Source organism: Streptomyces sp. NPDC001204 (genome assembly GCF_053598035.1).
The window spans coordinates 1-49,043 of the sequence record NZ_JBSFJL010000050.1 but is presented as its reverse complement, the minus strand read 5'-3'; the positions used below and the strand labels follow the sequence as shown (position 1 = coordinate 49,043).

The window sequence follows — 49,043 nt, the reverse complement described above, 5'->3', positions numbered from 1 at the left end:
ACACATCCAGCACCGCCCCCGCCTCATCGACGGCTGCCTCACCGAAACCGGCCTGGCCATCACCACACCGACCTCAACCCGAAAACCTCAGTAGTGGGCGTCGCGTGCGCGCAGGTAGGTGCCGTGGTCGTGCTGGGTGTGCAGGGCGTCGGCGGTGATCACGCTGCCGGTCAGGTCCATGGTGTCGAGCAGTGGGGCGAAGGCGGGGATCTCGTTGCTCTTGTCGGCGACCTGCCGCTGGGCGAGCACGCTGCCGGCGTGCTCCATCGCCGCCAGCAGCACCACCGCCGCCTGGGCTGCGTGGCGTGAGCCGCGCAGCGTCTTGCCGTCCACTGCGATCGCCCGCAGCACTGGGCGCTTGCCGGCAGTGTCCTCCGGCCGCCTGGCGCGGGCCGCAAGGAAGGCGCCGATCGTCTCATCCAGCACATCGCCATCGAGCCGGGCGAGCAGGCGCCGAACGGTGGCTGGGTGCGGCACCGGCACAGCGCCGGTCAGCGGATCGGGCGCGAAGCCGCAGGCGCGCAGTGCCCACCGCGGAGCATCAGCGATCCACTCGCCGACCGCGGCCAGGGAGCGGGCGCCGGCCAGCACGCTCGCGGCCGCCGCACACAGCAGTGCCTCCAGCGGGTAGCGACGACCCCGGCGGTCGCGGGGATCTGGCAGCAGGCTGAGGAAGCTGCGCAGGCGCACAGCGTCAGCGACCGGTGCTGGGGCATTGGCCTGGGCCAGGTGCTCGAACGCCGCGGGCATAAGGGATGATGCAGGGGCAGGCACGGTCTCGCTCGGTGATCAATGGACTCGACACCCACATGATCACCGCGGGTCGTGCCTGCGCTGCTTCCCGGCCTCGCCAACGGACATGACACCACGTCACACGCGAACCGGACCAACCTCGATCACGCAATGACCCTGGCCGCCGGGTGCCCTGATGTATTGGGACACCGGGCACAGGGCCGGGCACGTTGCCGTGTATCTCGGAGACGGCAAGATCGCGAGCAACGACATATTGCGCCCTGGTTATATCGATGTTGTTCCGGCGACGGACATTGAAACGAAATGGGGGGCCACCTATCTCGGGTGGGCGCCGCCTTACTTCCCCAAGGGTGGATAGAGCGGAGAAAGAAGAATCATGACCGACCCCGACACCGTTCCCGCAACTCCGATCTACACCATCACCGTCGGCTCGAACGGCGCTGCCTCGCTCGACGGTGAGGAGATCACCGGCCCTGGCGGCGACCCCGCCGAGGCCCGTGTCGCCGCCCTCGCCGAGGTCCGGATCAAGGCCGCCTTGCGGGGCCGACCCGTCCGCGTCAACGCCAAGGAGGCGGACGGGTCCACTTGGCCCCTGATCGTGGCCGTAGACGGCTCCGTGACCACCCTCGACCATCCGCACCCCACACCCCCACCCCCGGCCCCGGAGCCCGCACAAGCGCCCCCAGCGCCCCGCAGCGATCCATACGCAGGCGACTTCACCGTGAAGATTCGGCGGGACCACGCTCCTGCTGACGCAGCAGTTCGGCGTCCAGCAGATCCCCGCGCCTGGGTGACCGGCGGGCAGATGCCGGCGGCGGCCCCGGTCGCGGACGAGTGGGCGGCACCCCTGCCCGCGTCCTTCCGCATCCTGTGGGGGCAGCTCATCGCCCAAGAGCACGCCGCGCGGCAAGGCACCGGCACCCTCGCCGACGCCATCCTGACCGCCGACCACCTCGAAACGGCACTCACCCAGCAGTACGGCCCCCAACACCCATACACCGTCAACACGATGACCGTCCGGGCCTGGCTGACGCTGCGCAACACCACGGCGTGGGCCGAGACGGTCGAGCTCCTCGTCGAGACGGCGCAGCGCCGCCGGGAGGTCAAAGCGTAGCCACAAGACGACACCTACCAACTGATCACGAACGCGCACGCGGCATGGCGGAAGCTCACCAAGGAAGACCCCGAATACGCCCGGGAAATGGCCGAGCCCGTCTTGAACCTCCTCGTGACGATCCTCACCGAGGAGGGCACACGGCGCGCCCGCGACGTCGTCCACTGGGTCGAAAGCGGCGCAGCAGCGTAGCGGCCGACTTACCGGTCGGGGTCCAAGGCGGTCTGACGAGCTTGGTTCAAAAGCCGTTCCCAGGTCCGGGACGATCCACCGTGCTGCTGGGCGAGGCCGGCCGCGATGCGGCTGGTCGGAGCGTCCGTGTCGGCAGCGAGGGCATCGGCGGCTGTTCGCAGCCGCGGGTCGCCCGCATAGCCAAACGGACGAAAGGCATCACGTGTATCAGCCGCTTTTGCCCCACTTGGCTCCCAACCAGAACCGTCGGGCCGGACGGCGCCAAGACGCAGCGCCTCCGCACTGTGAACGACCTGTACGACCGGACCCAGGTTCTCGGGCCGGCGCGAGTCTCGGTGCGCAGGGGAATTTGGATCTCGTCGGCGTCGAAGTCCCACCCCGAGGTCGACTGGGAGCAGCTGCGCGCGGTGGAGAAGGGCCGGCCCGCGCTATAGGCTGAGGAATCTCGGACGCTCCATTGGAGCATCGGGATCGGAACATGGGATGGACGTGGCTTGAGAGCACCACGCATCACGAAAAGGGGAGATCGCCGGTGAGGTGGCTCGAAACGGACTTCGGCCTTTATGCACTGTGCCCGGATTCGTATGTGCCCGACTGGGACGGCGTCGAGGCGGACGCGACAGCAGCCGATTCTGTGGGAAAGATCGTTCTGCCGGATCATGGCGACGTCCTGACGCTGGGAGGCGAGCCTCTCGCCATCACCTATCTCGAAAACGCCATGACCTTCGTCCGGTGGGTGGCCGCCGACGACGACCAGGGGCTGGAGGCGGCGGTGGAGGCCGCTGCGCGATCGGCAGACTGGCAGGACCACTTCGAGATCACCCTCGAAGGCGGTTACACGCTCCTGGACTCCGCGATGGGCGGGAGCGAAGTCAGTGAGTCGGATGTCTTCCACATCGATGTCCCGAAGGGGCGGTACCGGGTGCAATCGTTGTTGATCGCTCCGAGCGACGAGGCGGAGTTCCAGCTCGACCGGCTCGTCTCCGTCTGATCCGATGCGAGGCGATCCCGGTGGGTCGGCCGGGCTGGCCGACCCACCGGGACTACCTACCTTCTCCTTCTGATCGCGTTGGAAAGCGCTCGGAGCTTGTCCCGCTGCAGTAGTGAACAGCGAGAACAATGCGGAAGGAGAAGCGTCTTCAACTTCCCTCCCCGACGCTTGTTGATGGAGACGGCCGGCCAGTGGTCCGGAATGAACCGCTTCAGTCCCCCGCCCGGCGTCTTGGCCCCGCACCGGTGGCACCCGTGGGTGCGGCCCAGGTTGTCAATCTTGGTGCGGACGTCGTTGGTGAAGCTACGCGACATTCCCTTGGGCCACCGGACGCCGTATCGGGCGAAGGGCCCCGGAGTCACGATGCCTCCGCCGGCCCGTCCCTGAACGCGCACGACGGGGCAGTCGTTGGCGTTGTGCACGACCTCATTGGCGGTGCCGTCGTTGACGACGAAGGTGTGAACGTTTCCGACGTTCAGGTTAAAGACGGACTGGTTCTCGACCTCGCCCAGGTCGACGACGCGGCGGACGACATGGTCGGCCCCGGACGGGTTCAGAAGTCGGTCGCCGACCCGGATCCGCTGGGCGGACGTCCATCCCCTCCCGATGACCCAGAACGGGTGCTCGGCGGTGGCGACGAGGCTGCCGTTCGTGGGATCGGCATCTGTGTCGATGTCGATCAGGTGCTTGAGACCGAATCCGGAGATGACGTCCAGCACCGGCTGCGCTGTGCTTAGCCCCGTGATGGGGTCGGTCGACAGCACCAGATCACCGATGCGAACCGCGCTGATCGGCAGATAGCTGCCGTCGGCCATCAGGACCGGTGTGTCCGGCGCGAAGGAGTTGCACCGTGAACGTCTGAAGATCGATCGGGCACGTGAGGCCGCGCGGTTGACACGGCCGGCCTTGCGCAGGGCACGCGCCGCCTTGAAGCCCTTGACAGCGAGCCGGCCGGCGGAGCCGAAGGCGACGCCGACGCTCATCTCGGCGGCCTTACGCCAGTTGCCGGTGGCGGCGTAGGAGATCGCTCCGACGGCGGAGGCAATGTTGCCGATGGGGCCCGGGATGTACGAGGCCACTTCCGCGACGCGGGCAACCTTCTTGAACATCTTCTTGAAGCTGAAGCCCCAGTTCCCGTCGAGATCCGTGCAGTTGACGGGGTCGCCCGCACAGTAATCGTACGGGTTGGCGTTGCCTCCGGGCTCCGGGTCGACCTGGAGGAAGCGGCCGAGCTCGGGGCTGTAGAGGCGGGCTCCCATGAGGATGACGTTGTCGAGTGCCTCGGAGGAGCGTTGCTTGGCGCCGAGCCAGCCGTAGCGCTGGGTGGCCTGGCCCTCGGTGGGCACTCCGAACTCGTCGAAGGTGAGGACCTTCGGCGTGGTCGTCGTCGGAGCAAGGGTGACGGCCACGTCGCCGTGCAGGTTCGCGAACTGCAGCTCCACATCGCCGGTGGCGGAGGTGGTGGCGGTCAGGTCGCCGTCCGGGCCGGAGACGTTGCGGGTCAGGGTGCCCTGGGTGGTGTCCTCGATGATCCAGCGGGGCTCGTCGGAGTCGTCTCCGTAATGGTTGAGCTTGCTGGTCGCGTTGGCCCAAGTGCCGTCGGGCTGCTTCGTCTCGGTGGTGAAGGCGGTGAAGCGGTGGGCCGGGTCGAGACTCCAGGACTGGCGCTTGTCGCCCACGGTCTGGGATGCGACGAGGTCGTTGTCCCAGTAGGTGTTGACCGAGCCGGTGCCGGTGGCGGTGGCGCGGCCGAAGGCGTCGTACGTGTAGCCGGCGGTCAGGAGCCGGTCGGCGCTGTCGTACGCGCTGGTGGTGACCGTGCCGCCGGTGCTGGTGCACGAGCCGTCCTCGGCGGCGGCGAAGACCGTCTTGGAGGTACGGTTCATGCGGCCGGTGATGCTGCGTCCGGCCTCGTCGAAGGCGTAGGCGCGGGTGGTGCAGCCGGTGGTGGTGGTCTGGGCCGCCTTGATCAGGCGGCCGAGCCGGTCGTAGGTGTACTCCTTGCTGTCGGTGGAGTTGGTGTCGGCTGCGACGGCGCCCTGCGTCGTTATCTCCAGGTGCTGGCCGTAGACGACCTCGCCGTCGGAGACGCGGGTGTATGTACGGCCGGTGCCACCGCCTGCGGAGTTGAACGTGTCCTTGCGGACGTACCCTCCGGGATACGTCTGTTCTACCAGACGACCTTCGGAGTCGTACCTGGCCGTGAAGGTTCCGGCGATGCTGTCGATCACCGAGGTGACCATGCCGCGAGGTTCCTTGGTGCGGTCGTAGGTATAGGTGGTGTGCCCGGTGTTGTCGCTGACCTTGACCGGCTTACCGAACCTGTCGAACTCGGTCGTGGTCGTGCCGCCGTCGGCGTCCGTGTAGGACAGCAGGCGGTCCAGGGCGTCGAAGACCCGGGTGACGGTCTTCCCGCCGGCCATGGTCTTGACCGCGTTGCCGGTGACCGGGTCGTACTCGGTGGTGACCTCGGGGAGGTCCTGGCCGAGGTCACCGGTGATCTTCGTGGAGACGATCCGGTCGGCCGCGTCGTAGACGGTGGTGCTCGTGCGGGTCTTGCCCGCGTTGGTCTCCGTGACCTCCTCGACGTCCCCGAAGCGGGAGTAGCGGGTGACCCGCTTGACCGGTAGCGTGTCCGGCATGCGCGTGGTGTCGGCGCCGGTGACCTTGCCGCCAGGCAGCGTGACACACGGGTTGCCCGCCCATTCGGGGCGGTTGCCGCACGCGGCGTCGTCCGGGTTGGCGCCGGCCGTGTAGAACACGGTCTTCACCGTGCCCGCGTCCGCGCCGTTCGAGCCCGGCCTGCGGGACTCGACCGCACGACCCGCCGCGTCGTACTTGAGTGTGGCGGTCATATTCGCCCCGCCGACCACGGCGTCCGTGATCACCGAGGTCTCGGTGCGCAGGGTCCAGCCGGAGGTGCCGCCGATCGGGGTGCCGTAGCCGGTCTTGGTGACCCGGACCTCGACGTCGTTGGCGTATCCCTCGATCTTCGCGCCGTCGAGGGTGGTGGTCTCCAGGTGATAGGCCGCACCGTCGGGCTTGCCCTCGTCGTACCGGTGGACGGTGTGCTCGCGGACGAGCACCGACGTGCCGGCGGCGAGCGCGGGCATGGGAGGGTCGGCTTGTGCCGGCACCGCCTCGTCGAGCAGGGCCCGATAGACGGGACCCAGCTCTTCGAGCGCGTCCTGGCCGTCCCGGCTGTAGACGGCACGGGAGTCCAGCAACGCGGCTCGAGCGGCGGAGTCGTCCGGCAGGTTGAGTTCGACGGCACGCTCTGCGGCGTCCTCACCGAGCCCCAGGGCGAGCAGACGGGCGGAAGCATCGAGCTTCCGGACGGTGTTGCCGAAACGGTCGTACTCGACAGTGCCGATGTCACCGACGCCGAGGGGGGACCAGGTGGCGGTGTTCACCTCCTGCGCGGACGCATTCAGGTAATGGACGAGCGCCTGCTGATAGCCGTCCTTCCCCGGCGTGGTCGACGTGGCGGTGTTGGTGCCGGGGTTCGACGCGTCGTCGAAGACGGCGGTCGCGTCCGTGGGCACATCAGATTGGCCCCACTTGGCCGCACTGGCCCCGTCGAGGTCGTGGGGCCCGCCCGCGGAACGGGTCAGTGGCACTTCGTAGACCACCTTCGAGGCGGTCTCGCCCTCGACGACGTCCTTGCTGCCCGGCTTGAGTGCGGGGCGTCGGACCTGGAGCAGGCGCCCCGGGTCCTGGTCGGCTCCGGCCTTGCCGTAGTCGAAGTACCAGGGCAGCTCACCGGCGGTGTCGATTTTGGTGAGGCGGTTGCCGCTGTCGTAGGTGTAAATGGTCTTGAAGACCGCCGTGTCGGAGGCCGTGCCCTTACGCGGGTCCCATGCCTCGACCAGTCGACCGAGCTGGTCGTAGCGGTAGGTGGCCACGTCGACGGCGGTGACGGCTCCGGCTGCGGGGTCCCAGGACCAGATCCGCACAGCCTTGACGCGATCCACCACATCACCGGGCGTGGTGGCGCTGGCCGTGGTAGCCGTCGCGTAGACGTACTCCAGCACCTCGCAGCCACGCGCCGGCACGCTGCCGGTGCACTGCGCGGTGTCGTCGACGCCCGGCTCTGCCTCGCCGATCACCCGCTTGACCAGGGAGCGGCCGTCGGTCGTGTCGTACGTGTACCGACTGGTGGATGCCTCGTCCGTGCCGGAAACGGACTCGACCACATACACGTCTGAGCCGGTCTGCTTCTTGAACGTGGTGATCGTGCCGTCGTCGTCGGTCAGCAGATAACTGCTGCCGGACGCCCTCAGGATCAGTCCTTCGGCACCGGGCTCGGGGCTGAAGGAGCCGTCGGAGCTCTTGGCAAAAGTGACGGTGCTGTCGTCGTAGGCGGTGATCACCGCCACGTCCTTGCCCGGGAAGGCCAGCGAGAAGTAGTCGTTGTCCGTGACACCCCCGGATGCGCCGCCGGCCCACTCGGGGCCGAAGGGCGCGACCAGCTCGCGCAGCGACAGGTGGTCGTAGTGCACCGCCTTGCCGGAGTCCGCGGCGAAGCCGTTGTACAGCCGCAGGTAGGCGGAGGTGGCGTCGGCCGGGACGGTGAAGTCCAGCGTCAGTTCCGCCCAGGCGTCGGTGTACGGCACCTTCCGCGAGGTCTTCGTCACGGTGCCTGACGGCGTGGCGAAGGCGGCGTACAGCCGCAGGCCGTTGGTGTGCTGCGGAGACAGGCCGGTCGCCGAGGGGACGTAGGCCCAGGCGGAGAGGCGGTAGGTCTTGCCCGGCTTCATGCCGAGTCGCAGCGCTCCGCTGTCGCCGCCGACCGACGCGTAGGTGTCGGCGCTCGTGCTGGACGTCGGAAGGATCTTCAGCGAGTCGGTGGAGCCGTCCTGGCCGAGGTTGGTGACGCGGCTGAGGGTGGCCGTGGTGGCGGTGAAGCCGCTGGTGTCGGTGGATATGTCCTGCTGGTTGGCGGTCAGCCGCTCGCCCTGCGGCATCCAGCCGCGGTCGGTGCCGCGGGAGGAGGCGGTGCGGGAGGAGGACAGGCCGAACTCGTCGGCGTCGGTCACGCTGACGGAGTAGTCCCCGGTGAGCAGGTTCACCGAGCCGGGGCCGACCTCCTCGGAGGCCGCGCCATCGGCGTTCGGGTCGACGGTGAAGCCCCGCCACTCGCTGATGTACGCGGCATCGGCGTCGTTGTCCGTGTAGAGCTGGGCCCGTACCTGGACGACGCCGCCGATCTGGCCGAGGGTTTCCAGCACGGACCAGTTGGCGTGCGCGCCCATGGCGGACAGCGGCGTCTTCTGTGCCGTGAACGGGGTGTTGTCGGCCTTGGTCAGGTTCGCGAGCGGGACGTCGTAGACGGACGCGCCCGGGCCGCGCCGCCACTGGAAGGTGACGCGCGTGTACTTGGGCTCCGCGTCCACCTCCAGCTTCACCCGGCGGGCACTGACGGCGCCCTCGGCGGGCTGCACCATGGCGCCCTGGCCGACGAGGAAGTCATAGGTGACGGCCGTGGATACGTTGCCCGCCTTGTCCTTGGCCTGCACCCGCAGGGTGCGGTGGCCGTCGGCGGCCGGGGTGAGCGTGACCGTGGTCGAGCCAGTGGCGGTCACGGTCTGCGCCGCGGCGCCGTCCAGCGAGTACACGTACCCGGCCAGGTCAGTGGTGCCGGCGGCCGGGGTAAAGGTGAACTTGCCAGAGGTTCCGGCGCCGCCGTGCCACTTGCCGTCCTGCGGGTAGTCCGTGGACGAGACGTACGGCGCGCCCGGCTTGGTTGTGTCCACGGTGAACGTCTGGAACGACGACCAAGCGCTGGAGTCGGTGCCGTCGGAGGCCATCGCCCGCCACTTGTACGAGCCCTCGGCCAGCGCGGTGCCGGGCGTCCACGTCGCCGTCGCGCCGGACGCCACTGCCACCGACTTGCCGGACTGCAGGGCCGCGGTGCCGTCCGACTTCCAGAGTTCGAAGCTCAGCGTGACGGTGTTGCCGTCGGCGTCGGTCGACTTGGCAGACAGCGTCGGTCTCGTGCTGTTGATGGCCGCCCCGGTCAGCGGGGACAGCGCGGTGGGCGTGCCCGGCTTGGTGTTGTACTGCACCGTCAGCGACGGCTCGGAGGCCGGGTCGTGGGAGCCGTCGACGTAGTTCGCCGACCGGTAGCGGCGCCAGGTGAGCGGGTCGGTCTCGGTGACCGCAGCCATCCGCAGACCGTAGTTGGCCTGCCCGTCCGCCCACGACTGCACGATGGGGCTCACGTTCCACGTGCTGTACCCGGCGGGACAGGACGAGTTGTAGCCCTTGGCGTCTTTGACGACCACCGCGCCGGTCGCTGTCGTGGACGGCTGTGCCGACCACGTGATCGCCGACGGATCCCAGTCGGTGGTGATTCGGCGTACCTCGACGCCCGAGTTCGACGTGCTGCACGTCGACGAGTAGTACGAGTACAACCGCAGCTTGGCATCGAGAACGTGCTTGCCCGAGTACTTCGAGACGTTGAACTTCAGGAAGGACCGGGCCTTCTCGCTGCCGTCGTACGTGCCCGCCTTCAGTTCGGTCGAGCCACGCTGCGAGGTGAGGTAGTCCTTGTACTGCACCCAGGTGTCGGTCGTCGGACCCATCAGCGAGTCGGTGGGGTCGATCGTCACCGGATACGTCACGTCGGGATCCGACAGGAAGGCGGCGCTGGGCTTGAGCACCAGCACCTGCCCCCTGCCGTCCTCGGCGTCGACGATGTCAACGTCTACCGGCGCCAGGTGTTCGGGCTCCCCCGATGCCTTGTCGTGCGAGGAGTCCCACATGACCGGCGCCGGCGCGCCGGCCCTCGCCTCACCCTTGGCGTCCTCCCAGACCAGCCGCTTGTCGGCGGTCTCCTTGAGGCGCAGCCCGGTGGCATCGACCGGAAGCCGGTACTCCACCGGCCCGTCCGGACGTTCACGGAGCACGACGTTGTGCGTGAAGCCCTCCTTCAGGGCCGTGACGACCAGGTCGCCGCCCTTCACTGCACCGGGGTACGTCGCGGTCGAGCCGTTCAGCCGGGGCTTGGGCAGCTTGCCCTCCCAGGCGACGCCCAGCGCGTGCTTCCCTCGCCCGACCTGAACCAGCGTCTGGTCCGTCCCGCCGTCCGAGAGTGTCACATCGGCGGCCGCCATCTTCGGCGCCACCACCCCGCCGCCGGCGACCAGCGTGGTGTCCACCGGCCGCCAGGTGCCGTGCTCGTCCCGCACACGGATCGGCCCGGTGTACGACTCCACTGTGGTCGTGCCATCCGGGTTCGCCCACGTCGTGGTGGAGTCGGTGCGCTCCCCCGTGACCTCTATGCGGCGATCCTGCAACCGCGCCGTCAACAGCGCAGACGCCGCGTCCTCCGCCTCCGCCGGACCCAGCGGCTTCGGCTGCTCCGCGGTGGTCGAGACCGGCTTGGCGACTGCCGTTCCCGCCTCAACCAGACCCACCGTCAGCGCCAGCACCGCCACCAGGGCTGTGCGTCTCAAGCGTGTGCGGGACGGCAACGCGTGCCGCCCCCACAGTGGGGATGACTCTTCCTTCATTTTCTTGGTGCCCCTTTTGACAAGTCATGGTCAATAACCTTGATCGACTTGAACATACAGAGACACAACAAGGGACTAATGCGACAAATAAGGCACTGCCTGAGGAGCGTGAAGATCATGTGACCGAATCGTGTTCTCAGTGGGTCGAGTCCACGCGTCTCCGTGCACACGAAAAGCCCCACCCGATCGCGTCTCCGCAACTCGAATGGGGCTTCCAGGGGCAGGGGGACTCGCCCCCCTGCCCCTCAGCCGACCACCTTGCCGTTCAGGACCACCCGCCGCGGGGCCGCCAGGGCGCGGACGTCCGCACGCGGGTCCTCGGCGTAGACCACGAGGTCGGCGGGGGTGCCCTCGTCCGGGATGCGCATACGACATCAACGAGTCCCAGCCCCGAAAAGACCTTGATGATCGGCAAGCCCCCGCGTGAAACGGAGCGATGGGGCCTGACAGCCCTGCCCAAGAGGCCTGGGGCTCTGGCTAAACGGTTATTCGTCAGCTGAGGGACTCGTTGGCACCAGGGCGGAGCGGGTTGGCTGGAGCGAGTCCTACCTCGCATCACCCGAAGCCGCCTACCTCACCGGGGTCTCGATGCCCGTCGACGGGGGGTACACCGCACAGTGAACACTGCCGGCCAGGGCCTTCGAGCCCCGACTCCCGCTGATCTCACGGCCTCGGGCGACGCGAGGAACAGATACAGCGGGGCGAGCTGCTCGGCAGACAGCACGATGCGCAACGGATTGAGGTCCCGCACCGCGGTCAGGAGCGCGTCGGGGTGGTTGAACAGCGCCTGTTCGCTGCCGTCGGCCGTGCTGGCCCTCAGTGCGGTGAGGACACCGCCGGGGGCGACCGCATTGACCCGCCCCCGTGGGGCCAACTCGGCGGCGAGGTGCCGCACCAGCCCGAGTGCCGCGTGCTTGGCCGTCGCGTAGGCGAGTCCGGCGCCGTTGCCGGCGACCATGAAGGAGGCGTCGGAAAGGGTGAAGGTCATGCAGCCGCCGGTCTCCATCAGCTGGTCCAGGCAGGCCCGTGCACCGAGCGCGTAGCCCACGACGTCGACGTCGAGCACCCGCCGCGTGATGCGCCCCAGATCCTGGGGCGGGGTGTCGGCGAGGGAGAAACCGCCGTCGTGGATGCCGGCGTTGCCGACGAAGTGGTCGATGCGGACCGCGGTGGCGAGCAGCGCGCGCACGGCCGACGATGCCGCCTCCGTCCCTTCCTCGTACACAGCCGTGACACCCAGTGGCGGTAGTATCGGCCGACTTTCCGGGGGGATGCGACGGCTGAGGGCCGAGTCGTCATGGACGACATCGCCTACCCCTCGGGCTTCTCGGGAGGGGCACCCTTGTTCCGCAATACCGTTGTGCACCACCGTGGTGCGAGACCCGCCGGTATCGCCGTCACTGCATTCGCGGCTCTACTGGCCGGTACCGGTCCGCTGGCACCCGGCGTCGCCTCTGCGGCGCCTGCCGTACCTCAGGAGACCGTCGTCCCGGCGGCCCTGCGCAGCACCTACACCTCGGCCTCGCTCTATGCCGCCAACACCCTGACCGGCGCGGACGGTTCCGGCAGCCAGGGTTTCTTCCACCGGCTTGAGGGCTACTCCGGTCTCGTTTGGTCGCGTTACGGCGGCGGCGCGCCGGTCGCCGTGCCGAAACCGGAAGGCTCGTACTTTACGGAAGCGACGGGCAGCGACGTACTCGCGTACCGCTATCCCGACCGGGTGGAGTTGTGGGACGCCTCCGACGGGACGACCCGTACGGTGCACATCCCCGAGGGGCAGAGCGTGCTCTCCGTCTACGGCACCACCGTCGTCAGTTTCCGCAACTCCGCCGCCGGGGACGGGACATCTACTCGGGTCATGCATCTGCTGACCAGCGGCCCTGACGGAACCACCCGCGACGTGCCGGTTGTCGGCGCGCCGGAGGACATGGTGTTCGGCCAGCCGCGCGGGGCCGACGCGACCAGCGTGCTGTTCCAGAGCAGGCAGACCGACGGCACGGACCGGATGGTCGTCGTCGACCGGGAGACGGGCCGGGTCCAGGGCTGGACGCAGCGGCTGCCCAGCGGCTACTACCGGGCGAGGATCTCCCCCGACCACATCGTGGTGTACAGCTCCACCGCGTCCACCGTGCTGGTGCTGCCCCGCTCCGACGTGTCGGCGACGCCGGTCGAGGTCGCGCTGGACAGTGGCTTCTCCAAACCGGGCCACGAACTGGCCCTTGCCGGCGACTGGTTGGTCTATCGTCCCGGTGCCATCACCACCCTCAAGGCGACGCCGGTCGCGGGCGGGCAGTCCATCACCGTGGTCACGGGGTCGGACACCGGCCTGGTGGCCGCTCCCGACGGCACCGCCCTCGCCATCGGCCGCACGTCGGCCACCCTCGACGACCGCGGCATCCAGCACATCCTCCCCGGCGACGACAGCGCGCCCGTCGTCACCACGGTCAGGCCACTGCCCCGGCCGGTCGTCCCGATCGAGGGGCTCGTCCTGAGTCAGGGCAGACTCGTCGACGCCGAGATGGCGAACGGCCGCCGCACCCCCTACGTCCGGAACGTGGCCACGACCGGCACCCCCGAGTACGGCGAGCACACCCGCCTGACCTCGACATCCGATGTGGTCATGGACGACTGCCCGGTCGCAGACCCCGGCTGCGCGTCGGTCTTCGACGTCGGCGACGGGCGCATCGCCTGGATCGAGCGCCAGAGCGGCGGATCGGACCTGCTCCGGGTCCACGGCCCCGGCAAATACGACTACTACCAGCGCAGCGTGCCGGCCGGCGGCCGGATCACCGACGTCTCGGGCAGGTACCTGATCCACACCACCCCCGACAAGCAGTCCGTCTACCGCCTGGACGACGACGCCCTTCTGACGCGCAGCCCCAGCGCCGCCGCCGTCTGGGAGAACCGGCTCTGGACGCCCGCTGCCACGCCGGGCAGCGTCTCGGCGCTCGACCTCGTCTCGAAGAAGACGGTCGAGACCGTCGACACCGGCGCGAGCTGCGTTCCGCAGGAGTTGCAGGCCGTGGGCCGCTGGCTGTACTGGAGCTGCGGCGCCGGCGGGCCCGCCGGGGTGTACGACCGTACGAACAAGACCTCGGTGGCCGTCCCCTCCGGGGAGGCGCTGCTCGGCGACGGCTACGTCGTCACCCACGACCGGCAGGCCGGGAAACTGAACCTCACCATGGTGGACTCCGGTTCTCCCAGCACCCGGGTCATCGGCGAACTGCCCGACACCGGGACCTCGCAGCGCCACGTCCGCTGGACCGTGGACAGGTACAGCGGCAACGTCGCGTACGTGGACGCGCAGGAACGAATCCACCTCGTGCCGTCCGGGGTCACCACCGCCCAGTCCCTGATCACCCTGCGGGAGGCGGAGGCCACATCCGTCAACGCCGAATGGCCCGCGGATCGAGCGGGCATGCGTGGGACGGCGGTCTTCGACGGCGTGTTCTCCAAGCCGGTCGCGTCCTGGACGCTCGTGGTCCGGGACAAGAACACCAACCGGGTGGTCGACCGGCGCCAGGGCGGCGACACCCGCGGGCGGCTCGACGTGCAGTGGACGGGCATGGACCCCGCGAAGCAGTACAAGACCCCGCTGCGGAACGGCCAGTACACCTGGGAGCTCACAGCGAACCCGGCGGACGGCCGGGGGGCGGCGCTGCGCCGCGCGGGGACGGTCCGGCTCGTCCACGGTCAGCCCGTCCCGCGCGACTACGCGGGGTCCGGGGCGTCGCCCGACGCGATCGCGGACCTGCTGACGCTCGACTCGCACGGGACCCTTACGTTCCATCACGGAAACGGCGCCGGGAAGTTCTCTGGCACGACGTCGGGGCGCGGCTGGTCCACCTCAGTGGTCGCCGTGCCCTTCGGGGACCTGAACAAGGACAAGTGCAACGACGTCCTCGTACGGATGGCGAACGGATCGTTGCGGGCGTACCGGCCCGCATGCGGAAAGCCGCTCACGCCCTCGACCTCGTACCGGACGCTGAGCGGCGGCACCGGCTGGAGGGCCTACAACGTGCTCACCGCGCCCGGGGACCTCACCGGCGACGGGCTGACCGACCTGCTGGCGCGGAAGGCGTCCACGGGCGAGATGTACCTCTTCGCGGCGAAGCCCGACGGCACGCTGGCGGCCGGGAAGAAGATCGCCTCGGGCTGGGGCTCATACACGAAGATCATCGGAGTCGGCGACCTGAACGGCGACGGCCTCGGGGACGTGCTGGCACGGCACAAGGACGGCACCCTGTACCGGTACTACGGGACGAAGGGCGGCTTGTCGACGAAACGGGTCAAGCTGTTCTCGAAGTGGGGTGCCTCGTACAACGCGGTCGTCGGCGTCGGTGACATCACCTCGGACGGGAAGCCCGACTTGGTGGCGCGCGACACCTCGGGGAACCTGTGGCGTCAGAACGGCGACGGCCGGGGCTCGTTCGGGGCCCGCACGAAGATCGCGACGGGCTGGAAGGGCTACAAGGGACTGTTCTGAACCGGGCTCGGGAGTGGGGGCACACGACCGTGGTGTGCCCCCACGGACGGGCCACAGGGCTGCCTCTCTTCGGTGCTCCTTCGCCATCAGACAGTTCGCGCCGCATCATGACGATGTCCTCGATGTGCTCGCAGGTGGCGTGCTGGACCGTGCCGCCCGCCAGCATCTCCAAGACAGCCTGCACTGCGATGTGGACCTGGTCCGACTCCGCAACAGCATCGAGGGCTACAACGGCTACGCCAAAAATCCCTTGGCCGAGGGCATCGAATCCGCGGGTTCCCGCCGCATCCGCGGCACCGCGGCGACCGATGGCCCCGCAGTGGCCCTGTTAGTCCCTTCTGCAAGCATGCTGCCGTGACCACCACATCACCTGATCAGCGCCCTGCCGAGGCCACCCTAGAGTTCCTGCGCTCCGCAATTGCAACGGAGTGGCGCGAGCCGGCACTGGGACACGATGGCGTCTCGACGTGGGAATCCGAGCACGGGGTCGTGCTTCCGGAGCCCTACCGGAGTCTGATCGCCGAGATCACCAACGGGTCGTCCCTCGGACCGCCGGAAGACGGCGGCCTCCTCCCTCTGGGCTGGCTCCCACCCGACTGGCCGTACGACAGAGACCGCAATCCAGCCGCCCCGTTCCCGCTCCAGGAGGCCTGGGGCTGGGAAGACGAAACCCTCGCCGACGACCATGACGAGCGCGTCGCCGACGTCTGCAACCACGGCTCCATCCTGCTAGGCGCCGACGACGGCCCCTCCTACTGGGTCCTGGTCGTGACAGGTCCCCAACGAGGCAAGGTTTGGGTGGTCACCGAAGTCGGCGCCTACCCCTATCCGATGCCGGAGGCGGTCGGCTTCCTGGAATGGGTGCAACGCTGGCACGCAGGCGACGGCTGGTGGGACTGACCACTATAAGTGCTCTCACGGAGCGGACCGGTTCCTTTGGTCTCCGGCCCGCTCCGCTTGTCCGAGTCACTGGTAGTTGCCCCCACAATCAGTAACCGTGGGCCGGTCGTCGCGCTCCCGGTCGCGGTCGCCGTGGTCGCGTGCATGGCCATGCCAGGCACACAACGCCTGTGACAATCACAGCCAACTGGCCCAACCGAAAGTCAGGAGATCGCCTACGGCTCGAACAACGAATACCGCGGCACATACGGCGAGGCAGAGGCACACCGCCAGGTACCTGGGCCCCTGGACAGCAAAAGAGGGAAGTCCGTCGGCGTACCGGTATCGACGTGACGCGCGGTGCAGTTCAGCACGCATGCGCCCTCTGCGGTCCGGGTCGACGATCGGCAGTCGATCGAACGCGGCGAGATCTTTTTCAGCCTCAGCACGACAAGCTTGGGCAGTCGCTATGTGTGCACGACGAAGCACGGCTGCATCCACGGTCTCTCCAATGCGAAGGGGGCAGGGATTCAACCGCACTCGGCAGGCTCCCAGACGTGCGCGAGGCCCCCAGCGCCATCGCCAGGGGCCTCACGTAGGGGGATCACTTGTACCAGTACTTCACGCCCTTGTGACGGGAGCACGTACCCCTGAAGGTCTTCGAGTACGAGTACGTGCCGTCCTTGCACTTCGCGGTGGCCCCCTTCGGGTGGGGCTTACCAGCGGCGCAGGTACCGGTGGTGTGATGCGCGCAGGTGGCCTTGGCCTCGGCGTGGACGGCCGGGATCAGAAGGGCCGCCGCCACCGCGAGAGCGGTGACCGTGCTAAGTACGACGGAGCGGCGTGCGGGTACAGCGGTACGGATCAAGACAGATCCCCTCTTGAAGGACTGATGAAGGACCTGATCTTTGCGGTAGTCCGTACTGCTGGTGGTGGGATGGCCGAACTCTGTCGTTGACCTGCTGGGAGACCGCCGTGATGCATGTGTACTCGTCTCTGACTCGTGCTTTGGCCGAGGCTTTGGTCGATGTCCTGTGGTTCATCGACGGCAGTGAAGACGAGCAGATGGATCCGGACGACGCGGTCAAGGTCCTGGAGGGCGTCGCCCACCTGGTCAGCAAGCTGTCCAGCGATCAGCGGAGCGAGTTGATCGAACTGCTGGGGACGATGGCTGAAGCTGAGTCCGACCCTGCGCGACGCGAGTTCCTGGAAGGGTTCCCGGAAGGCTTCGGGCTCCTTGATGATGCGGTCTGACCTGTGGCTCACGAGTAGAGCAAGACGCGCTTGCGGAGGAGATCGAAGCCAGCCCGGCCGAACATCTGGCGCTTGAGCATCTTGATCCGGTTGACGTGTCCTTCGACGATGCCGGAGTTCCAGGGCAGGGTGAGGCCGGCGATGACGGCATCGCGGTCACGGTCGATGCCTGCGGCGAGGGTGTGAAGGCTGGGGAGGTCGTCTCGCCGGACAGCGTCGAGCCACTGCGGCAGTCCGTCGCCCTGGCGCTCGGTGAGCATCTGGCCGAAGGACCGGACGTGACCGGCGAGGGCGTTGAGTTCGGGGCAGTGGACCAGGACGGCCTCGACCTCGTCATCGCCGGCCTGGAGCATGACGCGACAGCCGAGGTCCAGGGCGGCGCGGATACTGGCGAGGAACTCCTCAAGCTGGTCCGGGCGGATGTCGAGTGTCTCCAGGTCGGGAAGGACCTGCAGGCAGTCGACGCGGCAGTCGACCTGCAGGATGCTGTATTCGAGCTTCTGGTTGGTGCAGATCTTGTCGTGGAACTTCTGGCGATCTCGCTGCGCGCGGGTCGGGGAGGGGCCAGGGATTGCGTCGAACCACAAGCCGCATCCGGTGCAGATGACGAAGCGCTCGCTGGTGCCCTGATTTCTAGTGATGCGTCCCCGGTTGAGGACGGTCAGGTCCGCGCCGCGCTCCCATTGCAGGACCAGGCCGTCGCGTTCGAAGAGGTAGGCCTCGGCGGTGTTGGGGGCGCCGAGGTGGTGGGTGACTTCGAAGGGGGAGCGCAAGCGGTGTTCTTCGTCGGCGGAGATCCGCTGACGGCCTGGCCCGTGACGTGCTGCCCGCCTTGCGGGGACAGAGTTCTCCGTAGTCCGATTCGGCTACGCCAGCGGGCTCAATGGCCTACTGACCGTCAGCGGCATCTTGGCTCTGGTCGGAGTCGTGTGTTCCTTGACTCTGATCCGTAGAAGGGGCTTCCCTGGAAGGCCAAGTCGCCAAGCCGGGTGTGGTCGATGTTGGCGAGCTGTGGACGTTGAAGTGAGCAGGGCGCGAAGCGCAGGGCCCATGAGCAGGCAGACGTGGCCTCACCTCGCACAAAACCCCAACGCGCGGCTGTACTTCTCCTGTTTCGGTCGAGGGCGTACTGGATCACCGCCTGCGTCACGGAATCGACCGACCCACACGGCAGGCACGCCAAGTAGGTCCGCCCGTGCACGTCGGAATCACGCAATGGGACGGGGCGGATTTCCTCGCCGGGTGACTGGATGGCGGCGTCCTGCGGCAGAGTCCGCGGGACAGCTCCTCCGGAAATTTGACTACAGTCTGTGAGTGTCGCTGGTCTCTGGACTCCCTGCTTCGCTCTGCATCGAGCTCTCGTCTGCTTGCCCCGACCAGCACGGTTGAGTTCCGGTGCTGGTTCCGTGCTGACTTTGGTGGCCGGAGTCATGGAAAACAGCAGGTCCTAGCCCCGATCGAATGAGTTGTCGTACCACTCGATGGTCGTGCCGATGAGGCTGGCGGCGACGATGCGGGGGAGGTTCGCCGGGGGTGGGGGAAAGGCGGTCGGGGAGGCCATGTGCGCCACTTCCTCGTCTGCGGTGGGGACGGGTACGTGTCGGCATACGGTAGGAACATGCAGGTCAAGCGCACATGTGGCGAGCCGACATAGTCTTGCGGCTGGCTATGCGTGCGGCCACCATGCCTGCTTTTGGAGCGGTGGTTCAGGGGCCCGAAGAGGGACGAACGGTTCTGTGTGTTGGGCGAGGCGCTGTGCTGGATTCGGCGCACGTCCACACTATTCGGGGGCGGGCCCGTCAGACGTCGGGTCAGAGGATCGGGACCCTGTTCCAGGGCCGGACGGCCTCGATCGCCGCCGCGGCGCGGAACACCATGGTGTCGTCGTAGGTGCGCCCGACGACCTGCACCCCCGTCGGCACTCCGGTCGAGGCGAAACCGGACGGCACGCTCAGCACCGGGCAGCGGCTGGCGATGTTGAACACCGTGGTCATCGCGGCTTCCAGGTAGAAGTCCAGCTCGACTCCGTTGATCACGACCTTGGTCGAGAGGTAGTCGTCGTCCGCCTTGAGCGCCGGGACGGCTGTGGTCGGGCACAGCAGGACGTCGTAGCCCTCCAGCAGGGCGCCGAGCGTCGTCTGCACCGCGGCCTCGATCTCAAGGCCCTGCAGGAAGCTGCCGGGTTCGCGGACGGCCTCGGCGGCCCGCCGGGCGAAGTCGAGGGCGTACGTGGTGAGCCGGTCACCGTGCTCGGCGGCGACCGACCCTATGTAGGGGCCGAAGACGGAACCGAAGTGGATCATCGCTGCCCGCATCACGTCCGCCCGCATGATGGGGACCTCGACCTCCTCGACGACGGCCCCGGCCGCGCGCAGCGCCTGGGCGACCGCGCGGGTGTTGGCCTCGACCTCGGGATCGACCGGCCAGTCACCGAGGGTGATCGAAAGCGCCACCCGCAGGCCCTCGGCGCTCTCGAACCGCTCGGGCAGCACGAGTTCGGGCCGTAGCGAGACCGCGTCCAGGGGGTGGGGCCCCGCGATGACGTTCTGCAGCAGGGCGCAGTCGGCGACGGTGCGCGCCATCGGACCGTCGTGGCAGTACGTGTCGAGGTTGAACGGCGTCATCGCCGGCACGCGCCCGTACGGCGGTTTGAAGCCGACCGTGCCCGTGTACGAGGCGGGGATGCGGATCGAGCCGCCGATGTCGGAGCCGGTCGCGAGCGTCGTCTCACCCGCCGCGAGCGCGGCACCCGCGCCGCCCGAGGAGCCGCCCGGAGTGAACTCCAGGTTCCACGGGTTGCGGGTGACGCCCCACAGCCGTGACTGCGTGTACCCCGCACAGCTGAACTCCGGGGTCGTGGTCCGCGCGTGCACGATGCCGCCGGCAGCCTGGACCCGCTCGATGACCGGGTGCGTCTGCTCGGCGATCTCGTCCTGGAACGCCAGGGAGCCGTCCGAACTGCGGCGGCCCGCGATCGGCTGCTCCTCCTTCGTCGCGACGGCGAGACCCTCGAGCGCGCGGGGCGCCCCGCCCTTGCCCATGTACCGTGCCTCGGCCTCGCGGGCGGCGGCGAGGGCCTCCTCGAAGATCCGCTCGGCGAGGGCGTTGACCTTTGGTTCGACGGCTTCGGCGCGCGCGATGACCGCGGTCATCAGCTCGACCGGTGACAGGGAGCGGTCGCGGAACCGACGCAGGGCCTCGGTGGCCGGCAGATGGGCGAGGTCGGTGAGATCGGTCATGTGATGTTCCTTCGGGATGAGTTGGAAGGGTCAGGCAAGCGCGCGGCGGCCTGCGGAGATGCGGTCCGGATCCCATCCGGGCCGCGGTACGGAGTCGAGCAGGAGGCGGGTGTAGGGATGCTCGGGGGTGGTCAGGACGGATGCCGTGGGGCCGGATTCGACGATCTTTCCGGCCCTGAGCACGACCACCTCGTCGGTGATGTGCCGGACGACCGCGAGGTCGTGGCTGACGAAGAGGAAGCCGATGCCCTCGTCGCGGCGGATGCCGGCGAGCAGGTCGAGGATCTGCGCCTGGATGGAGACGTCGAGGGCGGCGACCGCCTCGTCGAGGATGAGCACCTGCGGTCGGGCCGCCAACGCCCGGGCGATCGCCACGCGTTGACGCTGCCCTCCGGACAACCGGCGAGGCAGGGCCGTGGCCTCGCGCTCTCCCAGCCCCACCTGGTCGAGGAGTTCGGTGACCCGCCTGCGCCGCGCCGGCGCGTCCAGCGGGAAGTACAGGCGCAGGGCCTCTTCGACGCACGCGCTCACGCTGATGCGGGGGTCGAGGGAGAGATACGGGTCCTGGAACACCATCTGGATCTCGCGGGCGCGGGCCAGCCGTTCGGCCCGGCCGCGGGTGCGTGCCGAACGGTCGCGTCCGCCCAGGTGGACCGTGCCGGCATCGGGTGTCTCGAGGCCGACGAGTATGCGTGCCGTGGTGGTCTTGCCGCAGCCGGACTCGCCGACGATGCCCAGTGAGCCTCCCGGCCGCAGGGTGAAGGAGACGCCGTCGACCGCCGCGTGGCCGCCGAACTCCTTGCGCAGTCCGTCCACCACGAGACCGGACGCGCCGGTGCTCTCTGTCACGGCAGTCACGGCAGTCACGGCAGGATCCCTTCTTCGGCGCGCAGGCAGGCGACCAGACCCTGGCCGTCGTACTGCCGCAGGGCGGGCTTCTCGACCGGGCAGCGCTCCTGCGCGTGCGCGCAGCGCGCGGCGAACGCGCACCCGGCCGGTGACTCGGCGAGCGAGACCGGGCGGCCGGGGATGGGCCGTGGCGGCGCCGCGTCGGGTTCGACGCGGGGTGTGCAGGCGAGGAGTCCGGCCGTGTACGGGTGGCGCGGGCGCTCGAACAGGTCGCCCGCGGCCTGTGTCTCGACGATCCGTCCCGCGTACATGACGTAGACGCGGTCGCAGATGGCCGAGGCCAGTTCCAGGTCGTGGGTGACGAAGAGCATCCCCGTGCCGCGCTCGGCCTGCAGGCGGGTGAGGATGGAGATGACCTCGGCCTGGGTCGTGACGTCCAGTGCGGTCGTCGGCTCGTCGGCGACGAGCAGTGAGGGCCGGTTCGCGAGTGCCGCCGCGATGACGACCCGCTGGAGCATGCCGCCGGAGAACTGGTGCGGGTGGCGTCGCAGCGCGCCTCGCGGGTCGCGGATGCCCACCGCGTCGAGGAGTTCCTCGGCACGGTCCGTCGCCGCCGCCGCAGGTACGCCGGCGGCACGCATTCCCTCGGTGAGGAAGTCGCCCACGCGCCGCATCGGATTGACCGAGGCACGCGGGTCCTGGAAGATCAGCGAGACCTGACGGGTCCTCAGCTCATTCAACTCCTTGCGGTCCAGCGTCAGTACGTCGCGACCCGCCACACGGACCTCGCCCTCCGTCCGCGCCTTTTCGGGCAGCAGGCCGAGCACGCTGCGGCACGCGACCGACTTGCCCGAACCGGATTCGCCGACCAGGCCGACGGTCTCGCCCGCCGCGACGCGCAGGGACACACCGTCCAGGATCGGCCGGGCCGCGCGCCCCTCGGGCAGCCGCACGGTGAGGTTGTCGATCTCAAGAAGAGTCTGCTGCACAGTCATTCGCCTCACCGTTCCCGCTTCGCGACCCGGTCGGCGATGCCCTCGCCGACGATGCTGAACGCCACGACGGCGAGCACGATGCACACGGACGGCGCGAGCGCGGGAAGCATCGCGCCCTGCAACAGCGCGCCCTCACCCTCGTTGATCATCGCGCCCCAGTCGGCGGTCGGCGGCTGTACCCCGAAGCCGAGGAAGGAGAGAGCCGCGAGGTCCATCAGGGCGTACCCGAAGTTGATCGCCGACTGGGCGAGCACCGTCGGCGTGATGTTGGGCAACAGGTGCCGGACGCAGATCGTCCAGCCCGACCAGCCCTGGACGAGGTACGACTCGATGTACGGACGGGCCTTCTCCTGCCGGGCGATGCTGCGCACCAGGCGGCCCACGTACGGCGTGTACGCGACCGCCATGGCGATGACGGGCGCGGTCATGCCCGGTCCGGTGACCGCCACGAACATGATCGCCACAAGCAGGCCGGGGAAGGAGAACACCAGGTCCATCGACCGGGAGAGGACCGTGTCCACCCAGCCTCCGCGCCAGGCGGCGACGACGCCCACCAGGATGCCCAGCAGGGTCGACAACGCGACGACCACGAGCGGTCCGAGCAGCCCGGAGCGCGCGCCGTACAGCAGCCGCGACAGTACGTCGCGGCCCGACTGGTCGGCTCCCAGGAGGTGGTCGGTGCTGCTCCCGGCCAGGGTGGCCTGCAGATCGAGGGCGTCGGGGTCGTACGGCGCGAGCAGCGGTGCGCACACGGCGACGGCCACCAGCACGGCCAGCAGCAGGACAGCCGCAGTGAACAGCGGCCCCTGACCGAACACCCGCAGGCGGCGCAGACCGGGACGCCGGCGCAGCTCGGTGACGTCGACTGCGGTGGTCATGAGGCACCTCGCCGGGTGAGAGTCAGCCGGGGGTCGATGAGCGGGGCGAGGAGGTCCACGACCAGGTTCACCAGCACGAACGCCGCCACGGTGATCAGCGTGATCGCCTGCACCACGGGGAAGTCCTTGACCGTCACCGACTGCACGAGCAGTGAGCCGACCCCGGACACATTGAAGGCGGTCTCCACGATCGAGGTGCTCACCAGGAGTCCGGCGAGCATCGTGCCGCCGACGGTGACGATCGGGCCGAGCGCGTTGCGCAGCACGTGCCGGCGCACCACGTCGCCCTCGGCGACCCCGCGGGAACGCGCCACCTCCACGTGCTCCCGCCCCAGTTGGTCGAGCATCGAGGAGCGGGTCACCCGGGCCAGCAGCCCGGCGAGGGTGACCGCGAGGGCGAAAGCGGGCAGCGTCAGGTGGTAGAGCCGGTCCGCGAAACCGGTGCCGCCGTCGCCGGGCCCGGGGAACCAGCCCAGCTGCACCGAGAACAGCGAGACCAGCACGATGGCGCTGACGAACGGCGGGGTCGCCGTGGCCACGCCGGTGCACAGGAGCACCACGCGGTCGATCGCCCCGGGGCGCAGCGCGGCGAGGATGCCCGCGAGCACGCCGCCGAGACAGACCAGCACCGCCGAGTACCCGACGAGCAGGGCCGTGCTCGGCAGGCGCGAGCCGATCAGGGACCCGACGTCGTGCCGGAACTGGACGGAGCGCCCGAAGTCGCCGTGCAGCACATCGCCGACCCACTTCAGGTACTGGGTGAAGAACGGGTCGTCGAGGTGGTACTGGGCGCGGATCGCGGCCTTGGTCTCCGGCGACACCGGGTGGCCCTTGAGAAGGAAGGACACCGGATCCCCCGGGGCCAGGTGCACCGCGCTGAAGACCAGGAACGAGGTGATCAGCAGCACCGTCACCAGCCCCAGGAGCCGGCCGAGGAGGTAACGGGTCATCAGTTCGCCGAGCCGATCTTCGCGGCCCACGGGTAGTACAGCTGGGCGATGCCGGCCGGGGCACCGGTGATCCGGCTGCCCAGGAACACCGAGTGGGGAGCCTCGTACAGCGGGATGGCGGGCAGGTCGCGCAGCGCGATCTTCTGCAGCTCGGCGGTCAGGTCGGCACGTGCGGCCGGGTCGGCGACCGCCGTCGCCCGGTCGTAGAGCGCATCGAACTCAGGGTTCGAGTACTTGCCGTAGTTGCCGAAGTCGCCGGTGCGGAACGATTGGTAGAACTCGAGCGGGTCGGGTGAGTTGATGTAGCCGTTGGTGAACACCAGGTCGATGCCGGCGCTGGCGTGCGGGTCGGTGAAGAGCGCGGTGTACGCGTCGGGCGCGATCGGCTTGATCTGCACGTCGAGACCGATCTGCTTGCCGGCCGCCTGCACGGCGTTGGCGACGACGGTTATCTCCGGAGTGAGCGTGCTGCTCGCGATGACGACCTTCTTGCCGGTCGCACCTGCCTCCTTGATCAGCTTCTTGGCGCCGTCGATGTCGTACACCAGGTCGGGAAGGTCGGAGAAGTAGCGTTCCGTTCGGTCCGGGGCGGTTTGCCAGGCGCCCCGCGCGGCCGGGGCCTTGGCCGGGACGGCCACTCCCGCGACGGCGGCCTTGATGATGCTCCGCCGGTCCAGCGCCATGGACAGGGCCTTACGGACCTTCAGATCGCCGAGCGTGCCCTTGAGGTTGAACACGGCGAGGTCGGAGGCGGCGGTGTTCGGGCCGAAGTACAGCTTGCCCCGCGAGGTCGACTTGAGCTGACCGATCGAGGTGGCCGGCACCAGGTACCCGCCGTCGACCGATCCGGAGAGCCAGGCGTTGGTGCGCGCGGCCGGGTCCTGGATGAAGACGAACTTGACGCTCTCCGCCTTGGGGGTCAGCGTGCTGTCCCAGTACGTGGGGTTCTTCTTCAGGGTGATGCTGTCGCCCTGGGCCCAGGTGTCGAGCGTGTAGGGGCCGGTGCAGTCGACGCCGGCCTTCGGGTTGCCGTAGTCCCGTCCGGTCCTGGCGAGGAACGCGGCGCTCTCGATGGTGCCGGGGGAGGCCGCCATCAGTTCGTCGAGCAGGACGTCGGGCTTGTTGAGCTTGATCGTCACTTCGAGCGGGCCGGTCTTGGTGACCGAGGCGACGTTCTTGAACGCGCTGCCCCACGCCGAGCCCACGGCCGGGTCGAGATGGCGCTTCAGTGAGGCGACGACGTCGTCCGCGGTCATGGTCGAACCGGAATGGAACTTCACGCCGCTGCGCAGGGTGTACACCCAGGTCAGCGGGTCGGGATTGGCCGACTTCACGGCCAGGCCCGGCGCGATTCTCATGTCCGGCGTGATGCGGAACAGCTGCTCGCAGACGTTCGCCAGGACGGTGTTGGGCGGGTAGTCCCAGGCCTGCGTGTAGTCGAGGGAGTACGGCTCGGCGTACAGCGACCAGGAGAACGACGAGATCGAGCCCTTGGCCGCGGGTGTGTCCGCGGAGACCTGATAGGTGGTGCCGCCCTTGGCGGATCCGGCGCCGGTGGACGAGGCGCCGGAGCAGCCGGAGACGGTCGCAGCCAGCGCTACGGCTCCGGCGAGCAGGGCGGTGGATCTGGAGGTACGCAAGGCACGCAAGGAACCGGCCCCTTTCCGGGGGTCGAGGGTTCTGGAGGTTGCAGCGAGTATTGGTGCGGGAACGTTCCCGCACAAGGGTTTGCGGGAACGGTTTTTTAAAGGTCAGAGACGCGTGGACGGCGGCACGCCGGACTGGCAGCATCAGCGCATGACCGAAACTCCGCGCCGCACTGGCCACGGCGTCCCGGCCGCCGTCCCCCGGGTCCGCCTCGTCGACGTCGCCCGCGAGGCGGGCCTGTCCAAGACCACCGTCTCCGCGGCGCTCAACGGCACCGGGCGCCTCTCGCCGGCCGTGCGCGAGCACGCCCGCGAGGTCGCACGCCGCCTCGGCTACCGGCCCAACCCGACGGCACGGCTGCTGCGCGCCGGGCACGCCAGGCTCATCGGCTACGCCGTGGGGGAGTACCCCACGGGCCCCGGGTCCTACATGGACTCCTCCTACTTCACCAAACTGACCAGCGCCGTCGCGACCGCGGCCCTGCGCCACGGCTACGGCCTGGTGCTGCTGCCCACCGGCTCATCGCCCGACGAGTGGGCCGACCTGCCGCTCGACGCCGCGATCGTCGCCGACCCGCTCGTGGACGATCCCCTGGTGGAGGACTTCATCGCCGCCCGCATCCTGGTGTCCACCGACCGCTCGGTGGAGGGCCGCCCCGGCACGCACTGGGTGGACGTCGACGCCGACGCCGCCGTACGCGAGGTGCTGGACCATCTGCACGCACAGGGCGCACGGCGCATCGCGGTCGTGGCGCCCGACACCCCGACCCGCTTCTACACGGCGGCCCTGGACGCCTACCGGCGCTGGTGCGCCGAGCAGGGCGCCACGCCTCGTGTCACCCTTTCGGCCCGGCCGGGGAACGGCCCTGCCATCGAGGCGGTCGAACGGTCCCTCACCACGCCCGGCCGGCCGGACGCCCTGTTCGTGCTGACCGAGGCCAACCCGCCGCTGGTGCTCGACGCCGCACGCCGCCTGGGCCTGTCGGTCCCCGGCGACCTGATGCTGGTGTGCGCGAGCGAGGACACCTCGGCCGCCCACGCCGACCCGCCCGTCACGACCCTGAGCCTCCAGCCGGTGAGCGTGGCCGAGAAGGGCGTCGAACTGCTCGTCGCGGCCTTGGAGAGCGGGAGCCAGGAGCCGACGGGCGCGCTGGTGCGGACGAAACTGGAGATCAGGACGTCGTCGGAGCGCGGGGGCGATTCCACCTCCTGACGGTCGCGCTCCGACGGTGCGGCCGTCAGGAGGCGGAGTGCACCAGTGCTCCACCCACGTAGGTCCGCAGAACCCGGGCCGTGTGGATCTCCTCGGCCGGGGCGGTGAAGATGTCCCGGTCGAGGACCACCAGGTCGGCGAGGTGGCCCGGCCGCAAAGTGCCGGTGTCGTCCAGGCCGTTGACGTGGGCCGAACCCGCCGTGTAAGCCGCGACAGCGGTGGCGAGGTCGAGGCGCTGTTCGGGCAGGAAGACCCGGCCGTCGGTCGCCCCGGGCTCCATCCGGTTGACGGCGACATGGATACCGGCGAGCGGATCGGGGCTGCTCACGGACCAGTCGCTGCCCGCCGCGAGGGTCGCGCCGGCCCGCAGCAGGGAGCCGAAGGGGTACTGCCGGGCGGCGCGTTCGGGACCCAGGAAGGGAATGGTCAGCTCGTCCATCTGCGGCTCGTGGGCGGCCCACAGCGGCTGGATGTTGGCGATCGCGCCGAGCCGCGCGAAGCGCGGGATGTCGTCGGGATGGACCACCTGCAAGTGGGCGAGGTGGTGCCGGGTGGCGCGGCGGCCGTTGGCGGTGCGGGCCGCCTCGATCGAGTCCAGCGCCTCGCGCACCGCGCGGTCGCCGAGGGCGTGGAAGTGCACCTGGAAGTCGAGCGCGTCGAGTTCGGTGACATATGAGCGCAGCGCGACCGGGTCGACGAAGCTCAGGCCGCTGTTGGCGGTGGCGCAGCCGCAGCCGTCCAGGTAGGGGCTGGTCATCGCGGCGGTGAAATTCTCCGCGATGCCGTCCTGCATGATCTTCACCGAGCCGGCCCGGAACCTGCCGTGGCTCAGTTCCGCGCGGCGGGAGACCAGCTCCGGGATCTGGTCCGAACCTCGGCCGCGGTCCCACCAGAGCGCGCCGTTGACCCGGGCGGTGAGGGTTCCCTCGCGGGCGGCGGTGAGGTAGGCGTCGGAGGGGTCGGGCTGGCCGTTGAACTCGCCGAGCAGGGCGTCCTGCCAGCCGGTGATGCCGAGCGAGTGCAGCAGCCGCTGAGCGCGCAGCAGGCCGTCGAGGCGGTCGGCGGCGGTCTTCGCGGGCACCAGCCGGGCCACCAGGCCGGTGGCTCCCTCCTGGAGGACGCCGCTCGGTGCGCCGTCGCCCTCTCGTTCGATCCGGCCGTCGTCGGGGTCCGGGGTGTCCCGGGTGACGCCGGCGAGTTCGAGCGCGCGGGTGTTGGCCCAGGCACCGTGGTGGTCCCGGTTGACCAGGTACACCGGCCGGTCCGGCACCACGGAGTCGAGCAGCTGCCGGGTCGGAAGGCCGCCCTCGAAGCTCTCCATGGACCAGCCGCCGCCTGTGATCCAGCCGCTGCCGGGGTGGGCGTCGGCGAACTCACGGATGCGGCGCAGGTATTCGTCGACTCCCACGGTGCCGCTGAGGTCGCACTCGGCGAGCTCCATGCCGCCGTAGACGGCGTGGATGTGGGAGTCCTGGAAGGCGGGAAGCAGCAGCTTGCCGCTGAGGTCGACGACTTCGGTCCTCGGGCCGATCAGCTCCCGTACCTCGTCGTGGCCGACGGCCGTGATCCGGTCCCCGGTGACGGCGAGGCTGCTCGCCCGGGTGCGGGCGGGGTCCCCGGTGTGCACGGGGCCTTGGGTGAAGACCAGATCGGCCTTGGTCATGGGAGGTGCTCCTGGTGGTGGGCGGCCCGTTCGTGGGCCGTGGGAGAGAAATGAGGTGTCGCGGTCCGCGTCGTGCGTCCGCGGGGGTGCTGGTCAGCCGGCGCCGGCCGGGGCGTCGCCGGAGGCGGTGTCGCGGGAACGTGAGAAGTAGGGCGACCGGCGGTGCCAGCGGGCCCACGCGGCGGCCAGCAGGCCGGAGCCGATCATCAGCACCGGAACGAGCAACGCGAACCAGCCGTTGTCGGCGGAGAGTTCGAAGTGATCGGTGGAGCGGTAGAAGGTCCAGGCGAGGTACCCGCCGATGGTGAGCAGCGCGAGTGCGCCCAGTACCGGTCCGACGACCGCGCGCAGAGCCTCCGAGGGTGAGGCGCGCAGCAGGTGGCGGAAGCGCACGGCGGCGGCCGCGGCGGTGAGTGCGTAGTAGAGGGCGACGACGATGCCGATCGCGTTGACCGCGGCGAAGATCAAGTCGTTGACGGTGGGGATGATCAGCGCCAGCGCGGCGAGGGCGAGGGCGATCGCGGTGATCAGCAGGGTGCCGGCGGCGGGTGTCCCGTGTCTGGGGTGCAGGCGCGTCCAGACGGAGCCGAGGACGCCGTCGCGGCCCATCGCGAACATCCCGCGGGCGGTGGGGATGACCGCGGCCTGGAGCGACGCCACCGCGGAGAACATGAGGGCGATGAGCGGCAGCGCGGCCAGCGGCTGGTGGGCGAGCTTCGTGCCGAAGTAGGCGAGCCCCTGCGCGCCGTTGTCGGCCAGTTCGCCCAGCGGCAGCACCCGCTGGAAGGCGGTGCCGGCGAGGAGGAACAGCAGCAGCATGACGGTCAGCGCGATGAACCCGCCCCGGGAGGCGTCCCGTGGGTCACCGACTTCCTCACCGACGCTGAAGACGGACTCGAAGCCCCAGTAGCAGAAGACCGCGAGGACCATGCCCTGGGCGAGGGCTTCGGTCGAGGGGATGTCGAAGGGGTTGAACCACTGGAGCGAGAAGGGCTGGTCCCCGGCGAACAGGCCGTAGCCGCAGAAGACGAGCAGCACGCCGTATTCGAAGATCAGCAGGTACTTCTGGAGTCGCGCCGCGAGGTCGAGCCCGCGGACGGCGACCAGCGCGGCGGCGACCAGGACGGCCATGCCGAGGAGGGTGGACTGGAGGGTGGAGTCCGGATCGAGGGAGAGGCCGGCGATGCTGTGGACGGTGGCCTGGCCGAGGAGCTGGATGATCGCCGAGCCGGTCACCGTGGTGGTGTAGGCCATGAACACGATCGTGCCGACGACGTTGACCCATCCGGTGAGGAAGCCCAGCCAGGGGCTCAGAACGCGGCCGACCCACTTGTAGCTGCTCCCCGCGTTGGGTTCGGCACGGTTGAGGCGCCCGTATCCGCCGGCGATGCCGAGCACGGGCAGAAAGGCCAGCAGCATGATCGCCGGCAGGTGCAGGCCGACGATACTCGCCATCAGGCCGAGTCCGATGCCGATGCTGCTGGTGGCCGCGGTGCTCGACGCGGCGAGCACGATGCCGTCGACGACGCCTATGGACTTCCGCATCGCGGCCTCGGGGGCTGGGGCGCTTGTTCCCGGCGTGGTGCCCGCGCCCTTCACTGGTACTGCCAACGATCTTCGCCTTGCTGTAGGGGGGAAGCGGCCGGAGGGGCCGGATGGCAGGTCATGAAATCCTCCTCCACTTCTCACGTCAATGGTGTTGTCATAAGCTCCGGCTCATGGCTGAGCGTGTGGTTCCGGAGCCGCAGAGGCGGCGCAGAAGGCCGACGAAGCAGGGCACGGTGCTGTCCGAGCAGATCATCGTGGAGACGGCCCTGCGGCTGGTCGGCCAGCACGGCGCGGAGGCGTTGACGGTCCGGCGGCTGGGGGGTGCGCTGGGCGCCGATCCGAGCGCGCTCTACCGGTACTTCCGCAACACCGACGACTTGCTGCTGGCCATCGCCGACGAGCTCATCGGCCGTGCCCAGCACGGCTGGCAGCCCACCGGCGACTGGCGTACCGACCTGTGTGAGCTGGGCCTGCGCGTCCATGCCTCGTACCAGGCGCACCCACAGGCCGCACTGTTGGCGGCACACCGTACGACCGGGCGCGACAACGAGATGCGGGCCGTGGAGATGATCCTCGGCGTGCTGCGGTCGGCGGGCTTCCACGACCGGGAAGCCGTGCGGATCTACCACGCCTTCGTGGACCAGGCCCTCGCCTTCGCGGCCCTGGACGCGGCCGCGCTGGCCATGCCGGCTCCCGCGCAGGCGGCAGACCGCCAGGTGTGGCTGGTCCGCTACGGCAACCTGGACGCGAGCACCCACCCCAACATCGCCGCCACCGTGCGCCCGCTGGCCGCCGACATGCCGCTCAGCGGCTATCCGTTCGCGCTGGAGCTGCTGCTCGAAGCCGTCGCCGCCCGGCTGCCCGCGGCGGCTGGGGGAGTGGGCTGAGAGCGGATCGCTCACTCCCGCCACCTGCCCGCCAGGGGTCCGGCCGGACCAGGCGAGTGAGGCGGAGGACATGGATCGCGTGGGTCCGGGTCCGGGGTACGGGCAGGCTTACGTCAACATCGTTGACACTATTCTGGGGTCGGAGATCTGATGGAGGAACCCGGAGGCGAGTCCCTCCATGCACACAAGGAGTCCTCCATGGATCCCGTCCGCGCCCTCCAGGACGCCAGCCCCACCCCGTTCTGGCTGGAGGACCCCGGCCGCCCGCAGGCCGTATCGGCCCTCGTCGCCGACACCCGCTGCGATCTGCTCGTGGTCGGCGGCGGCTACAGCGGCCTGTGGACCGCTCTGATCGCCAAGGAACGCGATCCCTCCCGTGACGTCGTCCTGATCGAGGGGGAGGAGATCGGCTGGGCCGCTTCCGGCCGCAACGGCGGCTTCTGCGAGTCCAGCCTCACCCACGGTCTGAGCAACGGCCTCGACCGCTGGCCCGACGAGCTCGGCGACCTGGAGCGGCTCGGCATGCGGAACCTCCAGGCGATCGAGGACACGATCACGAGGTACGGCATCGACTGCGACTGGCGGCGCACCGGCTCGCTCAACGTGGCGACCGAGCCGTACCAGGTCGACGACCTGCACGAGTTCGCCGCGCTCGCCGCCCGCCACGGCTCCGAGCAGACGGTGCTGGACGCCGACCAGGTCCGCGCCGAGATCGACTCACCGACGTTCCTGGGGGCGCTCTGGGACAAGGACGGCACGGCGATGCTCAACCCCGCCCGTCTCGCGTGGGGCCTCAAGCAGGCCTGTCTGGACCTCGGCGTACGCATCCACGAGCACACCTGGGCCACCGCCATCGAGGAGGCCGGCTCGGGAATCGCGGTGCGGACCCCGTACGGCCGCGTCCTCGCGGACCGGGTCGCCCTCGCGACCAACGCCTTCCCCTCCCTGGTCAAGCGGCACCGTCTCTACACCGTCCCCGTGTACGACTACGCGCTGATGACCGAGCCGCTGACGGACGGACAACTCGCCTCCGTCGGCTGGCACAACCGCCAGGGATTCTCCGACGCCGCCAACCAGTTCCACTACGTGCGGCTGTCCGCCGACAACCGCATCCTGTGGGGCGGCTACGACGCCGTCTACCACTACCGGGGCCGGGTGCGCGCCGAGCACGACACGCGGCCGGAGACGTTCGCCACCCTGGCCCGGCATTTCTTCCGGACCTTCCCGCAGTTGGAGGGGCTGAGCTTCACCCACGCCTGGGGCGGCGCGATCGACACCTGCACCCGCTTCTGCGCGTTCTTCGACACCACGCACCGGGGCCGGGTCGCGCATACGGCCGGATTCACGGGCCTCGGCGTGGGAGCGACCCGCTTCGCCGCCGAGGTGATGCTCGACCTGCTGGCCGGCGAGCGCACCGAGCTCACCCAACTGGAGATGGTGCGGCGCAAACCCCTTCCGTTCCCGCCGGAACCGGTCCGCTGGGCGGGGATCCAGGCCACCAGATGGTCCCTCGCCCGCGCGGACGAGAACTCCGGCCGACGCAACCTGTGGCTCAGGACCCTCGACCGGCTCGGCCTCGGCTTCGATTCCTGATGGTCCTGATGGGTACGTCAAGCGCTAAGGCGGCCATGTCGCCACCGGTGGCGGCGAGGAAGGCGGCACCGAGCACGGGTCCGATGCCGGGCATGGTGTTCCGGCCCTCGGCGGCTGGACGGCCGTGGCGGTGAGCTGGTCGGCTGGAACAGCTCGTGGTCAAGGCCCGTCTCCTCCGCCATCGCGCGATTGTCCGTGTGGGCTCGGGCCGGGGCCGACCGTCACTGGAAACCTCCGAGGACGCCCCCGGCTTCAGCCGGGGGATGAGTCGGACTCCTGCGGAGCAGGGCAGGGAACGGGGTTTCGCCCAAAAGGCGAAAGACCGCCCAGATGGTTGGGTAGGTTGAGGGCCGTGCGTCGCGAGAGCCGAGCACGCGCAACTCCTTTGTCTTGATGGGCAACCGGGCAGGTTCCGTCCCGGCTGGTGCTGAGAGCGTCAGACTCGTTCGCTTGCTGAGCGCATGAGCTGCTTGAGCCAGGAATCCCCCTGCTTCGGCTGGGGGAGGGTTCAAAACCATCCGTTGCGCTGGGCCTGCAGAGCCAGCTGGAAGCGGTTCGCGGCGCCCAGCCGGGCCATCAGGACCTGCAGGCGGCGGAACAGCGTGCGGCGGCTGATTCCCAGTTCGCGGGCGATGACGTCGTCGCTCGTGCCGCTGGCCAGGAGCCACAGCAGACGGCGGTCGGCGGGCGGCGGACCGCCTGGGCGGGTCGTGCCGCCGTGGAAGGGGAGAGCCTGCTGCCACGACTGCTCGAACAGCGCGATGAGGGCGGAGAGCAGACCGCACGGCTGTACGACCAGCATGGTGTTGTGCACGTCGACCTCTTTGATCGACAGTGACACCAGAGCGTACGCCTCGTCGATGATCAGGAGTTTGACGGGGACGGACGGCAGCACTCTGGCCTGCTCACCGGCGTTGATACACGGTTCGATGACTTGTTTGAGGTGGTCCGGACGTTCCAGCGACTCGCGGGAGTACACGACGCGTTGTGTGACCCCGCGGGCCAGCGTGGCCAGTGCGTCGTCGGTGGCACTGGCCACAGGGAAGTAGGGGGGCGACTCGAACTGCCGGATCTGGTGGCGGGCGCTGGCCCAGGCTTGGCGCATCCTGGGGCCGATGGCGTCGCCGGTGACGATCTCGACGAGGTGGTCGTTGTGTGCCGCGAGCCGGTGGCGCCGGAACGAATCGAAGGCGCCCGCGACCGCGATGCGGGATTTCTCGACCTCGGCCGCACGACGCCGGGCGAGGACCTCGAGACCGGCCGCCGGAACCACCGGCGCCACCACGTCCTCGTCCCTCTCGGCGGCACCGGCCAGACCGGCGTCGACGAGCTCGCCGTACGCCGTGGCCAGGCCCGGGCTGTCCAGACCGGCCGCGGCGGCGATCTCGCTCAGCGGCGCGGGCGCCAGCTTTAGCAGGGTGAGATAGACCCGGGCCGCCGTCTGGCCGATGCCCAGGAGCCGCAGTGCATCGCCGAGACTCGCGTTCGTCATGAGTCGCATTATCGACGGCCGTGGCCGGTCAGGCGTGGCCGATCTGTGCCAGTGGCACCACTGCGCACCATGCGCGGGCATCGCGGGATACCGTCGCCGAGCCGTCGGCATGTGGCGGCGCGCGACTCCCAGGAAGGCGGACGCAGTGGCGAAAGGCCGCAAGAACGGTTTGTACTCGGAGATCTCCGAGGAACTGTCCGCGTTGATGCGGACGGGGTGGGCGGACACCGAACGGCACGGACTGACGCTCAACGGGCAGGCCCCGTACGCGGCCGCGCGCCGGGCCGCGCTCTCCGCGCGCTTCCCGGGCGAACGGCTCGTGATCCCTTCGGGGAACCTCAAGGTCCGCTCGAACGACGACACCTACCCGTTCCGGCCGTACTCGGGCTACGTACACATGACCGGCGACCAGGCCCGGGACGGTGCCCTTGTCCTCGAACCCCGTGCGGATGGCGGCCATGACGCCTACTGCTACCAACTCCCGCGGGACAGCAGGGACGACGACGAGTTCTGGACCGGTGCCACAGCAGAGCTGTGGATGGGCCGGCGACGCTCCCTCGCCGAGGCGGAGCGCGTGCTCGGCCTGCCGTGCCGGGACGTCCGCACGGCGGCCGGCGACCTGGCAGCCGCCTCCGGCGCACCGACGCGCATCGTCCGCGGTATCGACCCGTCCCTGGAGGCCGCCGTCGCCACCGAGGCGGAGCGTGACGAGGAGCTGGAAGAGGCCCTCAGCGATCTGCGCGTCGTGAAGGACGAGTGGGAGATCAAGGAGATCCGCTCGGCCGTGGACTCCACGGTGCGCGGATTCACGGACGTCGTCAGTGAGCTGTCGCGGGCGATCGCCTCGTCCGAGCGGTGGATCGAGGGCACCTTCTTCCGCCGCGCCCGCCTTGAGGGCAACGCCGTGGGCTACGGCACGATCTGCGCCGCGGGCGAGCACGCCACGATCATGCACTGGACCGACAACGACGGACCGGTGCGCCCCGGGGAGCTGCTCCTGCTCGACGCGGGCGTGGAGTCGCGCACCCTGTACACCGCCGACGTCACGCGCACCCTGCCGATCGGCGGCACCTTCACCCCCGTCCAGCGCAGGGTCTACGACGCGGTGTACGAGGCCCAGGAGGCGGGCATGGCGGCCGTCAAGCCGGGCGCCGCGTATCGGGACTTTCATGAGGCGGCCCAGCGTTCCCTGGCGGCGCGGCTGGTCGAGTGGGGTTTCGTCGAAGGGCCTGCCGACCGCGCGTACGAGCTGGGCCTCCAGCGCCGTTTCACGATGGCCGGCACCGGTCACATGCTCGGCCTGGACGTCCACGACTGCGCGCGGGCCCGGACCGAGGAGTACGTCGACGGCGTACTGGAGCCGGGCATGGTGCTCACCGTCGAGCCCGGCCTGTACTTCCAGCCGGACGATCTGACCGTCCCTCAGGAGTGGCGCGGCATCGGCGTACGCATCGAGGACGACCTGCTCGTCACCGCCGATGGTCACGAGAACCTGTCGGCGGGCCTGCCGCGGTCTGCGGATGAGGTCGAGGCGTGGATGGCCCGTTTCGCGGGCTGAGCACATCGAGAACCGGGCCCAAGGCCGGACCGTCCTCCGGCGAGCCTGGTGACGGTGAACACCACGGGACGCCGGTGTCCAGCTCCTGGCTGAGGAAGTAGAGGTGGCGGGCGAGGTTCGCGGCGTCGGTTGTCCCGGGTGGGGTGAAGGCGCGGCAAACAGCCGATGGCGACATCCTGACTGCGGGATAGGGTTCGGCCGACAAGGATCCGCTCGGTCAGTGCGAGCTGAGCCAGGGCCTTACACCGTGCTGCCCGGGGAGGAGTTGCATGCTGCAGGCGCTGGGATTGGGCCCGGCTGAAGAGGCCATCTACACGACACTGCTGGCCCGCCCGACAGCCTCCGCGCAGGAACTCGCCGGACAGACCGGAATCGAGGAGGGTGAGGCCGCCCGCATCCTGCTCGACCTGGCGAGACGTGGCCTGGTGGCGGTCGCCACCGAGGCCGGGGGCGGGACGCCTGAGTCGGCCGGCTGCGGGGCCGGCCTCCAGACCGCCCGCTATCGGCTCACACCACCCTCGGTGGCCCTGGCCCCGTTCCTCGTCGAGCAGCGCAACGCGCTGCACCGGGCCGAGACCGCGTTCTCGATGCTGACCGAGCAGTACCGCAGTACCGCCGCACACCCTGCGGGCAGCGTCGTGGAGGTGGTCGTCGGCGTGGAGCAGGTCGCACACCGGTTCCACCAACTGCAGCGCGGCGCCCAGCGGGAGTTGCTTGTCTTCCTCGTCGGCGTACCCATCGCGGTGCCGCGCGAGGACGCCGACATGTCGGAGAACTCCGCACTGGACCGCGGAGTCGACTTCCGGGTCGTGGCTGCCAGGAACTATCTCGACGGTCACGACGTGGCACGGGACATGCGGGCGGCCATCCTGGCGGGCCTGGAGCTTCGCCTGGCCGACTCGCTGCCGCTGAAGATGGTCGTCTCCGACCGAGAGCGTGCCATGGTGCCACTGGACATGGCGGACTCCGGCGGCGAGCCGAGCGCAATCGTGGTGCACCGCAGCGGCTTGCTGACGGCCCTGGTCCATCTCTTCGAGAGGGAATGGGCCCAGGCCCGGCCGCTTTACACCACCACGACGGGTGTGCGGGAGGAGTCGGCAGCCGATCAGCAGCCGACCGAGGGGGAACTGGAAGTCCTCGCTCTGCTGCTGGCAGGGTTCTCCGACCGGCGGGCGGCCTCCCAACTCGGCGTCTCCATACGCACCGTGGAGCGGCGGACACGCCGTCTGATGGACCTTGCCGGTGCGGATTCGCGCCTGCAACTCGGGTGGCACGCCGCACGTGCGGGCTGGCTTTGACCTACTCCCCGGCCTGAGGGCCGGGGAGTTGCCGTCTGCTGGTGATCCGCCTACGAGGGTGGCTGTCAACTCCTGGCGGGTTCCTGCTCCACCGCCGACGGACCCGCGATCCAGGTTGAAGGCGTCTACCGGAGCGGCGGCGCGCGCACCCACGCGACAGGTACCTGACCGCATTGCGCCACCCGCTCATGAGCGGCCGGGTCGGTTCCCGGGTCCCCCCTCGGCGAGATCATCTCGGTGAGCGTCAGCCCGCAGGGGCATTCCCCACCTGCGGACCCGAAGCCCCATCGAGCCGACGAACCAGTCGACGTGACCGCATGACGGAAAACCGACACGCGGGAAACCCGTCACGCGCGGCATGCCTACGCGATCCGTATGTCTGCCAGGCTGCACCCGCAGCATGGCATGTTCACGGCGTCAAGTAGGGAGACTCATGCCCCCCAAAACGCGTATAGCCTTGGGCGCGGCAATCGCCGCCGTCCTGGCCGTCACCGCGGTAGCGCCTTCCGGGGCGGCGGATTTGCCGCCTGACGGTGCCTCGGGGAAGAGGCCCGTCATCGGCAGCGAGACCGCAGCAACGGGCGGCAAGCAGGTGCCGGTCACACTCATCACCGGCGACAAGGTACTGGTGACCACGGACACGTCGGGCCACAGTTCGGCGGCCGTGCTGCCGCGCGACGACGGTACGCAGCCGATCGTCCAGACCTACCAGATGGGCAAGGACCTCTACGTCTACCCGGAGGAGGCCTCCCAGGCGATCGCCGAGGGCAAGGTCGACGAGCAGCTGTTCAACGTCACTGGGCTCATCCGCCAGGGATACGACGACACACGCACCGACACGCTGCCGCTCATCGCCACCTACCGGAACGGTGTGAACGTTGCCGACAGCGCACCGGCGGCTCCTCGCGGGGCCGAGCGGGGCCTGAGCCTTCCGGCCGTGGACGGCGTCGCGCTCAAGGCCGGCAAGGCCACTGCCGTCACCTTCTGGCAGGACGTCACCAACGCCCGCTCACGTTCTGCCTCCACGCTGAAGAAGCTCTGGCTCGACGGCAAGGTCGAGACCACGCTGGACCGGTCCACCACGCAGGTGCACGCGCCGGAGGCCTGGGCAGCCGGCTACGACGGCAAGGGCACCAAGGTCGCCGTGCTGGACACGGGCGTGGACGCCGAGCACCCCGACCTGGTGAGCCGGGTTGCCGCGTCCCGGAACTTCACGGACTCCAAGACCACCGACGACCGGGTGGGCCACGGCACCCACACCGCCTCCACGGTCGGAGGGTCCGGAGCGGCCAGTGACGGCCGCAAGAAGGGCGTCGCCCCCGGCACCTCCCTGCTCATCGGCAAGGTGCTCAACGACCAGGGCTACGGCCAGGACTCCTGGATCATCGCGGGTATGCAGTGGGCCGTCGACCAGCAGGCCGACGTCGTCTCCATGAGCCTGGGCAACCCCACGATCGGCGACTGCACAGACCCGATGGCCCAGGCCACGCAGGAGCTGTCGAAGAACAAGCACACCCTGTTCGTCGTCGCCGCCGGCAACTCCGGCCCGGGCGCCGAGACCGTCTCCTCGCCCGGGTGCGTGCCCGGCGTGCTGACCGTGGGCGCCGTCGACCGCGACGACACCACCGCGCAGTTCTCCAGCCGCGGTCCGGTGGCCGTCACCCACACCCTCAAGCCCGAGATCGCCGCCCCCGGCGTCGACATCTCGGCGGCCAGTGCGGGCGGCCGCGGCGTCTATGCCTACCGGACGATGTCCGGCACCTCCATGGCCACCCCGCATGTCGCGGGCGCTGCGGCCGTCGTCCGCCAGGCGCACCCGGACTGGACCGCGCAGCAGATCAAGGCAGCCCTGGTCTCCTCCGCCCGCACCGGCGGCAAGGTCGCCGGCGCCGACCAGACCGGCGGCGGGGTGCTCGACGTGTTCGGCGCGGTGAACCAGAAGGTGCTTTCCGCGCCCGCCGTCCAGGCCGGCAGCTACAACTGGCCACAGGACGCGTCGGACCGCACCACCGTGCAGGTGCCCTTCACCAACACCAGCGACAGCGACCTGACGCTCCATCTGAAGCTCAGCGGTGTGCAGGGCAACGACGGCAGCGACGTCACCTCCGGAATCATCAAGCCGCAGGAGAACAAGGTGACGGTCCCGGCGGGGGCCACCGCTCAGGTGCCGCTGCAGATCGACCCCACCGCCCGTCTGAAGCCCGCCCAGTACGGTGCGGTCACCGGCCGGATCCTGGCCACCGGCGGCGATGTGCACGTCTCCGTGCCCGTCACCCTCTACGTCCAGCCGGAGACGGTCACTCTCCGGGTCAAGGTCGTCGACCGCAACGGCAAGCCCGCGTCCGGCTCCTCCTCCCTGGACGTCGCCAGCATCGACTCCGACGAGGGCGAGCGCCGCACCAACGCGGGTGCGCCCGAGCAGACTTACCGTGTGCGCCCGGGCGACTACGCCCTCAGCAGCTTCGTGACGACGCCCGGCGCGAGCAACACGCCCGAATCGGTCAGCTACCTCGCCCACCCGCAGCTGCGGATCACCAAGGACACCACCGTTGTCCTCGACGCCCGCCAGGCCCACCGGCTGAGCCTGCACACCGACCGCCCCTCGACGCTGCGGGGCACCACGTTGAGCTACGCCCGCACGTGGGACGACACCTGGCTGCTCAGCGGAACACTCGCGGCCGACGGCGCCGTGCAGAAGTTCTACGCGGACATCGACGGGCGCGCTCAGAAGGGCACCTTCGAGTTCCGGCCCACCTGGCGCGCGACCGGCTCCGAGGACGGCTCGTCCTACGCCTACAACCTGTCGTTCCCGACCCAGGGCCCGCTGCACTCCGACCAGGCCTACAAGCCGAATGACTCCCGGCTGGCCCAGGTCACCGAGACGTGGCATGCCATGGGCAAGGAGGCCGACTACATCGACGCGCTGTTCCTCCGTCCCTCCGGGAGCAGCTCCACCCAGATCCCCGTGAGCCTGTACCAGACGGTCCACGTGCCTGGTACCCGCACCGCCTACTACACGACCGGCGACGACGCCTGGTACCACGGCGCGATGACCAGCTTCCCGTTCGCCGCGTTCATGAGCGACCAGGACCGCACCTACAAGGCCGGACAGCGGAGCACCGAGGAATGGTACGGCGGCCCCCTGCGGCCGGGCGCGGCGCGCGATGCCGACGGCAACCTGATGCTGGCCGCCGAGCGGCAGGGCAACCTGTTCGGCATCCAGAACGCGCTCTGGGTCGACGGCTCCGGCGACCACTGGACCTACGGTGGGTCGTTCGGCGACATCGGCAACCTGAAGCTGAAGCGAAACGGCGAAGAGATCGGCCGGCTCGCCTACCCGTACGGCGTGTTCGAGGTGCCGGACGAGGACTCCGCGTACGAGCTCACCCAGCACCTGGAGAAGATCTACACCGGGGACCGCAACTGGCTGCGTTCCACCGCTGCCGACACCACCTGGAGCTTCCGCTCCCAACTGGAGCCGGACGTCTACTCCCGCGGCCTGCCGCTTCTCCACCCGGCGTACGACCTGCCGGTGGACGGCCTGAACACCCTTCCCGCGCGCAGCGGCATCAAGGTCGGGCTGTCGGTCGAGGGCCACGCCGGGTACATCCCGGGTGCGATCACGGCGGCCTCGCTGTCCTACTCCTACGACGGCGGCACCACCTGGACCCAGGCGCCGACCGAGCAGCACGACGGCAAGTGGACGGCCGTCCTCGACCACACCGGCGCCGTCGGCAAGCAGGTCACACTGAAGGTCACCCTCACCGACGCCAACGGCAACGCGGTCACCCAGACCATCACCCGCGCCTACGACGTGCGGTAACCACACAGTCCGGCCGGGCGGTCCCCCGCAACGGGCGGCCCGCCCGGCCTGCCACCTGCTGCCCCCACCCGTGATCACCAGGGCGCAGTCGAGGTGCAGATCGCTGCAGGTCCGGCAAGCGACAACTTGCCGGCCTGCCCCTGGCCGGCTTCCAACACCCGGACCCGGTTCCCGGCTGCGCTACCTCTATCTCAGCGGGCAGACCCGCGAGCCCCGGGACGCCGGCCGGCTGCGAGATGAGGTTGGGAACCGTCGTGGGCAGGCGCCTACGCGTGAGGCCCCGGACGGGGATCCGGATTGACGGCCCATCAAAAACCCCGGGACGTCTCCGTCCAGACACAGACTGCCGGCACATCGCCAGGATTGCTGTAGCGGTGCGAGACGGAGGAGTCGAAACTGACGCAGTCGCCGGGCTGCAGGCGGTAGTGCACGCCGTCGACCCAGTAATCCAGTTCCCCGCTCAGCAGTAGGCCGACCTCCTCTCCGCCATGGGTGTGTGGATTGGCCCCCGAGGATGCGCCGGGGGCGACCTCGAGCATCATCATCTCGATCCTGCCTCCATGCTTTGGGTTGAGGAGCGTGTAGGTCACCCCCTCCACACCTGACCGGGTGAGCTCAAGGCGCTGATCGGGGCGCGTGAGTACACGGCGTTCGCGGTCCACAGCGCGGAACAACTGGCTGAGTGTGGTTCCAAGGGCGTCGACGATCGTGCGAAGCGTATTGATCGTCGGACTGTTCACATCCCGCTCGACGTTGCTGAGATAGCTGCGTGACAGTCCCGTCTTCTCGGCGAGCTTCTCCAGCGTGAGGCCCTGGTCCAGTCGCTCGCGACGGAGGTACTGGCCGATCCCGTCGTCCCCGGAGGGCTCGGGGGAAGTGTGCGCGTGCTCCACGGTCGACACGGACTGCTCCTCCAGTAAATGCGATGTGGCATCCAGCATAGTGTTTGCGGTGGGTGTCTTGAATAATCTACGCTTCGTCTCATATATGAGACGCCGCACCAGGGTGCCGGTCATCACGTGTATCGATGCCGGCCGGCTCCACATGGCGGGCGAGCATGGCAGGTTCCAGAACGGAGGGGCACCCGCGCCGCGTCGCCGATCGCTCCGCCGCCCCGGATCCGCAACGCCCGGCTCCACCGGGTCGCTCGCAAGCATGCACGGAGGACCAATGGCTTACGACACGCCTTTTGGAGGATGCCGAACACGGCGACTACCAGAGCTGCGTCTCGATCTCTCTGCGTTGGAGCACAACGTCCAGCTCATGGCCGCATGGTGCGCCGACAGGAGGGTCGAACTGGCTCCACACATCAAGACCACCATGACGCGGCCGATCGTCGAGCGGCAGATGACCGAAGGGGCGTGGGGCGTCACCGTCGCCACCGTGACGCAGGCGAGCACAGCTCTGGACTGGGCAGTACGGCGTTTGATCATCGCGAACCAGGTGGTCCACCGAGCCGACCTCGCCCTCATCCGACGGTGGCTGAACGAGATGCCGGATGTGGAGATCTACTGCTTCGCCGACTCCCTGACCGGAGTGGACCTCGCCCGGGCAGCCATGGAAGGCGCCCCCAATCCCTTGCGCGTTCTCATTGACATCGGAACGGACGGAGGCCGTACGGGCGTGCGGGAGCCGGCCCAAGCCGTTGAACTTGCCGCAGCGGTCAAGGCGGCCCCCGGACTCCGCCTTGCCGGCGTCGCAGGCTATGAAGGAGTCAGGCCCAATCGCCGCGACGCCGAGACGCTGACACAGGTCGACGAGCACTGCCGACAGGCGATCGCTGTGTACCGCAGTCTCCTCCCGCTGTATGAGATCACACAGCCCGTCTTCACCATGGGCGGTTCCGCTTTCCCCGACCGCGTCATCCATGCCCTTGCGGAACTCGCGCAGAACCCGAGTGGCCTGCCCATGGTGCCCGTTCTGCGATCAGGTTGCTACGTCACTCACGACCACGGCACATACGAGCACGTGTCACCCCTGCCGGGGTTGCGCGCAGCGCTGACGGTCCGCGCGGTCGTGCTGTCCACGCCAGAACCAGGGTGTGCCGTCGTCGGCGCCGGGAAACGCGAACTGCCTTATGACGCCGGCCTACCCGTGTTCCTGAGCGCACGTGACGCGGAAGGGGCGCGGCGAACGGCTGTCACGGCGACCGCTGCCCAGATATACGACCACCACCTGGTCTTGACGGAGGCACATGGGCTGAGCGTTGGCGACGAAGTCGACCTCGGCATTTCCCACCCGTGCTCCGCCTTTGACCGCTGGCCCGACATTGCTGTGGTCGACCAGCAGGGCCACACACGCGAGGTGTGGCACCCGCATTTCCACTGACCGGACGAACGGGCCTTGATCCAAGGCCGAGTAGTCATCGTATTCGCTTCGGCGGCAATCGAGTTGGCGGAGATCTGGTGCCGGAGCGGAACATGGCAACGGATGGCAGCACCGGATGAGAGCGGTCCAGGTCCTGGATCTGCGGCTTCGGGTCCACGCAGAACTCCAGCGCCCGTTCGGGCGGATCCAGACACAAGCCGACGACGTCGTGCACCTTGTCCGCGAAGTACGGGTCCGTGGACAACTTGAAGTCTCGGTGCGGTGGCCGTTGCAGGCCGAAGGCCTGCCAGATCCAAGGCGTCAACGCTCAGCGGTACGGTGACCGCCGGACGGACAGGACTGCCACGTCGTCGTGCTGGTCTCCCTCCCCGGCGAACGCGCGCGCGTCGTCGTAGAGGACGCGCGGCAGGTCGGTGGGGGAGAGGGCTGCGCGCTTGGTGAGGCGTTCGGCGAGGGGGTAGAACGTGCCGTCGGCGGCGCGGGTCTCGGTGATCCCGTCTGTGGTCAGCAGCAGCGTCGCGCCGCGCGGGAAGGCGAACCAGTCGACGGTCGCGGGTTCGGCCGCGAGCTCAGCGAGACCGAGAGGGACACCGGACGCGAGGGCCGGCGTGGTGACGGTGGCACCGTGCAGCAACTTCGGCGGAACATGTCCGCAGTTGATGACTTGTACCTCTTCGTGTGCGTCAACGTTGACGATGAGCGCTGTGACGAACCGTTCGTCGTCGCCGGTCTGTGCGGCATAGGAGTTGTGCCGTACGACAGAGGCATCGAGGATATCGACGAGCGCGGTCAGGGTGGGTTCTCGGTGGGCCGTGGCACGGAAGGTGCCGATGGCGGCGAACGCGGCACCGACCGCAGGCAGGCCCTTGCCCTGGACATCGCCGATCAGAATCCGGGTTCCCCACGGAGAGGCGACGACGTCGTAGATGTCGCCGCCGATGAGCCGGTCCTCCTGTACGGGCTCGTACACTCCGTCTACCAGGACGTCGTCGGTGAGGATGGGAAGAGGGCGCAGGATGTGGCGCTGCATCGCTGCTGCGGTGGAGCGCAGTCGCAGCATCTCGTGCTCGCGGCGGATCCGATGGCGGCAAGCGTAGACGGATGCCGCGCCCAGGGCGAGGGTGAGCAGCATCATGAGGATCCTGTCGAGCCACGGCCGTCCGTCACCGTGACGGACCAGCATGGTGACGATGACCACGAGTGCGGTCCATGCGGACACGAACTTCGTCTGGCGTACGGTGCACAGCGCTGACGCCGCCCCTGGCAGGAATACAAGGAGCCCGAGGAGCCACACCGGGGACGCGGCCAGGGCACTGAGGAGCATCACCAGGGCCGTGATCGACACCACACCGATCAATACTTCGGCGTCGCGCGGTGGTTCGATGGCCTCGAGGGGACCAGCGAAACTCTTCGGATGTTTACGGAGCACGGGACCTCCCGGGCAGACAGTGCACTCCCCGTACGGTAAGCAGGCCCGGCCATGGACGAGCCGCGCCCTGCCGGACAAGGTCCCCGCGCCGTGACGAGCACTGCATGCGAGGTGCGCGGCTCGTGTACTCCTCCGGTGGTTCCCGGTACTCCAGATGGCGGCCGTGGTCACGGTACGGGACCGGTGGTGGCCGTTGCGGACCAGGCGCCGCCCGCGTTGGTCCCGCTCGGCCGGCAACTCGGATATGTGCTGGTCGGCTTTCGCTTTCACGGCAGCAGCGAGCATCCCCCTGACGCGGGCGGTGTCGTGGACGACGCGAGTGACATCGACCAGGCCGGCGTCGTCCAGCCGGTGCGGCACGGCCTCGTGCAAACGCGGCCCCAAACCCCGGCCCGGGACCAGATCATCGACGCTGACAGCCGCCTGCCCGGGACCGGTCGGCCGACACTGAAAAAGGGGGCGGGACACACAGGTCCGAGTCCCGTGGACCGAGGTAAGCCGGGTTCCAAGATCCACGTCCTGCCGGACGCGAACGGACTGCCTCCTCCTCGTCGGCGTCCAGGCCGGCAACACCCAGGACAGCGAGGGTCCGAAGCCGATGATCGAGGGTCACCAAACGAGACACGACCCTCACAACGGCCGGTACTTCAAGCCGCAGCGTCTCCACGCGGAGAAAGCCTACGACTGCGCCGACCTGCGCAGACGGCCGCGTTGGAAGCGCATCGCAGTGCTCATCGCCCGTAAGGGAATCGAGTCCAGTGAACGCTTAGGGCGGCGCCGCTGGGCCATCGAGGCCATGTCGTGGCTGTCCGGCCACCGGCGACTTACTCCAGCTGTAGATCGTGATCCGAGAGAGGCGCGTCGGCGAGGGGAGGCCGTTGTTCCAGCCACATCCCGTCGCGCATGATGACTCTCCCGCGCAGTTCCGGCTCGCCGCGCCAAGCCCGCACGGTCCTCGGGACTACGCGTACATACAGGAAGGACCCCGCTTCCACGCGTGGATCCCACCCGAACTTGTCGGCGAACGCCTCCGCTGCGCCTGCGGGCACCTCCTCGTCCGGGAAGCACTCCGCCTCACCCTGCAGGAGCACCACGTCGAAGGTGTCCGGTAGCGACAGGCGCACGCGCGGCTCTTCGCGGACGTTTCGCGCGGTCACGGAAGTGGCGCTGGTGCACATCCACACTGCTCGCCCATCCCACAAGAACCACAGCGGCACCTGGTGCGGCCCGTGATCAGGGTGAGCCGTCGACACCCATACATCCCGCTCGGTGACGAGCCGCTCCAGAGCGTCGCGCATACGCTCCGCCGTCTGGCGACGAACGATTCCTGTGGTCTCCATGAGGACCGACCCTAGCCAGGCAGGCGTGAAGCGCGCCTGAGGCGCAGGACCTACTCCCAGCGACCGATGAACTCCTCAGCCTTTGGCTCGGGGCGACCGACTTCGGTGCTCAGGGTGGTCGGCGGACGTGCTCCGTCACACGTTTCTCCGGTAATGGCCGGCTCCTGATCGCGCTTGGCGGCTGCGTCGCCAGGCGGACCCAGTGCCACTTCGGCACTCCGCCGTGACCATTGCCTCCCGGCCGGCACCAACCCGACCAAGTTCTACCGAGTGTTGAGGGAAACCGTCTCGTCCGGCGCCAGCGGTGATTGCACGCCCGGCCCGCGCCCGGCGAACCGCATGGCGACACACGCCCCCAGGTACAGCAGAGCGACGACCAGCAGAAGCGCCTGATAGCCCGTCACCAGGGCCAGATACTCGAGCGCGCCCCCGGTCAGCGCGCCCAGCAGATTCGCACCGAACGCGGAGGTCGGGTCCGGGGCGAGTGCGAGGCGGTCCGAGAAGATGAGGTTGGCGCAGAAGATGGGGGCGAAGGCCAGGGCGATGGCGGCGGCGAGCCGTCCGGCGAAGGGCAGCGAGAGCACGGCCTGCGCCGGGACGAGCCAGGCTACCGTGAGGGTGCCGAAGAGCAGGAGTTGCAGCAGCAGCTGGTTCACCCGCCGTAGCCGGCGCCGGACCTCGACCGCCGCGAGGACGGCGAGCAGGACGCCGATGAAGACCAGGGCGTTGACCAGCCAGGTCGTACCGAAGTAGAGCGCGAAGCCGATCACGTTCTTCGTCTCGAGCAACATGAAGGCCGCGCCCATCAGGAACATGTCGGTGTAGCGGATCGTGCTTCGGATGCGAACCCCGGTCAGGCGCACGGCCAGGAGCGTCACCAGCAGGATCGCGCCCAGCGCGCCCAGGTACAGCGTGGGAATGTCCCGGTGGAGCAGATACGGGAAGGGGTGGTCGTCGCTTGCGGCCGCCGGGACCGCGCCGCTGGGCTGCCAGACCTGATCGCACGACTGGTCGGCGGTCGTCATCCCGGCGACCAGCACGGCCGCGTTCTTGCTGAACGTCGCCATGCAGGGGGCGTGGCCGTAGATGTCTTCGAGGGAGCCGGCGAAGCGGTCGACCAGCCAGCTCTTCCGGTAGTAGTTGTACATGGCGAACGCGCCGTGCGGCGCCAGGTGATCGCGCGCTGCCTCGAACGCCTGCTGGGTGAACAGGTAGCTCTCCAGGCGCAGATTGCTCGCCCCGGCCACCAGCGTCAGCGAGTCCGGCAGCGCCAGGATGACGAGGTCGTACTTGGTGTTCGTCCGTTCCAGGAAGGCTCGTCCGTCGTTGATGTGGACGTGCACCCTGGGGTCGTCGTACGGCCTCGCGGGGTGCAGTTGTGCGCCGATCTGCTGCAGCCGGGGATCGATCTCGACCGCGTCGACGCGCTGCGCTCCGTGTGCCAGTGCGACCGCGACGTCATTGCCGTTGCCGGCTCCGATGACCAGCACACGCTTGTGCGGGTTGCCTGGCGTCCGGTCGTACGCCTGCCGATAGGGCGAGTTCTTTTGCATCAGTACCGGGAGCGGCGCGATGCTCTGGTGTGGGACGCCGTTGGCGGAGATGCGGTACCCCGGGGTGGTGGACGTCAAGGGCGTGAGCTGGATCTTGTAGTAGGGCGACCAGGAGATGCCGGCTGTCGTCGTCTCCACGAACAGCGCAGCGACCATCGCCGTGAGCGGGATGCCGTACCGCAGGGTGTTGCGCCGTCCGCCGAGCATCAGCAGGGCCGCCGCGGCGAGTGCGCCCCATACGACCGACGGGGCGCGGAGCCAGGACACCAGGGCGAAGGACACCGTGCCGGTGAGGCTGCCGAGCAGGTCGTAGCGGTAGGCATCGAGCGAGGGAAGCCGGCGGAAGAGATCGGCGGTGATCTTGCCGATCCCGGCCATGATCGCCGCGGTGAGGAGGAAGATGGCCGGCAGCGTCACCCACTCGGGCAGGCCGGTGGTTTTCACGGTGGTGAAGTAGATGACCTGGTCGCTGCTCTGACGCACCTGCACCGGAAACTCGCGTACCAGGATGACGAGAAGCGCGAGCGGGACCGTTGCCCAGCGTTTGAGCCATTGCCCGCGCGCGGCGGGGATCAGGAACCCGATGCCGATGCCCAGGAACGACCCGAGCAGGATGAAGTTCGAAAAGTAGCTGAGGTGGACGACGTTGGCGCCCGCCCATCTGATCAGTGCCAGCTCGACGAAGAGCATGGTGGCGCTGGCGAGCAGTAGCCTCCAGCACACCGAGCGGTCGATTTGACTGGTTCTGTTCAGTTTCACGCGCAATTACGGTGCCATCTTCGGCGCGAGGGGTCGAGGCGACTTGCCGGTTTTACAACGATGCGGCCTGACCTGGACCAGTCTCTCGGATCGCTTCCCCCAGCACGACTCCGCACGGCCTGGACACCACCCTACGAACCGCCGCCCCCAATAAGGACACGCTGTCCGGTGGCAGGCCCACGCCGCCTGGACGGAGCCATCGCGGCCTTCGGCCGGCCGCGCGCGGCCGGCCCGGCTGGTCGTCGCGTCGGACAGCGCTGATGTTGAACGCCAGTGAAACGAGGGTGGTCAGGGCAAACCCGGTTTTGACACAGGTCGATCATCGCGGACCGCTGGCACTGGAAGGTGGCACGGCGTTCGGCGTTCGTGAGTTATTTTCCGACGGCTCCCTGGGCCGCTAGCCTCGATCTTTTTGACGGGCCGACGACCGAGTCGGTGGTCCGTTTCGTTGTCGATGGCTGATGCTGGGCAGGCCGAGGTCCCAAGTGTCGTCTCGGGTGGACGCCGGGTTCCACTGCTCCGGACTGGAACGTTCTCTCGTAGGGCCAGGAGAACCGCTGGTCAGCCGGGGTTGGGCAGGAGTGCGAGCCGTTCGAGAGCGGTGGTGATTTCGAACGTCCAGGGCCAGTGGCGGGCGAGGCGGAGGATCCGGCGCCGGCCGGTGGTGGCGAGCTGTCCGGCGGCGGAGAACAGGCGGAACCGCAGCCGGCGGGGCTCCCAAAGCCTGGCCTGGCCGGTCAGGGCGAGCATGGGCATCCAGGCCAGCAGGTCGAGTGCGATCTGGACGATCTCCAGCCAGACCTTGTTCTGCGCGGT

32 protein-coding genes and 5 pseudogenes are annotated in these 49,043 nt (G+C 69.1%); 15 read left to right on the top strand and 22 right to left on the bottom strand.

What is annotated here, in order from left to right:
- Window positions 1-87: 87 nt before the first annotated feature.
- A complete protein-coding gene (locus ACWC91_RS39250; protein ID WP_450726262.1) occupies window positions 88-750 on the bottom strand; it encodes an ISAs1 family transposase in 663 nt (220 codons plus the stop codon).
- Between the two features lie 379 nt (window positions 751-1,129).
- Here ACWC91_RS39250 and ACWC91_RS39245 point away from each other — a divergent pair, with 379 nt between their 5' ends.
- From ACWC91_RS39245 to ACWC91_RS39235, 3 genes are all read left to right on the top strand, one after another.
- Window positions 1,130-1,867, top strand: a complete 738-nt coding sequence (locus ACWC91_RS39245; RefSeq protein WP_450641831.1) for a hypothetical protein — start codon at window positions 1,130-1,132, stop codon at window positions 1,865-1,867.
- Window positions 1,868-2,343: 476 nt separating this feature from the next.
- Window positions 2,344-2,493, top strand: coding sequence for a hypothetical protein (locus ACWC91_RS39240; RefSeq protein WP_450726260.1), 150 nt, complete (start codon window positions 2,344-2,346; stop codon window positions 2,491-2,493).
- Between the two features lie 44 nt (window positions 2,494-2,537).
- Window positions 2,538-3,050: an Imm21 family immunity protein gene (locus ACWC91_RS39235; RefSeq protein ID WP_450641829.1), complete on the top strand. Its 513-nt coding sequence runs from the start codon at window positions 2,538-2,540 to the stop codon at window positions 3,048-3,050.
- Window positions 3,051-3,106: 56 nt separating this feature from the next.
- Here ACWC91_RS39235 and ACWC91_RS39230 read toward each other — a convergent pair whose 3' ends face one another.
- From ACWC91_RS39230 to ACWC91_RS39220, 3 genes and pseudogenes are all read right to left on the bottom strand, one after another.
- Entirely contained in the window at window positions 3,107-10,510 is a 7,404-nt protein-coding gene (locus tag ACWC91_RS39230; RefSeq protein ID WP_450641828.1) for a DNRLRE domain-containing protein, read from the bottom strand.
- Window positions 10,511-10,812: 302 nt separating this feature from the next.
- Window positions 10,813-10,923: pseudogene (locus ACWC91_RS39225) on the bottom strand (amidohydrolase family protein); the annotation flags it as partial.
- Window positions 10,924-11,141: 218 nt separating this feature from the next.
- The gene (locus ACWC91_RS39220; protein WP_450641826.1) at window positions 11,142-11,792 is read right to left on the bottom strand and encodes an SDR family oxidoreductase; all 651 of its coding nucleotides are present in this window, start codon (window positions 11,790-11,792) and stop codon (window positions 11,142-11,144) included.
- 135 nt (window positions 11,793-11,927) lie between these two features.
- Here ACWC91_RS39220 and ACWC91_RS39215 point away from each other — a divergent pair, with 135 nt between their 5' ends.
- From ACWC91_RS39215 to ACWC91_RS39205, 3 genes are all read left to right on the top strand, one after another.
- A complete protein-coding gene (locus tag ACWC91_RS39215) occupies window positions 11,928-15,053 on the top strand; it encodes an FG-GAP repeat domain-containing protein (protein WP_450641825.1) in 3,126 nt (1,041 codons plus the stop codon).
- A 139-nt stretch (window positions 15,054-15,192) separates the two neighbouring features.
- Window positions 15,193-15,411 carry a hypothetical protein gene (locus ACWC91_RS39210; RefSeq protein WP_450641823.1) on the top strand — a complete coding sequence of 73 codons (219 nt, stop codon included), beginning with the start codon at window positions 15,193-15,195 and terminating at the stop codon, window positions 15,409-15,411.
- Complete coding sequence (locus ACWC91_RS39205) at window positions 15,408-15,953, top strand: SMI1/KNR4 family protein (protein WP_450641821.1); 546 nt, start codon at window positions 15,408-15,410, stop codon at window positions 15,951-15,953. Before ACWC91_RS39210 ends, ACWC91_RS39205 begins: the two co-directional genes overlap by 4 nt.
- A 583-nt stretch (window positions 15,954-16,536) precedes the next feature.
- Here ACWC91_RS39205 and ACWC91_RS39200 read toward each other — a convergent pair.
- Window positions 16,537-16,800 (bottom strand): DUF3761 domain-containing protein, encoded by a 264-nt coding sequence (locus tag ACWC91_RS39200; RefSeq protein WP_450641819.1) that lies wholly within the window; start codon window positions 16,798-16,800, stop codon window positions 16,537-16,539.
- Between the two features lie 110 nt (window positions 16,801-16,910).
- On the opposite strand from ACWC91_RS39200, the gene ACWC91_RS39195 reads away from it, so the two are divergent.
- Window positions 16,911-17,186 carry a hypothetical protein gene (locus tag ACWC91_RS39195; protein WP_450641836.1) on the top strand — a complete coding sequence of 92 codons (276 nt, stop codon included), beginning with the start codon at window positions 16,911-16,913 and terminating at the stop codon, window positions 17,184-17,186.
- A gap of 8 nt (window positions 17,187-17,194) precedes the next feature.
- Here ACWC91_RS39195 and ACWC91_RS39190 read toward each other — a convergent pair.
- The 7 genes and pseudogenes from ACWC91_RS39190 to ACWC91_RS39160 all read right to left on the bottom strand — a co-directional run.
- A pseudogene (locus ACWC91_RS39190) lies at window positions 17,195-17,368 on the bottom strand (ISL3 family transposase); the annotation flags it as partial.
- Between the two features lie 1,629 nt (window positions 17,369-18,997).
- A complete protein-coding gene (locus tag ACWC91_RS39185) occupies window positions 18,998-20,425 on the bottom strand; it encodes an amidase (RefSeq protein ID WP_450641817.1) in 1,428 nt (475 codons plus the stop codon).
- Window positions 20,426-20,455: 30 nt separating this feature from the next.
- On the bottom strand, window positions 20,456-21,283 hold the full coding sequence (locus tag ACWC91_RS39180) for an ABC transporter ATP-binding protein (protein WP_374113994.1): 828 nt from the start codon (window positions 21,281-21,283) through the stop codon (window positions 20,456-20,458).
- 5 nt (window positions 21,284-21,288) lie between these two features.
- Window positions 21,289-22,269: an ABC transporter ATP-binding protein gene (locus ACWC91_RS39175; RefSeq protein WP_225077633.1), complete on the bottom strand. Its 981-nt coding sequence runs from the start codon at window positions 22,267-22,269 to the stop codon at window positions 21,289-21,291.
- Between the two features lie 5 nt (window positions 22,270-22,274).
- The gene (locus tag ACWC91_RS39170) at window positions 22,275-23,147 is read right to left on the bottom strand and encodes an ABC transporter permease (RefSeq protein ID WP_450641815.1); all 873 of its coding nucleotides are present in this window, start codon (window positions 23,145-23,147) and stop codon (window positions 22,275-22,277) included.
- Window positions 23,144-24,097 (bottom strand): ABC transporter permease, encoded by a 954-nt coding sequence (locus tag ACWC91_RS39165; protein ID WP_225077632.1) that lies wholly within the window; start codon window positions 24,095-24,097, stop codon window positions 23,144-23,146. The genes ACWC91_RS39170 and ACWC91_RS39165 overlap by 4 nt, the downstream gene beginning before the upstream one ends.
- A complete protein-coding gene (locus ACWC91_RS39160; protein ID WP_450641813.1) occupies window positions 24,097-25,737 on the bottom strand; it encodes an ABC transporter substrate-binding protein in 1,641 nt (546 codons plus the stop codon). Before ACWC91_RS39160 ends, ACWC91_RS39165 begins: the two co-directional genes overlap by 1 nt.
- Before the next feature lie 157 nt (window positions 25,738-25,894).
- On the opposite strand from ACWC91_RS39160, the gene ACWC91_RS39155 reads away from it, so the two are divergent.
- Window positions 25,895-26,956 carry a LacI family DNA-binding transcriptional regulator gene (locus ACWC91_RS39155; RefSeq protein WP_225077631.1) on the top strand — a complete coding sequence of 354 codons (1,062 nt, stop codon included), beginning with the start codon at window positions 25,895-25,897 and terminating at the stop codon, window positions 26,954-26,956.
- Window positions 26,957-26,981: 25 nt separating this feature from the next.
- On the opposite strand, the gene ACWC91_RS39150 is transcribed toward ACWC91_RS39155, so the two are convergent.
- Both ACWC91_RS39150 and ACWC91_RS39145 read right to left on the bottom strand, forming a co-directional pair.
- A complete protein-coding gene (locus tag ACWC91_RS39150) occupies window positions 26,982-28,619 on the bottom strand; it encodes an amidohydrolase (RefSeq protein ID WP_225077630.1) in 1,638 nt (545 codons plus the stop codon).
- Window positions 28,620-28,712: 93 nt separating this feature from the next.
- Window positions 28,713-30,164, bottom strand: coding sequence for an APC family permease (locus ACWC91_RS39145; RefSeq protein WP_281156387.1), 1,452 nt, complete (start codon window positions 30,162-30,164; stop codon window positions 28,713-28,715).
- Between the two features lie 173 nt (window positions 30,165-30,337).
- Here ACWC91_RS39145 and ACWC91_RS39140 point away from each other — a divergent pair, with 173 nt between their 5' ends.
- Window positions 30,338-31,054: a TetR/AcrR family transcriptional regulator gene (locus ACWC91_RS39140; RefSeq protein WP_225077629.1), complete on the top strand. Its 717-nt coding sequence runs from the start codon at window positions 30,338-30,340 to the stop codon at window positions 31,052-31,054.
- A gap of 198 nt (window positions 31,055-31,252) precedes the next feature.
- Window positions 31,253-32,647 (top strand): NAD(P)/FAD-dependent oxidoreductase, encoded by a 1,395-nt coding sequence (locus tag ACWC91_RS39135; protein WP_281156381.1) that lies wholly within the window; start codon window positions 31,253-31,255, stop codon window positions 32,645-32,647.
- A 508-nt stretch (window positions 32,648-33,155) separates the two neighbouring features.
- Here the strand turns inward: ACWC91_RS39135 and ACWC91_RS39130 are convergent.
- The gene (locus tag ACWC91_RS39130; RefSeq protein WP_281156382.1) at window positions 33,156-34,139 is read right to left on the bottom strand and encodes a helix-turn-helix transcriptional regulator; all 984 of its coding nucleotides are present in this window, start codon (window positions 34,137-34,139) and stop codon (window positions 33,156-33,158) included.
- Window positions 34,140-34,284: 145 nt separating this feature from the next.
- Between ACWC91_RS39130 and ACWC91_RS39125 the strand changes: the two genes are divergently transcribed.
- From ACWC91_RS39125 to ACWC91_RS39115, 3 genes are all read left to right on the top strand, one after another.
- Complete coding sequence (locus ACWC91_RS39125; RefSeq protein ID WP_281156383.1) at window positions 34,285-35,697, top strand: aminopeptidase P family protein; 1,413 nt, start codon at window positions 34,285-34,287, stop codon at window positions 35,695-35,697.
- A 269-nt stretch (window positions 35,698-35,966) separates the two neighbouring features.
- Entirely contained in the window at window positions 35,967-36,995 is a 1,029-nt protein-coding gene (locus ACWC91_RS39120; RefSeq protein ID WP_281156384.1) for a helix-turn-helix domain-containing protein, read from the top strand.
- A 433-nt stretch (window positions 36,996-37,428) separates the two neighbouring features.
- Window positions 37,429-40,818: a S8 family peptidase gene (locus tag ACWC91_RS39115; RefSeq protein ID WP_450641810.1), complete on the top strand. Its 3,390-nt coding sequence runs from the start codon at window positions 37,429-37,431 to the stop codon at window positions 40,816-40,818.
- A 308-nt stretch (window positions 40,819-41,126) separates the two neighbouring features.
- On the opposite strand, the gene ACWC91_RS39110 is transcribed toward ACWC91_RS39115, so the two are convergent.
- Complete coding sequence (locus ACWC91_RS39110; RefSeq protein WP_225077624.1) at window positions 41,127-41,720, bottom strand: cupin domain-containing protein; 594 nt, start codon at window positions 41,718-41,720, stop codon at window positions 41,127-41,129.
- Window positions 41,721-41,988: 268 nt separating this feature from the next.
- On the opposite strand from ACWC91_RS39110, the gene ACWC91_RS39105 reads away from it, so the two are divergent.
- Window positions 41,989-43,146: an alanine racemase gene (locus ACWC91_RS39105; RefSeq protein WP_376504219.1), complete on the top strand. Its 1,158-nt coding sequence runs from the start codon at window positions 41,989-41,991 to the stop codon at window positions 43,144-43,146.
- Between the two features lie 103 nt (window positions 43,147-43,249).
- On the opposite strand, the pseudogene ACWC91_RS39100 reads toward ACWC91_RS39105, so the two are convergent.
- From ACWC91_RS39100 to ACWC91_RS39090, 3 genes and pseudogenes are all read right to left on the bottom strand, one after another.
- Window positions 43,250-43,408 (bottom strand): annotated as a pseudogene (locus ACWC91_RS39100) (IS630 family transposase); the annotation flags it as partial.
- Between the two features lie 45 nt (window positions 43,409-43,453).
- Window positions 43,454-44,575 (bottom strand): PP2C family protein-serine/threonine phosphatase, encoded by a 1,122-nt coding sequence (locus ACWC91_RS39095; RefSeq protein ID WP_450641833.1) that lies wholly within the window; start codon window positions 44,573-44,575, stop codon window positions 43,454-43,456.
- A 287-nt stretch (window positions 44,576-44,862) separates the two neighbouring features.
- Window positions 44,863-44,982, bottom strand: a pseudogene (locus ACWC91_RS39090) (IS5/IS1182 family transposase); the annotation flags it as partial.
- A 25-nt stretch (window positions 44,983-45,007) separates the two neighbouring features.
- Between ACWC91_RS39090 and ACWC91_RS39085 the strand changes: the two are divergent.
- Window positions 45,008-45,428, top strand: a pseudogene (locus ACWC91_RS39085) (transposase); the annotation flags it as partial.
- On the opposite strand, the gene ACWC91_RS39080 reads toward ACWC91_RS39085, so the two are convergent.
- The 3 genes from ACWC91_RS39080 to ACWC91_RS39070 all read right to left on the bottom strand — a co-directional run.
- Complete coding sequence (locus tag ACWC91_RS39080; protein ID WP_450641808.1) at window positions 45,400-45,915, bottom strand: pyridoxamine 5'-phosphate oxidase family protein; 516 nt, start codon at window positions 45,913-45,915, stop codon at window positions 45,400-45,402. The pseudogene ACWC91_RS39085 and the gene ACWC91_RS39080 overlap by 29 nt on opposite strands.
- 263 nt (window positions 45,916-46,178) lie before the next feature.
- A complete protein-coding gene (locus ACWC91_RS39075; protein ID WP_281157323.1) occupies window positions 46,179-48,227 on the bottom strand; it encodes a spermidine synthase in 2,049 nt (682 codons plus the stop codon).
- Between the two features lie 561 nt (window positions 48,228-48,788).
- The coding region (locus ACWC91_RS39070; RefSeq protein ID WP_450641806.1) for a transposase at window positions 48,789-49,043 on the bottom strand (255 nt) is incomplete at its 5' end.

Coding starts and splice junctions, on each gene's coding strand:
- ACWC91_RS39135 (WP_281156381.1), top strand. CDS start 31,253: ATGGATCCCGTCCGCGCCCTCCAGGACGCCAGCCCCACCCCGTTCTGG.
- ACWC91_RS39175 (WP_225077633.1), bottom strand. CDS start 22,269: ATGACTGTGCAGCAGACTCTTCTTGAGATCGACAACCTCACCGTGCGG.
- ACWC91_RS39155 (WP_225077631.1), top strand. CDS start 25,895: ATGACCGAAACTCCGCGCCGCACTGGCCACGGCGTCCCGGCCGCCGTC.
- ACWC91_RS39195 (WP_450641836.1), top strand. CDS start 16,911: ATGCATGTGTACTCGTCTCTGACTCGTGCTTTGGCCGAGGCTTTGGTC.
- ACWC91_RS39080 (WP_450641808.1), bottom strand. CDS start 45,915: ATGGAGACCACAGGAATCGTTCGTCGCCAGACGGCGGAGCGTATGCGC.
- ACWC91_RS39140 (WP_225077629.1), top strand. CDS start 30,338: ATGGCTGAGCGTGTGGTTCCGGAGCCGCAGAGGCGGCGCAGAAGGCCG.
- ACWC91_RS39250 (WP_450726262.1), bottom strand. CDS start 750: ATGCCCGCGGCGTTCGAGCACCTGGCCCAGGCCAATGCCCCAGCACCG.
- ACWC91_RS39105 (WP_376504219.1), top strand. CDS start 41,989: ATGGCTTACGACACGCCTTTTGGAGGATGCCGAACACGGCGACTACCA.
- ACWC91_RS39130 (WP_281156382.1), bottom strand. CDS start 34,139: ATGACGAACGCGAGTCTCGGCGATGCACTGCGGCTCCTGGGCATCGGC.
- ACWC91_RS39185 (WP_450641817.1), bottom strand. CDS start 20,425: ATGACCGATCTCACCGACCTCGCCCATCTGCCGGCCACCGAGGCCCTG.
- ACWC91_RS39150 (WP_225077630.1), bottom strand. CDS start 28,619: ATGACCAAGGCCGATCTGGTCTTCACCCAAGGCCCCGTGCACACCGGG.
- ACWC91_RS39120 (WP_281156384.1), top strand. CDS start 35,967: ATGCTGCAGGCGCTGGGATTGGGCCCGGCTGAAGAGGCCATCTACACG.
- ACWC91_RS39235 (WP_450641829.1), top strand. CDS start 2,538: ATGGGATGGACGTGGCTTGAGAGCACCACGCATCACGAAAAGGGGAGA.
- ACWC91_RS39165 (WP_225077632.1), bottom strand. CDS start 24,097: ATGACCCGTTACCTCCTCGGCCGGCTCCTGGGGCTGGTGACGGTGCTG.
- ACWC91_RS39245 (WP_450641831.1), top strand. CDS start 1,130: ATGACCGACCCCGACACCGTTCCCGCAACTCCGATCTACACCATCACC.
- ACWC91_RS39170 (WP_450641815.1), bottom strand. CDS start 23,147: ATGACCACCGCAGTCGACGTCACCGAGCTGCGCCGGCGTCCCGGTCTG.
- ACWC91_RS39145 (WP_281156387.1), bottom strand. CDS start 30,164: ATGCGGAAGTCCATAGGCGTCGTCGACGGCATCGTGCTCGCCGCGTCG.
- ACWC91_RS39115 (WP_450641810.1), top strand. CDS start 37,429: ATGCCCCCCAAAACGCGTATAGCCTTGGGCGCGGCAATCGCCGCCGTC.